General features: G+C 72.3%; 54 protein-coding genes (1 of these 54 running past the window's edge). 35 read left to right on the top strand and 19 right to left on the bottom strand.

Annotation, left to right across the window (positions count from 1 at the left end):
• On the bottom strand, positions 1–528 hold the 5' portion of the coding sequence (locus AB0G84_RS27035) for an ATP-dependent Clp protease proteolytic subunit (protein ID WP_361325952.1). It extends 105 nt beyond the left edge of the window; 528 of the gene's 633 nt are visible here — the first part of the coding sequence; the start codon lies at positions 526–528; its stop codon lies off the left edge, out of view.
• 59 nt (positions 529–587) lie between these two features.
• Between AB0G84_RS27035 and AB0G84_RS27030 the strand changes: the two genes are divergently transcribed.
• On the top strand, positions 588–902 hold the full coding sequence (locus AB0G84_RS27030; protein ID WP_361325949.1) for a type II toxin-antitoxin system Phd/YefM family antitoxin: 315 nt from the start codon (positions 588–590) through the stop codon (positions 900–902).
• Positions 903–941: 39 nt separating this feature from the next.
• Here AB0G84_RS27030 and AB0G84_RS27025 read toward each other — a convergent pair whose 3' ends face one another.
• Positions 942–1,886, bottom strand: a complete 945-nt coding sequence (locus AB0G84_RS27025; RefSeq protein WP_361325946.1) for a M28 family metallopeptidase — start codon at positions 1,884–1,886, stop codon at positions 942–944.
• A 469-nt stretch (positions 1,887–2,355) separates the two neighbouring features.
• On the opposite strand from AB0G84_RS27025, the gene AB0G84_RS27020 reads away from it, so the two are divergent.
• From AB0G84_RS27020 to AB0G84_RS26995, 6 genes are all read left to right on the top strand, one after another.
• The gene (locus AB0G84_RS27020) at positions 2,356–2,658 is read left to right on the top strand and encodes an urease subunit gamma (protein WP_361325943.1); all 303 of its coding nucleotides are present in this window, start codon (positions 2,356–2,358) and stop codon (positions 2,656–2,658) included.
• A gap of 17 nt (positions 2,659–2,675) precedes the next feature.
• The gene (locus AB0G84_RS27015; RefSeq protein ID WP_361325940.1) at positions 2,676–2,987 is read left to right on the top strand and encodes an urease subunit beta; all 312 of its coding nucleotides are present in this window, start codon (positions 2,676–2,678) and stop codon (positions 2,985–2,987) included.
• Complete coding sequence (locus tag AB0G84_RS27010) at positions 2,980–4,701, top strand: urease subunit alpha (RefSeq protein WP_361325938.1); 1,722 nt, start codon at positions 2,980–2,982, stop codon at positions 4,699–4,701. The genes AB0G84_RS27015 and AB0G84_RS27010 overlap by 8 nt, the downstream gene beginning before the upstream one ends.
• Positions 4,702–4,745: 44 nt before the next feature.
• A complete protein-coding gene (locus AB0G84_RS27005) occupies positions 4,746–5,420 on the top strand; it encodes an urease accessory UreF family protein (protein ID WP_361325935.1) in 675 nt (224 codons plus the stop codon).
• Between the two features lie 61 nt (positions 5,421–5,481).
• On the top strand, positions 5,482–6,192 hold the full coding sequence (gene ureG, locus AB0G84_RS27000; protein WP_361325933.1) for an urease accessory protein UreG: 711 nt from the start codon (positions 5,482–5,484) through the stop codon (positions 6,190–6,192).
• Positions 6,189–7,031 carry an urease accessory protein UreD gene (locus AB0G84_RS26995; RefSeq protein WP_361325930.1) on the top strand — a complete coding sequence of 281 codons (843 nt, stop codon included), beginning with the start codon at positions 6,189–6,191 and terminating at the stop codon, positions 7,029–7,031. Before ureG ends, AB0G84_RS26995 begins: the two co-directional genes overlap by 4 nt.
• A gap of 115 nt (positions 7,032–7,146) precedes the next feature.
• Here AB0G84_RS26995 and AB0G84_RS26990 read toward each other — a convergent pair whose 3' ends face one another.
• The 4 genes from AB0G84_RS26990 to AB0G84_RS26975 all read right to left on the bottom strand — a co-directional run bounded on the left by AB0G84_RS26990 (position 7,147) and on the right by AB0G84_RS26975 (position 9,517).
• Positions 7,147–7,521, bottom strand: a complete 375-nt coding sequence (locus AB0G84_RS26990) for a hypothetical protein (protein WP_361325927.1) — start codon at positions 7,519–7,521, stop codon at positions 7,147–7,149.
• Positions 7,522–7,627: 106 nt separating this feature from the next.
• A complete protein-coding gene (locus AB0G84_RS26985; protein ID WP_361325924.1) occupies positions 7,628–8,008 on the bottom strand; it encodes a roadblock/LC7 domain-containing protein in 381 nt (126 codons plus the stop codon).
• A 70-nt stretch (positions 8,009–8,078) separates the two neighbouring features.
• A complete protein-coding gene (locus AB0G84_RS26980) occupies positions 8,079–9,089 on the bottom strand; it encodes a hypothetical protein (protein WP_361325921.1) in 1,011 nt (336 codons plus the stop codon).
• A gap of 44 nt (positions 9,090–9,133) precedes the next feature.
• Positions 9,134–9,517 (bottom strand): hypothetical protein, encoded by a 384-nt coding sequence (locus AB0G84_RS26975; RefSeq protein ID WP_361325918.1) that lies wholly within the window; start codon positions 9,515–9,517, stop codon positions 9,134–9,136.
• Positions 9,518–10,055: 538 nt separating this feature from the next.
• Here AB0G84_RS26975 and AB0G84_RS26970 point away from each other — a divergent pair.
• Complete coding sequence (locus AB0G84_RS26970; protein WP_361325916.1) at positions 10,056–11,705, top strand: alpha/beta hydrolase; 1,650 nt, start codon at positions 10,056–10,058, stop codon at positions 11,703–11,705.
• 146 nt (positions 11,706–11,851) lie between these two features.
• Here AB0G84_RS26970 and AB0G84_RS26965 read toward each other — a convergent pair whose 3' ends face one another.
• Together AB0G84_RS26965 and AB0G84_RS26960 are read right to left on the bottom strand one after the other, a co-directional pair.
• A complete protein-coding gene (locus tag AB0G84_RS26965; RefSeq protein ID WP_361325914.1) occupies positions 11,852–12,676 on the bottom strand; it encodes a TIGR02452 family protein in 825 nt (274 codons plus the stop codon).
• A 71-nt stretch (positions 12,677–12,747) separates the two neighbouring features.
• On the bottom strand, positions 12,748–13,464 hold the full coding sequence (locus AB0G84_RS26960) for a lysophospholipid acyltransferase family protein (RefSeq protein ID WP_361325911.1): 717 nt from the start codon (positions 13,462–13,464) through the stop codon (positions 12,748–12,750).
• A 382-nt stretch (positions 13,465–13,846) separates the two neighbouring features.
• Here AB0G84_RS26960 and AB0G84_RS26955 point away from each other — a divergent pair, with 382 nt between their 5' ends.
• Together AB0G84_RS26955 and AB0G84_RS26950 are read left to right on the top strand one after the other, a co-directional pair.
• On the top strand, positions 13,847–14,560 hold the full coding sequence (locus AB0G84_RS26955) for a hypothetical protein (RefSeq protein ID WP_361325908.1): 714 nt from the start codon (positions 13,847–13,849) through the stop codon (positions 14,558–14,560).
• Positions 14,561–14,743: 183 nt separating this feature from the next.
• Entirely contained in the window at positions 14,744–15,226 is a 483-nt protein-coding gene (locus AB0G84_RS26950; RefSeq protein ID WP_361325906.1) for an SSI family serine proteinase inhibitor, read from the top strand.
• Between the two features lie 30 nt (positions 15,227–15,256).
• Here the strand turns inward: AB0G84_RS26950 and AB0G84_RS26945 are convergent, their stop codons facing one another.
• The 5 genes from AB0G84_RS26945 to AB0G84_RS26925 form a co-directional block, all read right to left on the bottom strand.
• On the bottom strand, positions 15,257–15,415 hold the full coding sequence (locus AB0G84_RS26945) for a hypothetical protein (protein ID WP_361325903.1): 159 nt from the start codon (positions 15,413–15,415) through the stop codon (positions 15,257–15,259).
• A gap of 127 nt (positions 15,416–15,542) precedes the next feature.
• A complete protein-coding gene (locus tag AB0G84_RS26940) occupies positions 15,543–16,511 on the bottom strand; it encodes a cytochrome c oxidase assembly protein (protein WP_361325901.1) in 969 nt (322 codons plus the stop codon).
• Positions 16,512–16,632: 121 nt separating this feature from the next.
• Positions 16,633–17,658 (bottom strand): 6-phosphofructokinase, encoded by a 1,026-nt coding sequence (locus AB0G84_RS26935; RefSeq protein ID WP_361325898.1) that lies wholly within the window; start codon positions 17,656–17,658, stop codon positions 16,633–16,635.
• Positions 17,659–17,803: 145 nt separating this feature from the next.
• Positions 17,804–18,532 (bottom strand): glutamine amidotransferase, encoded by a 729-nt coding sequence (locus tag AB0G84_RS26930; RefSeq protein WP_361325895.1) that lies wholly within the window; start codon positions 18,530–18,532, stop codon positions 17,804–17,806.
• 39 nt (positions 18,533–18,571) lie between these two features.
• Positions 18,572–19,810, bottom strand: a complete 1,239-nt coding sequence (locus tag AB0G84_RS26925) for a MurT ligase domain-containing protein (RefSeq protein WP_361325892.1) — start codon at positions 19,808–19,810, stop codon at positions 18,572–18,574.
• 186 nt (positions 19,811–19,996) lie between these two features.
• Here AB0G84_RS26925 and def point away from each other — a divergent pair, with 186 nt between their 5' ends.
• On the top strand, positions 19,997–20,593 hold the full coding sequence (def, locus tag AB0G84_RS26920) for a peptide deformylase (RefSeq protein WP_361325889.1): 597 nt from the start codon (positions 19,997–19,999) through the stop codon (positions 20,591–20,593).
• A 120-nt stretch (positions 20,594–20,713) separates the two neighbouring features.
• Here def and AB0G84_RS26915 read toward each other — a convergent pair whose 3' ends face one another.
• Entirely contained in the window at positions 20,714–21,361 is a 648-nt protein-coding gene (locus tag AB0G84_RS26915; protein ID WP_361325887.1) for a TetR family transcriptional regulator, read from the bottom strand.
• Positions 21,362–21,523: 162 nt separating this feature from the next.
• Between AB0G84_RS26915 and AB0G84_RS26910 the strand changes: the two genes are divergently transcribed.
• A complete protein-coding gene (locus AB0G84_RS26910) occupies positions 21,524–22,765 on the top strand; it encodes an acyl-CoA dehydrogenase family protein (RefSeq protein ID WP_361325884.1) in 1,242 nt (413 codons plus the stop codon).
• A gap of 654 nt (positions 22,766–23,419) precedes the next feature.
• Here the strand turns inward: AB0G84_RS26910 and AB0G84_RS26905 are convergent.
• Positions 23,420–23,782, bottom strand: a complete 363-nt coding sequence (locus AB0G84_RS26905; RefSeq protein WP_361326146.1) for an RNHCP domain-containing protein — start codon at positions 23,780–23,782, stop codon at positions 23,420–23,422.
• Between the two features lie 755 nt (positions 23,783–24,537).
• Here AB0G84_RS26905 and gcl point away from each other — a divergent pair.
• Positions 24,538–26,310, top strand: coding sequence for a glyoxylate carboligase (gene gcl / locus AB0G84_RS26900; RefSeq protein WP_361326143.1), 1,773 nt, complete (start codon positions 24,538–24,540; stop codon positions 26,308–26,310).
• A 198-nt stretch (positions 26,311–26,508) separates the two neighbouring features.
• Here gcl and AB0G84_RS26895 read toward each other — a convergent pair whose 3' ends face one another.
• On the bottom strand, positions 26,509–27,114 hold the full coding sequence (locus AB0G84_RS26895) for an HD domain-containing protein (protein ID WP_361325881.1): 606 nt from the start codon (positions 27,112–27,114) through the stop codon (positions 26,509–26,511).
• A 377-nt stretch (positions 27,115–27,491) separates the two neighbouring features.
• On the opposite strand from AB0G84_RS26895, the gene AB0G84_RS26890 reads away from it, so the two are divergent.
• From AB0G84_RS26890 to AB0G84_RS26870, 5 genes are all read left to right on the top strand, one after another.
• Positions 27,492–27,719 (top strand): hypothetical protein, encoded by a 228-nt coding sequence (locus tag AB0G84_RS26890; RefSeq protein ID WP_361325878.1) that lies wholly within the window; start codon positions 27,492–27,494, stop codon positions 27,717–27,719.
• 341 nt (positions 27,720–28,060) lie between these two features.
• Positions 28,061–28,225, top strand: coding sequence for a hypothetical protein (locus AB0G84_RS26885; RefSeq protein WP_361325875.1), 165 nt, complete (start codon positions 28,061–28,063; stop codon positions 28,223–28,225).
• Between the two features lie 583 nt (positions 28,226–28,808).
• Positions 28,809–30,332 (top strand): AlkA N-terminal domain-containing protein, encoded by a 1,524-nt coding sequence (locus AB0G84_RS26880; protein WP_361325872.1) that lies wholly within the window; start codon positions 28,809–28,811, stop codon positions 30,330–30,332.
• Positions 30,333–30,421: 89 nt separating this feature from the next.
• Complete coding sequence (locus tag AB0G84_RS26875) at positions 30,422–30,973, top strand: methylated-DNA--[protein]-cysteine S-methyltransferase (protein ID WP_361325870.1); 552 nt, start codon at positions 30,422–30,424, stop codon at positions 30,971–30,973.
• Entirely contained in the window at positions 30,970–31,824 is an 855-nt protein-coding gene (locus AB0G84_RS26870) for a 2OG-Fe(II) oxygenase (protein ID WP_361325867.1), read from the top strand. Before AB0G84_RS26875 ends, AB0G84_RS26870 begins: the two co-directional genes overlap by 4 nt.
• Before the next feature lie 43 nt (positions 31,825–31,867).
• On the opposite strand, the gene AB0G84_RS26865 is transcribed toward AB0G84_RS26870, so the two are convergent.
• Both AB0G84_RS26865 and AB0G84_RS26860 read right to left on the bottom strand, forming a co-directional pair.
• Entirely contained in the window at positions 31,868–32,632 is a 765-nt protein-coding gene (locus AB0G84_RS26865) for an SDR family oxidoreductase (RefSeq protein WP_361325864.1), read from the bottom strand.
• 121 nt (positions 32,633–32,753) lie between these two features.
• Positions 32,754–33,713: a ScbA/BarX family gamma-butyrolactone biosynthesis protein gene (locus AB0G84_RS26860; RefSeq protein WP_361326140.1), complete on the bottom strand. Its 960-nt coding sequence runs from the start codon at positions 33,711–33,713 to the stop codon at positions 32,754–32,756.
• Between the two features lie 230 nt (positions 33,714–33,943).
• On the opposite strand from AB0G84_RS26860, the gene AB0G84_RS26855 reads away from it, so the two are divergent.
• Complete coding sequence (locus AB0G84_RS26855; RefSeq protein WP_361325861.1) at positions 33,944–34,648, top strand: ScbR family autoregulator-binding transcription factor; 705 nt, start codon at positions 33,944–33,946, stop codon at positions 34,646–34,648.
• A 496-nt stretch (positions 34,649–35,144) separates the two neighbouring features.
• Positions 35,145–37,634, top strand: coding sequence for an MFS transporter (locus AB0G84_RS26850; protein ID WP_361325858.1), 2,490 nt, complete (start codon positions 35,145–35,147; stop codon positions 37,632–37,634).
• 471 nt (positions 37,635–38,105) lie between these two features.
• Here the strand turns inward: AB0G84_RS26850 and AB0G84_RS26845 are convergent, their stop codons facing one another.
• On the bottom strand, positions 38,106–38,798 hold the full coding sequence (locus AB0G84_RS26845) for an FCD domain-containing protein (protein WP_361325855.1): 693 nt from the start codon (positions 38,796–38,798) through the stop codon (positions 38,106–38,108).
• 368 nt (positions 38,799–39,166) lie between these two features.
• On the opposite strand from AB0G84_RS26845, the gene leuA reads away from it, so the two are divergent.
• From leuA to hypE, 15 genes are all read left to right on the top strand, one after another.
• On the top strand, positions 39,167–40,876 hold the full coding sequence (gene leuA, locus AB0G84_RS26840) for a 2-isopropylmalate synthase (protein ID WP_361326137.1): 1,710 nt from the start codon (positions 39,167–39,169) through the stop codon (positions 40,874–40,876).
• 560 nt (positions 40,877–41,436) lie between these two features.
• On the top strand, positions 41,437–42,147 hold the full coding sequence (locus tag AB0G84_RS26835; RefSeq protein ID WP_361325852.1) for a DUF4232 domain-containing protein: 711 nt from the start codon (positions 41,437–41,439) through the stop codon (positions 42,145–42,147).
• Positions 42,148–42,325: 178 nt separating this feature from the next.
• Complete coding sequence (locus AB0G84_RS26830; protein WP_361325849.1) at positions 42,326–43,414, top strand: hydrogenase expression protein HypE; 1,089 nt, start codon at positions 42,326–42,328, stop codon at positions 43,412–43,414.
• Between the two features lie 117 nt (positions 43,415–43,531).
• A complete protein-coding gene (locus tag AB0G84_RS26825) occupies positions 43,532–45,316 on the top strand; it encodes a nickel-dependent hydrogenase large subunit (protein WP_361325846.1) in 1,785 nt (594 codons plus the stop codon).
• On the top strand, positions 45,313–45,885 hold the full coding sequence (locus AB0G84_RS26820; RefSeq protein ID WP_361325843.1) for a hypothetical protein: 573 nt from the start codon (positions 45,313–45,315) through the stop codon (positions 45,883–45,885). The genes AB0G84_RS26825 and AB0G84_RS26820 overlap by 4 nt, the downstream gene beginning before the upstream one ends.
• On the top strand, positions 45,882–46,550 hold the full coding sequence (locus tag AB0G84_RS26815) for a DUF5947 family protein (protein ID WP_361325841.1): 669 nt from the start codon (positions 45,882–45,884) through the stop codon (positions 46,548–46,550). The genes AB0G84_RS26820 and AB0G84_RS26815 overlap by 4 nt, the downstream gene beginning before the upstream one ends.
• Positions 46,547–47,257: a DUF6084 family protein gene (locus AB0G84_RS26810; protein ID WP_361325838.1), complete on the top strand. Its 711-nt coding sequence runs from the start codon at positions 46,547–46,549 to the stop codon at positions 47,255–47,257. The genes AB0G84_RS26815 and AB0G84_RS26810 overlap by 4 nt, the downstream gene beginning before the upstream one ends.
• Positions 47,254–48,687: a hypothetical protein gene (locus AB0G84_RS26805; RefSeq protein ID WP_361325835.1), complete on the top strand. Its 1,434-nt coding sequence runs from the start codon at positions 47,254–47,256 to the stop codon at positions 48,685–48,687. Before AB0G84_RS26810 ends, AB0G84_RS26805 begins: the two co-directional genes overlap by 4 nt.
• Complete coding sequence (locus tag AB0G84_RS26800) at positions 48,684–49,364, top strand: hydrogenase maturation protease (protein WP_361325833.1); 681 nt, start codon at positions 48,684–48,686, stop codon at positions 49,362–49,364. Before AB0G84_RS26805 ends, AB0G84_RS26800 begins: the two co-directional genes overlap by 4 nt.
• A gap of 226 nt (positions 49,365–49,590) precedes the next feature.
• Entirely contained in the window at positions 49,591–49,971 is a 381-nt protein-coding gene (locus AB0G84_RS26795; RefSeq protein ID WP_361325830.1) for a hydrogenase maturation nickel metallochaperone HypA, read from the top strand.
• 3 nt (positions 49,972–49,974) lie between these two features.
• The gene (gene hypB / locus AB0G84_RS26790; RefSeq protein WP_361325828.1) at positions 49,975–50,901 is read left to right on the top strand and encodes a hydrogenase nickel incorporation protein HypB; all 927 of its coding nucleotides are present in this window, start codon (positions 49,975–49,977) and stop codon (positions 50,899–50,901) included.
• Positions 50,898–53,354, top strand: coding sequence for a carbamoyltransferase HypF (gene hypF, locus AB0G84_RS26785; RefSeq protein ID WP_361325825.1), 2,457 nt, complete (start codon positions 50,898–50,900; stop codon positions 53,352–53,354). Before hypB ends, hypF begins: the two co-directional genes overlap by 4 nt.
• Positions 53,355–53,405: 51 nt before the next feature.
• The gene (locus AB0G84_RS26780) at positions 53,406–53,744 is read left to right on the top strand and encodes a HypC/HybG/HupF family hydrogenase formation chaperone (protein ID WP_361325822.1); all 339 of its coding nucleotides are present in this window, start codon (positions 53,406–53,408) and stop codon (positions 53,742–53,744) included.
• The gene (gene hypD, locus AB0G84_RS26775; RefSeq protein ID WP_361325819.1) at positions 53,741–54,865 is read left to right on the top strand and encodes a hydrogenase formation protein HypD; all 1,125 of its coding nucleotides are present in this window, start codon (positions 53,741–53,743) and stop codon (positions 54,863–54,865) included. Before AB0G84_RS26780 ends, hypD begins: the two co-directional genes overlap by 4 nt.
• A gap of 46 nt (positions 54,866–54,911) precedes the next feature.
• Positions 54,912–55,967 carry a hydrogenase expression/formation protein HypE gene (gene hypE / locus AB0G84_RS26770; protein ID WP_361326134.1) on the top strand — a complete coding sequence of 352 codons (1,056 nt, stop codon included), beginning with the start codon at positions 54,912–54,914 and terminating at the stop codon, positions 55,965–55,967.
• Positions 55,968–56,087: the final 120 nt, after the last annotated feature.

Here is a 56,087-nt window from a genome sequence, read left to right as displayed (position 1 = left end):
GTCGGCGGCGATCCGCTCGCGGGGCTGGCCGGTGTGCCGCGCCAGCATCTCCTCCAGCATGGCGCGGGTGCGCAGCAGTTCGTCCGCCTGGATCTGTAGATCGGTGGCTTGCCCCTCGACGGGTTCGCCGAACGCCGGCTGGTGGATCAGGATCCGGGCGCCGGGCAGCGCCAGCCGTTTGCCGGGTGCGCCGGCGGCCAGCAGGACCGCGGCGGCGGAGGCGGCCTGTCCCAGGCAGACGGTGCCCACGTCGCAGGACACGAAGCGCATCGTGTCGTAGATGGCGGTCATCGCGGTGAGGGAGCCGCCGGGGGAGTTGATGTAGAGCCAGATGTCCTGCTCGGGCGCGGCGTGTTCGAGGTGTACGAGCTGGGCCATGACGTCGTTCGCGGAGGCGTCGTCGACGGGCGTGCCCAGGAAGACGATCCGCTCGCCGAGCAGCTTGGAGTAGGGGTCCAGGGTGCGGGTGCCCTGGGAGGTGCGCTCGGTGAACTCCGGAAGGACATAGCGGGCCGTTGGCTGGTGCATGAACTGCTCCTCTCCTCCGTGCAAAATGTACAGGACGTACATCCCGTTAGAATGGGAGCATGGCTTATGAAATTCCGGTGACGCAAGCCCGAGCCGAGCTGGCGGATCTGATCAACCGCGTGGTGTACGGCGGCGAGCGGGTGGTCGTCACCCGCCACGGCAAGCCGCTGGTGGCGCTGGTTTCCGCCGCTGACCTGCAGCTGCTCGAGGAGCTGGGGCGGCGCGAGGAGGGCGCTGAGGACGCTCAGGTGATCAGTACGGTCTCCAGTGTGCGGCAGCTGCCGTCCGCTCCGGGCGAACGGCGGCGGTTCGGAATCGCCGCGGAACACCGCGACCCGGCCGCCGGGGACCGGCGACCGGGTCGGGAGGGCTGACGGTCAGCGCGCGCTGACCGTGCGGGCGGCGGGGTGGCCTTAGGAGCTGAGCTCCCACACCGCGTGGGCGATGGCGTCGGAGTTGTTGTCCAGCGCCTTGTCGTCCAGGTTCTTGGAGGTGTCGCAGGACTGGTGGTAGCAGGCGTCGAACGCCTTGCCCGCCTCACCGCCCCAGTTCTTCGCCTGCGCCTCGGTCTTCTTGTAGTCCGCGCCGGAGAAGAGGCCGCCGACGGCGATGCCCGCGTCCTTGAAGGGGGCGTGGTCGGAACGGCCGTCGCCCTCGGTCTCCTTCTCGGTGGCGATGTTCTTCTTGGCGAAGAAGTCCTTGAAGACCTTCTCCAGTCGGCTGTCGTCGTCGTAGACGAAGTAGCCCGGGTTCGGCGAGCCGATCATGTCGAAGTTGAGGTACGAGTCGATCTTCGACTTGTCGGCGCCCAGCTTCTCGACGTACGACTGCGAGCCGACCATGCCGTCCTCCTCGTCGCCGAACCAGGCGAACCGGAGGTGCTTGGTGGGCTTGAGGTCCGCCTTGGCGACCGCGAGGGCGACCTCCAGGATGCCGGCCGAGCCGGAGCCGTTGTCGTTGATGCCGGGGCCGGCGTCGACCGAGTCCAGGTGGGCGCCGGACATCACGGTCTTGCTCTCGTCGCCGCCCGGCCAGTCGGCGATGACGTTGTAGCCCTTGGCGCCGTTGTTGTCGAACTCCTGGAGCTGGGTCTTGAACCCGGCCTTGTCCAGCTTGCCCTTGATGAAGTCGACGGACGCCTTGTACCCGGCCTGTCCGTGGGCGCGGTTGCCGCCGTTGGCGTCCGCGATCGACTGGAGCTGGTCCAGATCGGCCTTGACGGCCTTGACGTCGATGTCCGGGGCGGCCGCCGGTGCGGGGTCGGCCTGGGCGCCGGCCGCGGTGAACAGGGTGGCGGCCAGGGCGGTGACGGTGCCGGTGGCCAGCGCGATCCGGCGTATTCGTGCAGAACGAGACACTGTAAGGCTCCGATACTGATGTGGGGGGATGGTGCGGAGCGGATGGGGTGCGCAGCAGCGCACTTTGACGCGCACATGAGGATTGCGATCACCCGGGAGATCGTCAAGAGCACATACCGGACAGTCGCGTTCGCGTAACGGGGCATGTCCGCAGCGCGGTGCTGGCGGAGTGTCCGGCGCCGTCGGGGTCGTTCGTTCCGTGGGGCGGGGAGTGGATTGCCGTACTGTTACGGGCGCTGTGACGGCGTGTTACCCGGAGCGCAAGAAGGAGTCCGGACACGTCCTCGGGCGTAACGTCGGCGAAATGCCGCCGAACTAGCCTCCTGAAGTGGGGCTCTTGATGGCCAACTGCTGGAAGTCGGTTTGCTCCTCCTTTAATTAGTGCGTGATACACCTTTCGACGCGGGTGTGTTCACGCTCGTGACCTGGGCAAATGCGTCCCGGGCGGGAAGACTGTGAGGTGGAACGTATGCAACTGACCCCGCATGAACAAGAACGCTTGATGATTCATGTGGCGGCAGATGTGGCCGAAAAGCGACGGGCCCGCGGGCTGAAGCTCAACCACCCCGAGTCGATCGCGCTGCTGACCGTGCACATCCTCGAAGGCGCCCGGGACGGCCGGAGCGTGGCCGAGCTGATGTCCTCCGGCCGGAAGGTCCTCACCCGCGACGACGTCATGGAGGGCGTGCCGGAAATGATCCGCGACGTCCAGGTCGAGGCGACCTTCCCCGACGGCACCAAGCTCGTCACCGTCCACGAACCGATCGACTGACCACGGGAGAGCCGACGATGATCCCGGGACAGATCCTGCCCGCCGACGAGCCGGTGCGCCTCAACGAGGGCCTTCCGCGCACCCGCCTGACCGTCCTCAACGCCGCCGACCGCCCCGTGCAGGTCGGTTCCCACTACCACTTCGCCGAGGCCAACCCCGGCCTCGACTTCGACCGCGCGGCCGCGCACGGCAAGCGGCTGGACGTCGCGGCCGGCTCCGCCGTGCGCTTCGAGCCCGGCATCCCCACCGAGGTCGTCCTCGTCCCCCTCGGGGGCAAGCGGATCGTCGTGGGGCTGCGTGGCGAGACCGGAGGCACTCTCGATGGCTGAGCTGACCCGCCAGGCGTACGCCGAGCTCTTCGGCCCGACGGCCGGCGACCGGATCCGACTCGCCGACACCGACCTGGTCATCGAGATCACCGAGGACCGCTGCGGCGGTCCCGGTCGAGCCGGCGACGAGGCCGTCTTCGGCGGCGGCAAGGTGATCCGCGAGTCGATGGGGCAGTCCCGCGCCACCCGCGCCGAGGGCGCCCCGGACACCGTGATCACCGGCGCGGTGGTGCTCGACCACTGGGGCATCGTCAAGGCCGACGTCGGCATCCGCGACGGCCGGATCACCGCGCTGGGCAAGGCCGGCAACCCCGACACCATGGACGGCGTCCACCCCGACCTGGTCATCGGCCCCGAGACCGAGGTCATCGCCGGCAACGGCAAGATCCTCACCGCCGGCGCCATCGACACCCACGTCCACTTCATCTGCCCCCAACAGGCCGACGAGGCACTGGCCTCCGGCGTCACCACCCTCATCGGCGGCGGCACCGGCCCGGCCGAGGGCAGCAAGGCCACCACCATCACCCCCGGCGCCTGGCACGTGGCCCGGATGTTCGAGGCGATGGACTCCCTGCCGGTCAACATCGGGCTGCTGGGCAAGGGCAACACCACCTCGCTCACCTCGATGCGCGACCAGCTGCGGGCCGGCGTCCTCGGCTTCAAGATCCACGAGGACTGGGGCGCCACCCCCGCCGTCATCGACGCCTGTCTGCGGGTCTGCGAGGAGAGCGGCGCCCAGCTCGCGATCCACACCGACACCCTCAACGAGGCCGGCTTCCTCGGCGACACCCTGGCCGCCATCGCCGGCCGGTCGATCCACGCCTTCCACGTCGAGGGTGCCGGCGGCGGCCACGCCCCCGACATGATCGCGATGGTGTCGGAGCCGAACGTGCTGCCCGCGTCCACCAACCCGACCCGGCCGCACACCGTCAACACCGTCGAGGAGCACCTCGACATGCTGATGGTCTGTCACCATCTCAACCCCGCGGTGCCCGAGGACCTGGCGTTCGCCGAGTCCCGGATCCGGCCCTCCACCATCGCCGCCGAGGACATCCTGCACGACCTCGGCGCCATCTCGATCATGGCCTCCGACGCCCAGGCCATGGGTCGGATCGGTGAGGTCGTGCTGCGCACCTGGCAGACCGCGCACGTGATGAAGCGGCGCCGCGGCGCACTGCCCGGCGACGGCCGCGCGGACAACCACCGCGCCCGCCGCTATGTCGCCAAGTACACCGTCAACGCCGCCCTCGCCCAGGGCATCGACCACGTGGTCGGCTCCGTCGAGGACGGCAAGCTCGCCGACCTCGTGCTGTGGGATCCGGCGTTCTTCGGCGTCAAACCGCAGCTGGTCCTCAAGGGCGGGCAGATCGCCTATGCGCAGATGGGCGACGCCAACGCCTCCATCCCCACCCCGCAGCCCGTCCTGCCCCGCCCGATGTTCGGCGCCATCGGGCGGGCCCCCGGCAGCAACTCGATCAACTTCGTCTCCCCGCAGGCCCTCGAGGACGGCCTGCCCGAGCGCCTGGCGCTGACCAAGCGCTACGAGGCGATCCGCTCCACCCGCGGCGTCACCAAGGCCGAGATGCGCAACAACGACGCCCTGCCGCGGGTCGAGGTCGACCCCGACACCTTCACGGTGACCGTCGACGGTGAGGTGATCGAACCCCACCCGGCGGCCGAACTCCCCATGACCCAGCGGTACTTCCTCTTCTGAAGCGGTGTGATGACCCTCCTCCCGACACCCTGCCAGGACCGCCGGTGAGCCGCGCGGCGCTGCTTGTCCTCGCTGACGGCCGGTTCCCCGCCGGCGGGCACGCCCACTCGGGCGGCGCCGAGGGAGCCGTCGCCGCGGGGCGCATCACCGACGCCGCCACCCTGGAGGCCTTCTGCCGCGGCCGGCTGCACACCGCCGGCCTGGTCGCCGCCGGGCTCGCTGCCGCGGCCGCGGCCGGCGCCGACCCGTTGCTCCTGGACGACGCCGCGGACGCCCGCACGCCCGTACCGGCGCTGCGGGACGTCGCCCGCCGCCTCGGCCGGCAGATGATGCGGGCGGCCCGCGCCACCTGGCCCGGACCGGCGCTCGACGCACTGGCCGCCGCCCGCCCGCGGGGGGCGCACCAGCCCGTCGTCCTGGGCCTGGCCGCCCGGTCCGCGGGCCTGTCGCCGCTCGACGCCGCGTACGCCGCGGCGTACGAGAGCGTCAGCGGCCCGGCCACCGCCGTCGTCCGGCTGCTGAGCCTGGACCCCTTCCAGGCCACCGCCGTGCTGGCCCGGCTCACCGACGACCTCGACCGGATCGCCCGGCGCGGCGCCGACGCCGGGGAGGGGGCCGCCGCCGAAGGGGCCGAGGCCCTGCCCGCCGCCTCGGCGCCGCTGCTGGACATCACCGCACAGCAGCACGCCGCCTGGCCGGTACGCCTGTTCGCCTCCTGACCCGCCGGCCTTCCGCCCGACCCCGCGCCGCCGCCGGCGGCCACCGACCACCGGAGTGACCATGCACCTCGACCATGCCGAGACCTTCCCCGAGCGCTACACCTACAGCGCCGCCGACCCGGTACGCGCGGACGGGAGCCGCCGGGCGCTGCGCATCGGCCTGGGCGGCCCGGTCGGCACCGGCAAGACCGCCACCGTCGCCGCGCTCTGCCGGGCGCTGCGCGACGACCTGTCCCTGGCCGTCGTCACCAACGACATCTACACCCGTGAGGACGCGGAGTTCCTGCTCCGTGAGGCCGTGCTGCCCGCCGAGCGGATCTCCGCCGTGGAGACCGGCGCCTGCCCGCACACCGCCATCCGCGACGACATCTCCGCCAACCTCGAAGCGGTCGAGGACCTGGAGACCGCGGTGTCCTCCGAGGGCGGCGGCCCGCTCGATCTGATCCTGGTCGAGTCCGGCGGCGACAACCTCACCGCGACCTTCTCCAAGGGACTGGTCGACGCGCAGATCTTCGTGATCGACGTCGCCGGCGGTGACGACATCCCGCGCAAGGGCGGCCCCGGCGTCACCACCGCCGACCTGCTCGTCATCAACAAGACCGACCTGGCCCCGTACGTCGGGGTCGACTTGGAGGGGATGGCCCGCGACGCCAAGGCGCAGCGCGGCGAACTGCCGGTCGTCTTCACCGCGCTGAAGACCGAGAACGGCGTCCGGCCGGTGGCGGACTGGGTCCGCGCCCGGCTGGCGGACTGGACCGCGGTCCCCGCATGACCCTCGCACTCCCTCCCCGTGCCGTCCGGCCCCGGGTCGCCGGGGCCCCGGGCGCCGGGCTGTGCGCCACCGCCCGGATCGTCGCCCGCACCGGACCGTCCGGCTCCACCCGGCTGCCGGTGCTGGACGGGGACGGGCCGCTGGCGCTGCGCCGCCTGGGCGGGGGCGGCGGCCCGGCCCGGGTCTGTGTGGTGGGCGCCATGAGCGCCCCGCTCGGCGGGGACCGGCTGGCCATCGAGGTCACCGCGGAGGCGGGCTCCGCGGTGCACCTGACGACCGCGGCGGCGACCGTCGCGCTGCCCGGCAGGAACGCCGAACCGGCCACCTACGACGTCCGGTTGACGGTCGGCGAGGGGGCCCGGCTCGACTGGCTGCCGGAGCCGCTGATCTCCGCCGCGGGCAGCGACCTGCGGATGACCACGACCGTCGACCTGGCTCCCACCGCGCGCCTGGTGCTCCGCGAGGAGCAGGTCCTGGGGCGCAGCGGTGAGGAGGCCGGGGCGCTGCGCAGCCGGCTCACGGTCCGCCGCGCCGGCCGTACGCTGCTGGATCAGGAGACGGCGTACGGCCCCGGGGTCCCCGGCTGGGACACCTCGGCCGTGTTGGGCGGACACCGTGCCCTCGGCCAACTCCTGGTGGTGGGGCCGGAGTCCGGAGCGGAGCCGGCCGATGTGGCGCTGCTCGGCGCCGCCGCGGACGGCGCGGCCGACGGCGGCGCGGGGCAGGGGGTGCTGGCCCCGCTCGCCGGCCCCGGGGCGCTGGCCACCGCCGTCGCCCCGGACGCCCTGCGGCTGCGGCGCCTGCTGGACGAGGCCGCCCGCGCCGCTGCCGCCGGGTGACGGCGATGCCGGACCGGGTCCTGTCGTCACACTCCCGTCGTTCGCCCGGAGGGCGGGGCCCGTGGCGAGCGCGCCTGCCGGGCGTCGCCGGGCAGGCGGGAGTCGACGACACGGCCTACACCTCCAGATCGGCCTCCAGGCGGGCCAGACGGTGGCGGGCCAGCGCGAGGTTGGCCCGCTTGCGGTCCAGCACCAGATAGAGGAAGAGGCCACTGCCGTTCTTGCCGGTCACCGGGCGGATGATGTGGTACTGCGCGGTCAGGGTGATCAGCATGTCCTCGATGGAGCCCTGGAGTTCCAGCATCTCCATGGTGCGCATCTTGGCCCGGACGACGTCGGTGTTGCCGGCCGCGGCGATGTTGAGGTCGAGGGCCTGGTTGTCGCCGAGGGTGGCCAGTGCCATCCCGCTGGTGTAGTCGACCAGGGCGACGCCTACGGCGCCCTCGATGGTCGACATCGCGTCGGCGAGGGCGGATTCCATCTGTGCCATGAGCGGTGGTCACCTTTCGTATGGGTGGAGGGTTGTGGTGATGAGGGGAATCAGGGGTGAAGAGGCGTGGAGTTGAGGACGGGAGTCAGGCGGTGCGGCGGGTCGTTCACCGGTGCGGGGCCGCGTCGACCATCGCCCCGATGCGCTCGGCGGCCCGCCGGGCCTGCAGGTGGAGCCGGCCCACATTGGTGTCCGGGCCGGCCACCGCGGTGAGGACGGCGCGGCGGCCGGCCGAGTAGGCGGCGACATAGCCGGTGGTGCCGCGGGTGAGGGTCTCCTCGAAGTCGCCTTGCCCGGTGGCCTCGGTGAGGCGTTTGGCGACCCCGATGGCGGCGGCGGTCAGGGCCGCCAGTCCGTCCGGTTCGATGTCCGACAGGTCGTGTGCGATCACCATGCCGTCCACGCTCGCCACCATGCCGCCCTGGAAGTGCCGCACTTGATCGCGCAAGGTATGGAGTTCGTCCCGTATCCGGGGTTCGATCGTCATCAGTCTCCTTTTCTCGGCTCGCCGTCTGATGGCGCGTCTCATGCCGTGCACGGTTCTCGCGGGCCAGGGTTCACAGGTTCTCCTCCAGTGCCGTACGCAGTCGGACCAGGAGGGCAATATCCGGGTCGCGGGTGTCGAGGAGCTCCGCTACCTGCGGTTGCCAGGCGGGGGTGGGGCGGGCTGCTGCTGTTGTGGCGGGGGTGGCCGGCCGGCGTTGCTCCCGGCCCCGCTGTCCCTCCGGGCCCTGGTGCCCTTCCCGGTCCTGCTGTTCCTCCTGGCGCTGCTGTCCCTCCAGACCGGCCCCGGGGCGGCGCCGCGGGAGCCCCGCCGGCGCGGTCGGCATCCGGACGAGCCCGGCCGCAGCCAGGCGGCGGATGTCGAGCAGCGTCAGATACGCGGACTGGCCCAGCGCGCGGGCGAGTTGGTAGGGGGTCTGCCGCCCGTCGGCGCGGGCCAGCAGCCACCGCTGACGGGCCGTAAGGGTGGGGGCCGGGTCGCCCGGGCACAGGGGGACGACGGGGGAGGTGTCGACCGCCGCCCAGGGGTGCAGCCGGTCCAGCAGCGCGCGGCGGCGGGCCGTCGCCTGCTGGAGGGCGGTGGCGCTGATCGGGCGGACGACGCCGAGCCAGTGCCCGGTGCCGGGGGTGAAGGAGGCGGCCTCCGGCAGCAGCGGCAGCGCGAAGAAGGCGGCGTCGAGCAGCGCCGCGAGGTGGCAGACCTCCAGTTCGCCCTGGGTCAACCAGCCCTCGCTGACCAGGAATTGGGCGCCCCGCCGCTGCGGTCCCGCGGTCTGCGCGGCGTGCCGCCAGCCCTGCGGGGGGACCTTGCCGGCCGCGGTGAGCCGCTCCCCGAGGCCGGGTGCGGCGGCGTCCTCGACGCAGGTGACCGCGCCGTCCAGGAGGTAGAGGCGGCCGTGCGGGCCGTGCAGGGTGCCGGTGACGCGCTCGGCGGCGAGCCGGTCGAGCAGTCCGGCCGCGGCGGGTGGGCGAGGAGTTGCCGGTGCGGGTGCGAGGGGAGTTGTCGCGGTGTGCGGGGGAGGGGTTGCCGCGGTGGGTGGGTGAGGAGGTATGGGCAGGCCCATGGCTGGTTCCCTAACCGTTCGTGCGAGGAGGCGGAGCCGTGGCGTCAGGACGCGACCAGCTCCGCCGCCAGCTCGCGCAGCCGCAGCCGGGCCACGGCGAGGTTCGCCTGCCCACGGTCCAGCCAGAGGTAGAGGTAGGTCTGGCTGTCGAAGGCGGTGTGCACGAAACGGATCAGGTGGTAGCTGTTGGCGGCCGTGATGATCAGGTCTTCCAGGGCCGGGCCGCTGCCGCCGGTGGTGTCGAAGGTGGCGTTGCGGGCCACCGCCTGGACGACATCGGCGGTGTCCGCGGCGGCCGCGTCATGGTCGCCGTGTGCTGCCTGCCCGGCCGTACCGAGTGTGAGTCCGCTGGTCCAGTCGATCAGTCCGGCGCCCAGGACGCCTGGGATCCCCATGGCTTGGGACAACACCTGATCGATACCCGGCACTTCGGAGCTCCTTCGCGGCGGCATGGGGGGCGTGAACACACGCCGAAGCTCTTCCCTCGTGGCGGTGTGTGGGAGAGCCTTCACGGAAGGTTACTGACTGCAGCCGTGCTGGCACATGCCTCCTGGGCAGGTCCACGGCAATTGACGTGTTCTCGTCCCTTGGTGGTGCTCCAGAGGCCAACCGGCGCGCATCGCACGCCGTGCGCCGGTACGTCATCACCGGGCGCCCTGCTCGCGCAACTGCTTCTTTTGGCACGTCAACTACCGGATCGGAACGTGGGGTTGAGCGCTTCCTGCCGGAAATCCGGGTGCCGTGCAACGCGTTTGGGCAGAGTCGGTGACAGTTGGCCGAAAGAGTGCGATTACCTCGCGATGTCCGGCCTTTCCCGCCCCGTCGCACAGCTGCCCGAAAACCTACAGCTTGGTAAAGAAATGCCGGTCAGGCCTGTTCAGCAGGGGAGGTCAGGCGCAAGGATCCCTCTGTAGGCCTGTGATCATGCCGCCACAACTGGCGCACCCAGCAGGGGGAAACGACCACGTGAGAAGAAAAGCAGCGCTCGGCACCGCCGGCACGCTGGTGACCGGTGCGCTCCTCGCCGGAGCCATAGCCGCCACACCCGCCAGCGCGGGCGAACGCCAACCGAGCGGAAAGGCCGAGGCGCGCGGTGTCCAGACCGCTGCCGCACGCGCGGCCAAGAAGGGCATCGACTGGCAGGACTGCCCCGCGGACTGGGGCCTGAAGACCCCCGTCCAGTGCGGCTACGTCACCGTGCCGGTCGACTACGCCCGGCCCCATGGCCGCACCATCAAGATCGCCGTTGACCGGGCCGTGAGCACCGGAACCAAGCAGGAGCGCCAGGGCGCGCTCCTCTACAACCCCGGCGGCCCCGGCGGTTCGGGCATGCGGTTCCCGACTCGCATCACCACCAAGAACCCGCTCTGGGCCAAGACCGCGAAGGCGTACGACTTCGTCGGCTTCGACCCCCGCGGTGTCGGCCACTCGGCGCCGATCTCCTGCATGGACCCGCAGGAGTACGTCAAGGCCCCCAAGGCCGACCCGGTGCCCGACAGTGAGGCCGACAAGCGCGCCCAGCGCAAGCTCGCCAAGGAGTACGCGGACGGCTGCGCCGAGCGCAGCGGCGCCCTCCTGCCGTACATGACCACCGAGAACACCGCTCGCGACATCGATGTGGTCCGGGCCGCCCTCGGCGAGAAGAAGCTCAACTACCTGGGCGTCTCGTACGGCACCTACCTCGGCGCCGTCTACGCAACGCTCTTCCCGGGCCACGTCCGGCGGATGCTGGTCGACAGCGTCGTCGACCCGTCCCGCAAGAAGGTCTGGTACCAGGCCAACCTCGACCAGGACGTCGCCTTCGAGACCCGCTGGGGCGACTGGAAGAAGTGGGTGGCCAAGAACGACACCACCTACCACATCGGGAACACCCCCGAGAAGGTCCAGGCGGCCTGGGAGAAGCTGCGGGCGACCGCGAAGAAGAACCCCATCGGCGGCGTCGTCGGCCCCGCCGAGCTGATCGGCTTCTTCCAGAACGCGCCGTACTACGACTCGATGTGGGCCACCGTCGCCGGGGTCTGGAGCTCCTACCTCGCCGGTGACACCAAGCCCCTGGTGGAGAACGCCGGCCCCAACCTCAAGGACACCGCCGGCAACATCGCCGCGGAGAACGGCAACGCCGTCTACACCGCGGTCGAGTGCACCGACACCAAGTGGCCCACCAGCTGGCGCACGTGGGACCGCGACAACACCCGCATCCACCGGCAGGCACCGTTCATGACCTGGTCCAACGCCTGGATGAACCTGCCCTGCGCCACCTGGCCGACCAAGCAGCAGCGGCCGGTCGAGGTGCGGACCGGCAAGGGTCTGCCCAGCGTGCTGATCGTGCAGAGCAAGCGCGACGCGGCCACGCCGTACGGCGGTGCCGTCGAGCTGCACAAGCGCTTCCAGGGCTCCCGTCTGATCACCGAGCGGGACGCCGGTTCGCACGGTGTCACCGGCGAGGTCAACCCCTGCATCAACGACCGGGTCGACGCGTACCTCCTGGAGGGGAAGACCGACGCCAAGGACGTGACCTGCGCGCCGCACGCCACTCCGCAGCCCACCAAGCCGTCGGCCAAGGCCGTCGCTAAGGCTGTCGCCAAGGGCGCGGCCGACCTCCCGGCCGTACGGTAACGCCGGTGCGGTGAAAGGGAAGTGAGACGGCGGGGCGGCCGGGAACCCCACGGGGTATCCGGCCGCCCTCGCCGTTTTCACGCCGGGAATACCGTGCACGTCACGCCGCGAGGACCGCGTGCGTCACGCCGCGAGGACCGCGTACGTCACGCCGCGAACACCGCCTGGAAGGCCGCCCTGGTGGGGGAGTCCGCCCGGCGGTCCAGCACCGCGAACACCACCCGCTCGAATCGGTCAGCGAACCGCCCCGCGCCCAGCAGCGCCGCCCCGAACGCCGTTGCCACGTCGGCCGGTTCATTGCGGAACACCCCGCACCCCCAGGCCCCGAGCACCAGTTGACGGTGCCCGCCGGCCGCGGCGACCTCCAGCACCCGCTCCGCCCGCGTCCTGAGCGCCGCCGGCACCCGGTCCGCCTCGGCCGGCCGCTGCCGCGCGATCACCCCCGCATTGGGTGCCGCCGCCGTCAGGAACCCCGCTTCGTACGGTACTTCGAGCAGCACCCCGCGGTCGTCACGGAACACCGGCACACCGGGGGAGAGGATCACCCGGTCGCTGTAGAACGCACTGGGCTCGGCCCGGTGGGCCGCATAGAACTCCGGCGCCTCCCGCACACAGCGGTAGAGCGCCGACCCCCCGCACAGCGCCTCCTCCTGCGCCTGCGCGCCGTTGAGGTACCCACCACCGGGATTGCGGGCCGAGGCGAAGTTGAGGATCGCCAGCGGTCCGCCGCCGGCCTCCGCCAGCCGCCGCCCCGCCGTGAGGCTCCCCTCGTCCGTCACCTCGAACTCCGTGGGCCCCACTGGCGCCGCATCCGCCACCGCGACCGGCCCCGGGCCGTACATCCGCGTCCCCGCGCAGGCCCGCCGGACCGCCTCGCCGATCTCCACCAACTGCCCACCGGGCGCGCGGTAGACCCCCGCCGCGACGATCCGCTCGGTCTCCTGTGCCATCCCCCGCAGTCGGGCGCTCATCGTCGGCACCCCCGTTTCCGCTCACTCATGATGATCACCGTATGCGGCGCCGGCGGGGGCGTGCGACCCGATTACGCGCCAGGCGCCCGCCGCCCGTGCGCCCGAGCCCGGGCCTGTGCCTCGGCCTTGGCCTCGCCCGCGTACCGGTCGACGTACTCCTGCCCGGACAGCGTGAGGATGGCGTACATGATCTCGTCGGTGACGGTGCGCAGCGCGATGTGCTCGTCCGCCGTCCCCGCATGGCGCGAGAAGTCCAGCGGTGCGCCGAACCGGACGGTGATCCGCCGGGCGCGCGGCAGCCGCCGGCCCGTCGGCTGCGCCTCGAACGTGCCGATCATCGCGCAGGGCACCACCGGCACCCCGGCCCGGAGCGCCATCGCGGCCACCCCGGTGCGCCCCTTGTAGAGCCGGCCGTCGTGCGAGCGGGTGCCCTCGGGGTAGATCCCCAGCAGGCGGCCCTTGCGCAGTACGGCGAGACCGGACGCCAGCGCCGACCGGGAGGCCCGGCCCCCGGACCGGTCCACCGGAATCTGCCCGGCCCCGCGAAAGAACGCCGCCGTCAGCCGCCCCTTCAGACCGGGCCCGGTGAAGTACTCGGCCTTCGCCAGGAACGTCACCCGGCGGGGCACGATCGCCGGCATCACGAAGTGGTCCGCGAACGAGAGGTGATTGCCCGCGATGATCGCCGCGCCCTCCTCCGGCACATGCTCCAGCCCCTCCACCCGCGGCCGGAACAGCAGCCGCAGCAGCGGCCCCAGCAGGACGTACTTCAGCACCTGGTAGAACACGAAAGCGGCCCCCTCCTCCGTCGGATCGCCCGGTGTCGTTCCAGGTCACCAGGGCTCGGACGGGCAGCGAGTTTATGGGCAACCGCCGCCGGGGTCACCACCGCGAGCCGGCCCGCCCCCGGCACCCCGGAGCCGCACACGGGCCGCCCGCGACGGCTCGGGGCCGCACACGGGCCGCCCGGAGCCGCCCCCGACGGCCCGGGGCCGCCCTCCGGCCCGGAACCCGGTAGCCGGACCGCACCGACCGCCCGCACCTCGGCCCTCCCGGTTTTGGCATCTGCGGACAACTTCGAACGGCCCCTGAACGAGCCCCCGTTCACGTCGCGTACTGCCCGGTGACCGAGCCTGCACCAGGGCTCCAGGCCGAGGAGGGGAGCCGTAGATGTCCCGGAAGAGAAGAGTGACCCGGCGTCAGAAGATCATGGTCGGAGTCAGCGCAGCGGCGCTGGTCGGCGGGATCGCCATCGTCACCGCGGGCACCAGCCAGGCCTCGGTGGCGTGCGACGGACTGGCCACCGCCCTGAGCAACAACCAGAAGTTCATCGCCGATCAGCGGGCCCATCCGGACGCGCAGTCGGCGGCGCGGATCGCCAACCGGCAGGCCGTCATCAAGGAGATCCAGGTCAAGCAGCGGGCCGCCGGCTGTAGCTCCGATGGGGGCGGGGGCCAGGCCGCGGGTGCACCGCCGGCGGGCGAGCAGCCGCCCGCCTCCGACCCCGCCTCCCCACCCGCCGGCGGGCAGTCCTCCGACCCTGCCTCCCCACCCGCCGGCGGGCAGTCCTCCGGCTCCGCCGGGCCGTCCGCGTCCGGCGACCCATCGGCCTCGGCGGCCCCGCCCGCCGGCGACGGCGATGTGGTCTGCCCCGGCTCGACCGTGACCCTCTCCGGAGAGGGCGGTGCGCCGGCGGCCTCCAGCGACCAGTTCCCCGCCGGGACCAAACTGAAGGTGACCAACCTGGACAACAACAAGTCGACCACGGTGTCCGTGACCTCGACCTCCGGCAGCTGTGTGCTGCTCAACAACGCGGCGTTCGAGCAGGTCCGTGAGGAGGGGAAGTTCCTGATCCGCCGCGCCCGCATCGAGCGCGTGGGCTAGACGGCCGGCGCTCGCCCCAGCCGGTGGCCGGTGACGGAGCCGCCTCCTCCGTCGCCGGCCACCCTGATGCCCGGACCCCTGGGGCCCGTACGGGCGATGCGGCGGCGTGGCCGCTTGTGCACCGGGGCCGGGCGAGGTGGCCTGAACTCGCCAGCGTTCCCAGGGCGTTCCCAGGAGACCTCGATGCCCGTGAGCCGTCCCCGCCGATCTGCCCGTGCCGCCCTGCCCGGCGCGGTGCTCGCCACCGTGTCCGCGGCGCTGGTCGGCACGCTCTGTGCCACCCCCGCCGGCGCCGCCGACCCGCCGCCGCCCTCCGCAGCCGGCCCGCAGCCGCCGGCCGCCACCGGTCCGCAGCCGCCCACCGCCGACCAAGGCCTGCTGCTGACCGTGTCCGGGAGCCGGAACACCTGGATCCGCGGCGTACGCCTCAGCTGCCCGGACATCCACGGCCGGCATCCGCACGCGCTCGCCGCCTGCGACGCGCTGACCTGGGCGCGCGGCGACCTGGACGCGCTGCCCGGCGACCCGCACACCTGCACCAAGCAGTACGACCCGGTGACCGTCAGCGCGACCGGTACCTGGCGCGGGGGCCCGGTGAACTGGCACAAGGAGTTCGCCAACGCCTGCATGATGGACTCCGCCACCGGCCCGGTCTTCCGCTTCTGATCCGGCCCGGCGGCCGCTGCCGCACCCGGCTCACACCGGGCGGGCCGCCCAGACGCCCACCGTGACCAGGGCCAGTACCACCCAGGAGAACCAGAGCCAGCCGTTGGCGCCCATCGCGGCGGTGTAGGCGGTGGCCACCACCAGACCGCCCACCGTCAGTACGGCCATCATCCGCGCAGATCCGGGCATACCCGCACCCTCCTCATGGCCGCCCGGAGCACCCATGCCACGGGCCGCGGCCATGGGACCATCGTCCCCGGCCGCGGCCCGTACCGCCAGATGCGTGACCACGGTCACCGCCCCGTGCGTGGCGCGGTCACCGCCCCCGCGCGTTGAGCGAGGCGAGGTAGGCGTTGTAGTCGGCCAGCTCCTTGTCGCCGTCGCGGTCGGCGGCCCGGTCCAGCCGCTGCGACTGCCGCTCCTCGGACTTGTACCACTGGAAGACCAGGGCGATCAGCACCAGCACGGACGGGATCTCGCTGAACGCCCACGCGATGCCGCCGGCCGCCTGCTGGTCGGCCAGCGCCTCGATGCCCAGGGAGGCCGGCGGGTGGACGAAGGTGGCGACCATCGGCTCCGAGCCCATCATCAGCGCGATGCCGAAGAAGGCGTGGAACGGCATGCCCGCGAACAGCTCCAGAATCCGCATCACATGGCCCGGCCGGTGCGGCCCCGGGTCCACGCCCATGATCGGCCAGAAGAAGACCAGACCGACCGCGAGGAAGTGCACCATCATCGCGATGTGCCCGGCCCGGGACTGCATCAGGAAGTCGAACAGCGGGGTGAAGTACAGCCCGTAGAGGCTCGCGATGAACAGCGGGATGGTGAAGGCGGGGTGGGTGATGATGCGCATGTAGCGGCTGTGCAGCAGCGCCACCAGCAGTTCGCGCGGGCCCTTGCGGCCGCGTCCGGCGGTCGGCAGCGCCCGCAGCGCGAGCGTCACCGGCGCCCCGAGCAGCAGCAGGATGGGCGAGAGCATGCTGACGATCATGTGCTGCACCATGTGCACGCTAAACATGACCATGCCGTAGTCGTTCAGCTGGGTGCACATGGTCACCGCCACGGTCACCACGCCCAGCACCCAGGCGACGACCCGGCCCATCGGCCACTGGTCACCACGCCGCCGCAGCCGGATCACCGCCCACGCGTACAGCCCCAGCCCCAGGAGGCAGCCGACAAGGAAGATCGGATCACCACCGAACGCAAGGCCCCGCCCCAGCGTGAACGGCGGCAGGTCCATGTTCATACCGTCCATGCCGTTCATGCCGTGCCCGCTGTGATCCATCCGCTTCGCTCCTGATGCGTACCAATGCTCCGCGACAAGACTAGAACCGCCCCCGGCCAGGGCGGTGGCCGGGGGCGGTGTGCGCGTCGCCGCCCTCACGGGGACGGCAGCAGGCGTCCGGTCAGAGCACGCACTCGGCCTCGTCGTAGCGCTGTGCGGGCACCGTCTTGAGGGTCTCCACGGCCTCGGCCAGCGGCACCAGGGTGATGTCGGTGCCGCGCAGCGCGGTCATCATCCCGAACTCGCCGCGGTGCGCCGCCTCGACGGCGTGCCAGCCGAAGCGGGTGGCCAGCACCCTGTCGTACGCGGTCGGGGTCCCACCGCGCTGGACGTGGCCGAGGATGACCGGGCGGGCCTCCTTGCCGAGGCGGTTCTCCAACTCGACGGAGAGCTGCCGGGCCACGCCGGCGAACCGCTCGTGCCCGTACACGTCGGTGCCGCCGATGTCGAAGGTCATGGTGCCCTCGCGCGGCTTGGCGCCCTCGGCGACCACCACGATGGCGAACTTCTTGCCGGCCTCGAAGCGTTCGGAGACCCGCGCGGTCAGCTCCTCGATGTCGAACGGCCGCTCCGGCACCACGATCGCGTGGGCGCCGGCCGCCATGCCGGAGTGCAGCGCGATCCAGCCGGTGTGCCGGCCCATCACCTCGACGATCATCACGCGCTGGTGGGACTCGGCGGTGGTCTTCAGCCGGTCCAGCGCCTCGGTGGCGACGCCCACCGCGGTGTCGAAACCGAAGGTCACGTCCGTGACCGCGATGTCGTTGTCGATGGTCTTCGGCACGCCGACGATCGGCAGCCCGGCGTCGGACAGCAGCCGCGCGGCCTTGAGGGTGCCCTCGCCGCCGATCGGGATGATCGCGTCCAGCCCCAGCTCGGCGACGTGGCCACGGGCCCGCTCGACGCCGTCCCGCAGATGGGCAGGCTGCACCCGCGACGACCCGAGGATGGTGCCGCCGCGCGCCAGGATGCCGCCGACCGCATCGAGGTCGAGCTTGCGGTAATCGCACTCCAGCAGGCCCTTCCAGCCGTCACGGAAGCCGATCACCTCATCACCGTGGTCGGCGGTGGCGCGGTGGACGACGGAGCGGATGACGGCGTTCAGACCGGGGCAGTCTCCGCCGGAGGTGAGGACACCAATACGCATTGCTCGAAAACCCTCTGCAACTCAACCGGGGGCCCGGACCCCGTCGTCCGGTTGGATTCCGCTCACCCTACAAGCGGAGGGCCGCCCGGCACACGTACGCCCGCAGTGCGGGACTGCGGGCGTACGAAAAGGGAGGAAAGCGGGACTAGGCGGGCTGGGTCGCCGCGGCGATCCGCTCCTGGCGCAGCGCCTCGTACCAGCGGTCGTCCACCGACGGCAGCGCATTGACGTCCAGCGCCAGCTTGACCAGCAGGTCGGCGATGTGCGGGTTGCGGGCCATCACCGGGCCGTGCATGTAGGTGCCGAAGACGGTGTCGTTGTACGCGCCCTCGTAGCCGTCGCCGACGCCGTTGCCCTTGCCGAACCGCACCTTGGCGAATGGCCGGGCGGTCTTGCCCAGGTGCGTCACGCCCTGGTGGTTCTCGAAGCCGGTCAGCGGGGGCAGCCCCAACTTCGGGTCGATGTCGGCCAGTACGTCGCCGACGCAGCGCTCGCCCTCGCCGCGGGTGGAGACCACGTCCAGCAGCCCCAGGCCCTGCTGCCGCTCGCCCAGGTCGTTGATGAACTCATGGCCCAGGATCTGGTAGCCGGCGCACACCGAGAACACGATCGCGCCGTTGGAGACCGCGCGGGACAGTCCACCGTCGCGGATCAGCCGCTCGGAGGCCAGCCGCTGCGGCCGGTCCTCGCCGCCGCCGATCAGGTAGATGTCCCCCGAGGTGGGGATCTGCTGGTCGGAGCGTACGTCCAGGCGCTGTACGTCCAGGCCGCGCTGGCGCGCCCGCCGCTCCACCACCAGGGCGTTGCCCTGGTCGCCGTAGGTGCTCAGCAGGTCCGGGTAGATCCACACCAGGCGCAGGCTGTTGTCACTCATGCTTGCTCGTCCTTGTCCGTGAAGGTCCGTGGATCCCGGTCAGTTGCCCACGCGGCGGCGCAGGTCCTGGAAGGCGGTGTAGTTGGCGATGACCTCGATGCGGCCGGGCGGTGCCAGCTGCACCGCTTCGTCGAGGCTCTCGCACACCTGGAAGTCCAGGCCCGCGACCTCCAGCCGCACCGCCAGGTCCAGCTTGCGGTCACCCAGCACGAAGATCGGGTGCCCGGCCAGCCGGGTGTAGTCCACGTCCCACAGCCAGGAGGTGTCGGTGCCGTCCGCGCCACGGGCGTTCACCGACATGATCACCGGGGTCGGCGGCGGGTCGATCAGCGAGAAGGTCTCCAGCCAGCCGGCCGGGTTCTTCGCCAGCAGCAGCCGCAGCTCCCGCTCCATGAAGGTGACCACGTCGTAGCGGCCGGCCACCGCCTGCACCGAGTACATCCGCTCCAGCGCCACCTGCGGCGGCACCCCGAAGGCGGCCGCGACCGCGGCGGAGCTGGTGGCGTTGGCCTTGTTGGCACGGCCCGGCAGCTGGAGCTTGATCGGCCAGGCGCTGCCGTGCGGGTCCAGGACGTGGTCGCCGGACAGCGCCCAGCTGGGGGTGGGGCGGCGGAAACCGCACTCGCCGCAGAACCAGTCGTCGCCCGGGCGCTGCATCACACCGCCGCAGGACGGGCAGGACCAGGCGTCGTCCTTCCACTCCTGGCCCGCCGCGACCCACACCACGTTCGCGGACGACGAGGCCGCCCAGACGATCAGCGGGTCGTCCGCGTTGGCGATGATCACGGCCTTGGAGCCGGACAGGCCCTCGCGCCACTTCTCCGCCAGCATCCGGGTCTCGGCGGCCCGGTCGAGCTGGTCGCGCGAGAGGTTCAGCAGCGCTATGGCCTTCGGGGTCACATCGCGTGCCACACCGGCGAGGTACTTCTCGTCCACCTCGATGACGCCGTACTTGGCGTCCGAGCCACCTGCCAGCGCCGAGGTGATACCGGCCGGCATGTTGGCGCCGAGCGCATTGGAGACCACCGGGCCGCTGGCCCGCAGCGCCTCGGCGATCAGCCGGGTCGTGGTGGTCTTGCCGTTGGTCGCCGACACCAGGACGACGTCCAGGTGCCGGGCCAGCCGCGCCAGCAGGTCGGGGTCGAGTTTGAGCGCCACCCGGCCACCGATCACCGATCCGCTGCCGCGGCCCGCCGCGCGCGATACCGCCGCCGCGGCCTTGCCTGCCGTCACGGCCAGCTTGGCCCGCGGCGACAGCGGCTCCGTGTTGCCTGCCATCGTCCTTGATCCTCCTTGCATCCGGCGCCCGCCTGTCGTGAGGCTGCCGGTGGAACGCCCCCTCCGCAGCCGATGACCGGCCGGAGGCTTCGGTCGGGGATCAGCCTATCGAGATCCGGCCGCGGGCCCGAACCCCGCCACCCGTGCGGCGACATCCGGCGGGTGCCGGACCGTACGCTTGACCTTATGCGTCCCCGCACCATCCCCGGCAGTTCCGGCCGTCCGCGACCCATGCGCCTGCTCGGCGACCCCGCCCTGACCGGGCCCTGCCAGGAGGTCACCGCCTTTGACGGCGAGCTGGCCCGCCTGATCGAGGACATGTACGCGACCATGTACGCGGCGCACGGCGTCGGCCTGGCCGCCAACCAGATCGGCGTCCCGCTGCGGGTGTTCGTCTACGACTGCCCCGACGACGAGGACCGCCGCCATCTGGGGCACCTGGTCAACCCCCGGCTCGTCGAGACCGACGGGCCTGTCGTCCGCGGCCCCGAGGGCTGCCTCTCGCTCCCGGGTATCGAGGCCGGTACCCCGCGTTACGACCACGCGGTGGTGACGGGATTCACTGTCACCGGCGAGCCGCGGACGGTGACCGGGACCGGATTCTTCGCCCGCTGCCTCCAGCACGAGTGCGACCACCTCGACGGCAGCCTCTACCTCGACCGCCTCACCGGCCTGCGCCGCCGCCGGGCGCTGCGTGCCGCCTCCCGGGCCCCGTGGGCGGTCGACGCGGGCGAGGCGGCCGAGGCGGCCAAAGCGGCCGCGCGGGCGGAGGCGCAGGCGTAGGTGTAAGGCGGGAGGGCGGCGGGCGCAGGGGCCCGCCGGCTCACGGCACCGAGTCGGCCCGGGCCGCCTCCTCCGCTGTGATGCCCCGGGGCGGCGTACGCGTACGCCGTCCGTCCCCGGTCAGAACCCGGGCCCGCCCTCGCGGTCCTCGACGGCGGCCAGCTGGCCCCACAGCAGATCGGTCAGCTGGGCGACCAACTGCTCGCGGGAGCACGGGCGTTCGCGCAGCCACCAGTCGCCGGCGCCGTGCATCATCCCGACGATGCCGTGTCCCCAGACCCGGGCCTTGAGCTCGGCGCCCGGCCCCAGATCGAGCCGGTCGGTGATGACCTTCGCCAGCTCCTCGCCGAGGCGGCGCAGCAGCGGGGCGGAGTGCCGCCCCACGTCGAAACCGGATTCCGAGGCGCTGTCCCCCTCGGACGGGTGCATCAGGAAGCGGTAGACCTGCGGGCGGGTCTCGATCGCGAGCAGGTAGGCGTCCAGGGTGGCCTCGACCCGGTCCCGGCGCAGGACCGGCGCGTCGAGCGCGGTCCGTAGGTTGTTCAGCAGGGCGTCGGTGTGTCGTACGGCGAGCGCGCGGTAGAGGCCGCCCTTGTCGCCGAAGTGCCGGTAGAGGATCGGCTTGGTGATGCCGGCCTCGGCGGCGATGGCGTTCATCGAGGCGTCCGGGCCGTCGCGCAGCACAATGCGCTCGGCGGCCTCCAGCAGCTCCCGCCGCCTGCGCTCGGTCGCCGACTTTCCGCGGCCGCTCTGCTCTGTGCTCTCCATGGTCGTGCTCCCCACCCATTGTCCATCCGTGGCGCTCGCGCAACGTAACACCCGAACTCCGCGTCGAATTCGTCCTCAGGGGAGTTGACATCTCTTACTGGTGAGTAACACACTCCGGGTTACCACTAGTAACACCGTACTTCCTGCATCACTGGAGGGGACATGGCCGAGTTCACCATGGAGCTCAATGACGAGCAGAAGGAAGTCCGTGACTGGATGCACGGCTTCGCTGCGGACGTCATGCGCCCCGCCGCCGCCGAATGGGACGAGCGCGAGGAGACCCCCTGGCCGGTGATCCAGGAAGCTGCCAAGATCGGCCTGTACTCGCTGGACTTCTACGCCCAGCAGTTCTTCGACCCGACCGGTCTGGGCGTCCCGATGACCATGGAGGAGCTCTTCTGGGGCGACGCGGGCATCGCCCTGTCCATCGTGGGCACCGGCCTGGCCGCCGTCGGCGTCCTCGCCAACGGAACCGAGGAGCAGATCGGGACCTGGATCCCGCAGATGTACGGCGACGTCGACGACGTCAAGGTTGCCGCCTTCTGCTCCTCCGAACCGGACGCCGGCTCCGACGTCGCCTCGATGCGCACCCGCGCGGTCTACGACGAGGCCAAGGACGAGTGGGTGCTCAACGGCACCAAGACCTGGGCCACCAACGGCGGCATCGCCAACGTCCACGTCGTCGTCGCCGTCGTCGACCCCGAGTTGGGCTCCCGGGGTCACGCCTCCTTCATCGTGCCCCCGGGCACCGCCGGCCTCTCCCAGGGGCAGAAGTTCAAGAAGCACGGCATCCGCGCCTCGCACACCGCCGAGGTGGTGCTGGAGGACGTACGGATCCCCGGCCACTGCCTGCTCGGTGGCAAGGAGAAGCTCGACGAGCGCCTGGCCCGGGCCCGCGAGAAGGCCAGGGCGGGCGTGGGGGTCCCCCCGGCCGGAAGCGTGAAGAACGCCGCGATGGCCACCTTCGAGGCCTCCCGGCCGGCGGTCGGCGCGATGGCGGTCGGCACCGCCCGCGCTGCCTATGAAGAGGCGCTGGAGTACGCCCGGACCCGTGAGCAGTTCGGCCGCCCGATCATCGACAACCAGGGCGTCGCCTTCCAACTCGCCGATATGCGCACCCAGGTCGACGCGGCCCGGCTCCTGGTCTGGCGCGCCTCGTGGATGGCCGCCAACGGCAAGCCGTTCACCTCGGCCGAGGGCTCGATGTCCAAGCTCTTCGCCAGCGAGGTCGCTCAGAAGGTCACTGCCCAGGCCGTGCAGATCCTCGGCGGCAACGGTTTCACCCGCGAGTACCCGGTCGAGCGCATGCACCGCGACGCCGCCATATACACGATCTTCGAGGGCACCAGTGAGATCCAGCGCCTGGTGATCGCCAGGGCGCTGTCGGGGATGCCGATCCGCTAGCGGCAAGTCCCGGTAAGGCGCGCGTAGTTCGCGATGCATGGAGCAGGGCCCCACCCTTCCCGGCGTGGGGCCCTTGAGCGTCCCTCCGGTGCCTCAAACGGCTTGTGGGAGATATTCGGGAGATCGTTTGCGACGGGGAGATGCGAACTCCGGGAACGGCCCGTACTCGCGGTGATCCAGGACCGGGCGGAGGGAGTCCTCCCACAGGCCCTGCAACTGCGGCCTCGACCGGCGAGGCGGCCACTTCGAGACCTTCATCCGCTGCGCCATCCAAGGCTGGGAAGACGCCACTGACCGGGAGAAGGTCCCCGTGCCGTGACCTCGCCGGCCACCCGCCTCGATGTGAAGAAGCCGTCCGCCTCGCCGCCCGGGCAGACCGGGAAGCGCGCCGGCGGGGGGCGCGCCTTGAAGCGTGATCATGGAGGCATGAGGAACGAAGAGGCGAACGGCCCGGTGGCGTGTCCCGGATGCCCGACGCGGGAGAACGTGCCGGTGGCTGAGGCAGCGGGGTGCCCTTGCCGCCCTCGCCCGCGGTAGGGACGCAGCGCGGCACAGCTCCTGACTTCCCTGGTGCGTACGGGAGTTGATGCTGCGCCCAGGGAAAGCGGCTCCCGCTGAGAGCGGCTCCCGCCGAGAGCGGGAGCCGCAGGGGCGTCAGAGGCGTGTCCGGCGCCGGTCGGGGTGTCCACCGGCCTCGTGCTGGCCGAGGTGCATGAGGGCGAGGACGGTGTCGAGGTCGTCGCCCTGGTGCGGGTCTTCGGCCATGCGGTTGCGACGGCGGGCGCCGCATGCGGTGCAGCGGTGGACGATCATGTACCCCTTGGCGGAGTGGTGCTCGACGGCGACCGGGCGCATGAGCGCGCGGCAGGCGTTGGCACGATCTCCGGGTGAGACGTCCACGTGCAGCGAGTGCAGGCAGTGCGGGCAGTGGTTGCGGTAGCTGCCGTTGGCCAACGCCGCGACCGCCCTGTCGCAGTTTTCGCAGGTGAAGCCGGTGTTTTCGGTTGTTCTGCTGATGGTGCTGCTCCTCGGCGAGTCGAAGGGGTCTTCAACTCGGAGGCGCAGGGTTCCGTTCGCTCTCCCTCTGCCGGAGCAGGGGTCGCAGGCTTGACCGGGGAGTGACGCGGTTCACCGCCGCTCAGGGTGGGCGATTACTTCCGGCTCCAGCTTCACCAGAGTGCGCTGACCGCTCTGGATCCGGACCACGACCGGGTTTGTGTCTTTGTCCCGATCACTGTCACGCGGGTGTGCCACGTGCCGCCGGTAGGTGTCCATCCGGTCTCACTGCCGTCGGCGTCGTCCCCTGTCAGGCAGCACGAACAGCAGCATGCTTCATGGTGCGCACGTCACCTCCTCGGGCATCTGAATTCCCTTCGCCCGTAAGGACGGAGGCGTTCCCCATCCTATTGCGGAGGCGTGTGATCGTCCGGCGCGCCGGACGGGTCGGGGGGTCGACGGCCGTGCATCGGGGCGGAGCCCGGTGCACGGCTTTTTGCATGCCGCGTTTGCATGTCGCTTTTGCATGTCGCTTTTGCGTGCCGTTTTTGCATCCCGCCGTACGTGGCGGCGGGGTGGTCCGGTCATCCGTGCACGGCCGTCTCGCCAGGCAAGCCCGCGCGTCTGTGGTCGCCACGCCCTTGACGGGTGGATACCCGCACTCTACGTTCTTCCGTAAAGCAAAACATCAATTCCATGATGCGGAAATCAGCGCCTCCGGCTCGGCGCCGGAGCGTCCCCGTGACAGGTCGACGCAGGAGTACGCGATGCCTCGAATGACAGCCGCCCGTGCCGCGGTGGAGATCCTCAAGCGCGAGGGCGTGACCGCCGCCTTCGGAGTGCCCGGCGCCGCGATCAACCCGTTCTACGCGGCACTCAAGGGCGCGGGCGGGATCGACCACACGCTCGCCCGTCACGTCGAGGGCGCCTCCCATATGGCTGAGGGCTACACCCGGACCCGCCCGGGCAACATCGGCGTCTGCATCGGCACGTCCGGCCCGGCCGGCACCGACATGATCACCGGCCTCTACTCGGCGATCGGCGACTCGATCCCGATCCTGTGCATCACTGGCCAGGCCCCGACCGCGGTGATCCAGAAGGAGGACTTCCAGGCCGTCGACATCGCCTCGATCGCCAAGCCGGTCACCAAGGCCGCGACCACGGTGATGGAGGCCGCGCAGGTCCCCGGCGTCTTCCAACAGGCATTCCACCTGATGCGGTCCGGGCGGCCGGGCCCGGTGCTGATCGACCTGCCGGTCGACGTCCAGCTGACCGAGATCGACTTCGACCCGGAGCTCTACCAGCCGCTGCCGGCCTTCAAGCCGGCCGCGACCCGCGCGCAGATCGAGAAGGCGCTCGCACTGCTCAACGAGTCCCGGCGTCCGCTGATCGTGGCCGGCGGCGGGATCATCAATGCCGACGCCTCCGAACTGCTGGTGGAGTTCGCCGAGTTGACCGGTACGCCGGTCGTCCCGACCCTGATGGGATGGGGCATCGTCGCCGATGACCACGAGCTGAACGCCGGCATGGTCGGGCTGCAGACCTCGCACCGCTATGGCAATGCGAACTTCCTGGAGTCCGACTTCGTCCTGGGCATCGGCAACCGCTGGGCCAACCGTCACACCGGCAAGCTGGACGTCTACACCCGGGGCCGCACGTTCGTCCATGTCGACATCGAGCCGACCCAGATCGGCAAGATCTTCGCCCCGGACCTCGGCATCGCCTCCGACGCCAAGGCGGCCCTGGAGCTGTTCGTCGAGGTCGCCCGCGAGCTCAAGGCCGCGGGCAAGCTACCGGACCGCTCCGACTGGGCGGCCGCCACCCAGGAGCGCAAGGCTCGGCTGCAGCGCCGTACGCACTTCGACGACATCCCGATGAAGCCGCAGCGTGTCTACGAGGAGATGAACAAGGCCTTCGGCCCGGAGACGCGTTACGTCACCACCATCGGCCTCTCCCAGATCGCCGGCGCGCAGATGCTGCACGTCTACAGGCCGCGCCACTGGATCAACTGCGGACAGGCCGGTCCGCTCGGCTGGACGATCCCGGCCGCGCTGGGCGTCGCCACCGCCGATCCGGAGACGCCGGTCGTCGCGCTCTCCGGCGACTACGACTTCCAGTTCATGATCGAAGAGCTGGCCGTCGGAGCCCAGCACAGGATCCCCTACGTCCATGTCCTGGTGAACAACGCGTACTTGGGCCTGATCCGCCAGGCGCAGCGCAACCTCGACATCAACTTCCAGGTGAACCTGGAGTTCGAGAACATCAACGCGCCCGAGATCGGCGTCTACGGCGTGGACCACGTCAAGGTCGCCGAGGGCCTGGGCTGCAAGGCCCTCCGCGTCACCGACCCGAACGAGCTGGGCGCCGCCTTCGAGGAGGCCAAGAAGCTGGCCGCCGAGCACCGGGTCCCGGTCGTCGTCGAGGCCGTGCTGGAGCGGATCACCAACATCTCCATGGCCGCCGCGGAGATCGACAAGGTGAACGAGTGGGAGGAGCTCGCGACCGAGCCGGACCATGCGCCCACCGCGATCAAGCCGCTGAAGTCCTGACCCCGGCGCCGGCCTCGCGCGCCAACTTCCGCTGTGTGTCGTGCGGACGGGTGCTCGGAGTGACGGTCGTCACCATCTCGCCATGGAACGGACGGTCCTTGTTCACCGTTCATAGGAGTGTGGGGCGTGGTTCACCGCCCCGCGGCCATATCTCGCCCCGGCCGGTTCCCCCGTCCGGCCGGGGCCACGGGTCACCCGTCAAGTCCGTTGCGCATCCAGCGGGTTGGCGCCGATGTGTGCGGCGATCCCGTTTCGCACCGAGTCCGCGGCGGCGCTGTCCGGCTTGCGCTCCGCCTGGCTCCGGAAGCAGGCCAGGAACTCCGTGCCGAGTCCGAGTCGCGGGTAGCGCCCCAGGACGTCGGCGCGCAGGTCGGCCGGCAGCGCCTCGGGGCGCTTCCCGGAGATGTCCAACGAGGTGGAGAACGCCAGCAGATGGCCCTCGGGGTCCGCGTCCAGGGCCACCTCGTCCCACATATGGCGGACGATCACCTCGGAGGCCCGCACCCGCCGTTCCACCGGCCATCCGGCACCCGCCGCGAACACCCAGGCCACATGGCCGCCGGCGTCCTCGAAGGGCACGGTGTGACTGTCGAACTCCTTGACCAGTCCGAGGTCGTGGAACATCGCGGCCACATAGAGGAGTTCGGGGTCGAAGGCGATGCTCTGCGCCGAGGCGTATGCCGCCGCCCAGAGGTAGGCGCGGACGGAATGGTTGAGCAGTGCGGGGGAGCAGTAGGCGCTCGCCACCTCCAGCGCCGCACGGCAGGCCCGGGTGTCCGGCACAACAAGATCATCCATCGTCATGCCGCGATTGTCGCTCAGGGCGCGGCTCTTGTCCCCCCAACCGGAAAGCACGGATGCAGCCCGCGCCGGGATCGGCCGCCGTCGGCGCGGGCGGGGGCAGCGACCGAGCGTCGCGGGCGGCGCGGCCGGGCAGGTCGTGCCTCAGGCGCGTCGGCCGGCTCCTCGTTCGAGGGTGCGGAGGTGAGGGCGCGGTTACGGGGCTCCGGCCGTGCAACGGCCGCCGGGGTGAACGCCTTCGCCGTCGGTCTCCGCAGGCGGCGGCGCTGGTGGGGTGGGTCAGTGGCGAACGAGCCCGGCGAGTGCTTGCAGGCTCAAGGACCAACGCCGGTGGCGGCTGTCGACGTGCACAAGTGCGGAGCCCGGCGCAGTCTGGAGGCATGACCGAGCATCCGCCTGTCATCGTGCATCCTCCGACGCCGTCCGGTGGCCGAAGGGTGACCGTGCACGGGCAGATCGTCGGCCTGGCCCACGGCCGTGGCGATGTCGCCGAATTCCTCCGCCGCGCAGGGGTCGCCGACCCGGCCGAGGACATCCGGCTCGATGACCCCCGCCTGGTGGAGTGGCGGGGCGGCTCGTTGGACGACTGGCCGATGCCCTCGGCATGAGGCGAAGCTACTGAACCAGCCGAATCAGCCGGACCAGCCGGACCAGCTAAAGCAGCCCGAGCTGACGGGCCCGGAGGCAGGTCCTGGGCCGGCGTTCCTCGCGCTGACACCGAGCGCCCCGCCTGCCCGTGGGGGCGCCGGCCGGAATGTCGGTGGCAGCAGGTATTAATGAGTCAGGACGTTATCGGCGCGCGCCTGGGTCTGACGTGGGCGCAGGGCGTGCCGGGCGCCTGTGTGGTGGGGCCGACGCGGCAGACGGGGCGTCGGTCGCCGAAGGGCGAGGGAAGGTGAGGGGCGGCGCATGCCGGAGACCACAACGACCCCCGAGAACGGGGCGGGGCATGAGTGACGACGGAGGCAGCTACGACGACGCCAGTGCCGGCCCCACGGGCTCGTCGCACGGCGGGGGTATCCCCCCGTCGTGGAGCGTCCTGCGGAGGGCGATGCGCTGGGAGACGCTTGCCCTGGTCGTGCTGTTCGTGGTGGTGGCGGCGTTGGCTTCGTAGGGGCGTAGGGGCGTAGGGGCGTAGGGGCGTAGGGGCGTAGGGGCGCCGGGGCGCCCTGGCATTAGGGGGCTCGGGAACCCGGGTACCAGGGTGCCCGAGCGTTGCGGGGCAGGGGCAGGGGCAGGGGCAGGGGCACGAGCCGCGCCTGCGCCCGTGCCTGAGGGGCCCAACGCCACGGGTCAGGGCCACGACCTGTGCCCGGGCCCGGGGGTACGGTCCGCGCCGCCAGTGCACGGATGCGGTGCTTCGGTGCTCGCGGAGATCCGGATGGCCGAACTGCCGCGTGCGGTAAGGCCATTGGGCTGGAGTGGCCCGCAACCGTGGCCCCGGCCGCCGGGTGGCTGGCCGGTAGCCAGGCCGGCCGCCCGCCCGGCACCCGAAAGCCTGGCCCCGGCCCCGCCCCCGTTCCCTGAGCGAGCACAAGGGCAGGGCAAGCCGGGCAGGCGGGCAGGGCAGGACGGCAAGGCAGGCCGGGCAGGCGGGCGCGCACGAGGACGCCCCGGGCCCCTGCTCCCGCCGCCGCAGCGCCGCGTCCGATTTCCGCCAGCCAGATGCGCGGACCTGCTGCACAGTGGACTCTGTGATGAATGAGGACAGCAGGTACGAGGCAGTGCGCAGCCGGGACGCCCGGTTCGACGGCGCGTTCTTCTTCGCCGTATCCACGACGGGGATCTACTGCCGGCCGAGCTGTCCCGCCACCACACCGCGACGGCGCAACGTCAGCTTCTTCCCGACCGCCGCTGCGGCCCAGGGCTCCGGCTACCGCGCCTGCCGCCGCTGCCGGCCCGATGCGGTGCCCGGCTCGTCCGAGTGGAACGCCCGGGCCGATGTCGCGGGGCGCGCGATGCGGCTCATCGGTGACGGGGTCGTTGACCGGGAGGGGGTCTCCGGACTGGCGGTCCGGCTCGGCTACAGCACGCGGCAGGTGCAGCGGCAGCTGAGCGCCGAGCTAGGCGCCGGCCCCGTCGCCCTGGCGCGGGCACAGCGCGCCCACACCGCCCGGATCCTGCTGCAGACCACCCGGCTCCAGGCGGCCGAGGTCGCCTTCGCCGCCGGCTTCGCCAGCGTGCGGCAGTTCAACGACACCATCAAGGAGATCTACGCGCTCACCCCGAGCGAGCTGCGCACCGCCGGCCCCGGCAAGGGCGCCCGGTCCGGCCCGGTGGCCCCGCACCCCATGCCCGGGGCGCTGCCGCTGCGGCTGGCCCACCGGGGCCCGTACGCCGCGCGGGAGGTCTTCGATCACCTCCAGCGGCGTGCCCTGCCCGGCATCGAGGAGGTCACGGGGGCGCCCGGTAGCCGGACATACCGCAGGACGCTGCGGCTGCCCCACGGCCTGGGCATCGTCGAGGTCGACGAGGCAGCCCGGCCCGGCTGGCTGGAGTGCCGGTTGCACCTCGCCGAACTGCGCGATCTCACCACCGCGAGTCAGCGGGTGCGCCGACTCTTCGACCTGGACGCGGACCCGTACGCGGTGGCCGACCGGCTCGCCGCGGACCCTGTTCTGGCGGGCCTGGTGGCCGCGCGGCCGGGGCTGCGTTCCCCGGGCACCCCCGATCCGCATGAGCTCGCCGTCCGCGCTGTACTCGGCCAGCAGGTGTCGGTCGCCGCCGGGCGCCGGCTCGGTGCCGCCCTGGTCGCGGCCCACGGAGTACCGCTGCCCGAGCCGGCCGGCGGGCTCACCCACCTCTTCCCGGCCGCCGCCGACCTGGCGGCGGCCGAGCTCGCCGAGCTCGGCATGCCAGCGGCGCGGCGCAGCACCGTGCGCCGGCTCAGCGCCGCGCTCGCCGACGGCACCCTGACCCTGGACGCCGGGGCGGACCGGGCCGACGCCGAACGACTGCTCCTGGACCTGCCCGGCATCGGGCCGTGGACCGCCGGCTACATCCGGATGCGGGCGCTGGGGGACCCGGACGTCCTGCTGTCCGGAGATGCGGCCGTACGGGCCGGGATGCGCCGGGCCGGTGTGCCGACCACCGGCCTGCGGGCGCGTGCGGAGGCCTGGCGTCCCTGGCGCTCGTACGCGATGCACCACTTCTGGAACGCGCCGCCCACCGCGGAGCGGGCAGCGCCCCCGGCATCCACCGCCGGCCCACGGGACCACTGACCCCCGCACCCGACGAACAGCGGACGCCCCACCCTCCACCCCCACCTGCACACCACACCAACCCACAACACCACGGAAAGCACAGGACCATGACGCTCTCCACCACCACGCTCTACACCACACTCGGCAGCCCGCTGGGCGAACTCCTGCTGGTGGGCGAGGAATCCCCCACGGCACCGGGCGGCACCGCGCTCGTCTCGCTGTCCGTACCGGACCAGAAGGGCGGCGCGACCGTACGGGACGGCTGGCGCAATGCCCCCGAGGCGTTCACCGAGATCGTCCGCCAACTGCGCGCCTACTTCGACGGCACGCTGCACCACTTCACCATCGAGTTCGCGGACAGTGCGAGCACCCGCGGCACCGACTTCCAACAGCGGGTGTGGAAGGCGCTGGAGGCGATTCCGTACGGGACGACGACCACCTACGGGCGGATCGCCACCGACATCGGCGCCGCGCCCGGCGCGGTGCGTGCCGTCGGTACGGCGATCGGCGCCAATCCGCTGCTCGTCGTCCGGCCCTGCCACCGGGTCATCGCCGCGAACGGATCGCTCTCGGGCTACGCGGGCGGGCCGGAACGCAAGCGGCAACTCCTCGGGATCGAGGGATCCGCCCCGGGCGGGCGGACGGGGGACACGCCGTGACCACCGCCGGCACCCGGCATCCCGCCAGCCCCCAGCCTCCGGCCGGCGCCCAGCCTCTCGCCGACGCCCGGCGCCCCGCCGGGACGTCCGACCGCGCCGCCCCTGGTGCCCGCGCCGATGACGCCGATGACGCCGAAGGCGGTGCCGCCGCCCCCGCCGGGCGGGTCGCCGCGGCCGACTGGGCGGCGCTCGCCGGGGAACTCGACGCCCTGGGCTGTGCGTTGACCCCGCGTCTGCTCACACCGGCCGACTGCCGTGCGCTCAGCGCGCTCTACGACGAGACCGACCGGTTCCGCTCGACCGTCGACATGGCGCGATACCGCTTCGGCTCGGGCCAGTACCGTTACTTCGCCGACCCGCTGCCCGGACCGGTCCGGGCCCTGCGCGAGGCGTTCTACCCGCATCTGCTGGCCGTCGCCCGCGACTGGGCGGACCGGCTCGGCCGGCCCGCGCCCTGGCCGGACAGCCTGGGCGAGTGGCTCGAGAGGTGCCATGCGGCAGGCCAGAGCAAGTCCGCGCAGATCCTGCTGCGTTACGGCGCGGGCGACTGGAACGCGCTGCACCGCGACGTCTTCGGCGAGATGGTCTTCCCGCTCCAGGTCGTCATCGGCCTGGACGAGCCGGGCACGGACTACACGGGCGGTGAATTCCTCCTCGTCGAGCAGCGGCCACGCGCCCAGTCCCGCGGCACGGCCACCCTCCTGCCCCAGGGCCACGGCCTGATCTTCACCACCCGCGACCGCCCCGTACGCTCCGCCCGCGGCTGGTCGGCCGGGCCGGTCCGCCACGGTGTGAGCACCGTTCGGGCGGGCCGGCGGCACTCCCTGGGCCTGGTCTTCCACGAGGCCTGAGGCCGCCCGGCGGACCCGGCCCAGGGGCCGGCTCGCTCGCGGGTCAGAGCATGGATCCGCCGGTGACGTCGATCCGCTGGCCGGTGATCCAGCGAGAGTCGTCCGAGGCGAGGAACGCGGCGACATCGGCGATATCGGCGGGCCTGCCGAGGCGGTTGAAGATGGACAAGGCCGCCAGCGCGGCGTGTTCCTCTGCGGTCTCCCGCAGCGGTGCGGTCATATCGGTCTCCACGAAGCCCGGCGAGAGGGTGTTGACCGTGATGCCCCGCGCACCGACGTCCTTGGCGAGTGCGAGGGTGAAGGTGTCCACCGCACCCTTGGAGAGGCTGTAGGCGATGAACGAGGGGAACGCCGTACTCGTCACCGCCGACGAGATGTTGATGATGCGCCCGCCGTCCCGCATGCGTCGCAGGCCCTGCTGGACGATGAAGAACGGGGCCTTGGTGTTGACCGCGAAGGTCCGGTCGAACTCCTCCTCGGTGGCCTCGTCGATATGGCCGGGGAAGCTGAGGGCCGCGTTGTTGACGAGGATGTCCAGGCCGGGCTCGGCGCCGCAGTCGCTGAGCCCGGAGTCGAAGGCGGCGAAGAGGGTTTCCGCGTCACCCGGCACGCCCAACTCCGCGCCGACCGCGAAGGCCTGCCCGCCCGCGCCGGTGATGCTCTCGACGGTCTCCTTGGCCGCGATGTCGTTGCTGCCGTAGTGGACCGCGACCAGGGCGCCGTCCTTGGCCAGGCGTTGGGCTATCGCCCGGCCGATTCCCCGGCTGGAGCCGGTCACCAGCGCGGTCTTTCCCTTGAGGTCACCCATGATCGTGAGGCCTTCCTTACATGTGGGGATAAAAGCGGCGGGCGTGCTGCCTCCGCTTGCTGTGGCAGAAAGGAGGTACGGGAGCGCGGGCGCTCGTGTAGCGAGCGCCGGAGCGGTGCGTTCAATCCTGCGAGTCCAGGGCGTGCAGGGTGTCCCGGGCATCCAGGGCGGTCAGGGTCGAGACGAACACCGGCTCGCCGTCCTGGGAGCCGGTGACCTGGACCGTCGTGGTATAGGGCAGCGCCGGGGGCACCAGGCGGGCCTCTATCACGCACGGGCTGCCGTGCTCGGCGTAGCGGTGGAAGGCCGTGCTGAAGGCGTACGGGACAAAGGCGTCGGGCGCGGCCAGGGCGTATGCAGCCTGCTGCGCCGCATCGAGCAGCACCATGCCCGGGACGTGGTCGTTGGCCGGGTTGACGACCGCGGCGTGGCCCGGTGCGATGCGCAGCAGCCAGCGGTCCGGCCGGTCGGTCGGCGAGAGCAGCACATCGCGGGCCGTGGCGCTGCGGGTCAGTTGCGGGGAGACGGCCCGGGGGAGCGGACCGGGGGTACGCCGGGCGGTCAGCCGCTCACCGCGGATCCGCCGGTAGACCGCGGGCGAGGTGACGGTGACATGGGAGTAGCCCGTCGCCACGATCCGGCCGGCCGGTCCGCGGAGCGTCATGTCGAAGCGGCCGCTGGTGAGCGTGCCGGCCCGCATCCGCATCTTGCTGCAGGTGACGTCGATGGTCAGCGCAGTGGGTCCGCTCTCTGGGGTGAGGTGCTCGGCGTGCGTGGTGTAGACGAGGTCTCCCAGGATGAAGTGGTGGCCAACCGGTACGCCGAGTTCCGTGTGGGAGAGCAGCAGGCCTGTCTGGCGGATGGTTTCGCCGGTGAGGATGAGGACGTGCCGGCCGCGGTGGGGGGCGAAGTACCCGTGATCATGGGGCCACTGGGCGGTGACCGAGAAGTGAGCGTCGTCGATTCTGCGCCAACCTGTGACCAGAATGTCGTCAGCGATGGGGCGGTGCACGTACTCATGCGGAACATGGGCTCCGGGGGCGGGCCGCGGTGTGGTGCACTGGCCGGACCGCGGGTGCATCTGCTGTGGGGCCCTGTGCTGAACTGTGCCGCTGACGTGCAACGCGTCGCTCATGACTGCCCCCAGGCGTCTCTACGGGATGAGGTCCATCGCTGTTAAGATACGTACCATCCGGTTTTATTTTCAATGCCGGGCTGGGGGGAATTGGGGAAATACGCTTGCCGAGCAGCGACGTGAACTCTGGCGAGTCGTTGCGCATTTGAAGACTTTCGAGAGACAGGAGGCGTCCTGTGCCACAACAGGACCGCGCGATCCGGACCCGCCGAGTGATCCTGGAGGCGGCCGCGTCGGTTTTCGATGAGCGGGGCTATGACCGCGCGACGATCGCCGAAGTCCTCGAACGCGCCGGCGTGACGAAGGGCGCCCTGTACTTCCACTTCGCCTCCAAGGAGCAGTTGGCGCTCGCCGTGCTCGAGGAGCATGTGACGGACATCGCGGTGCATCCGCAGAAGATCAAGCTGCAGGAGTTCGTCGACTCCGGCCAGGTGCTGGCGTTCCGGCTGCGCAGCGATCCGATGCAGCGCGGTGCGGCCCGGCTGGCGGTGGAGCAGGGGTCCAATCACCTGGGCCGCAAACGGTCGATGCTCTCGTGGACGGTGTTCGTCGAGGGCCTGCTGAACGAGGCGCGGGCCCGCGGTGAACTGCTGGATAGCGTGGTCGTCCGGGATACCGCCGAGCTGTTTGTCGGTGCGTTCGCGGGAATCCAGATGATGTCCCAGGCGCTGACGAATCAGGCCGACCTCTGCTACCGGCTGACCGTCTTCTTCCAGCACACCCTCCCCAGCATCGCGGTGCCGGCGATCCTCACCCGGCTCGACCTGGACCCCGGGCGCGGGGAGCACTTGGAGAACGTCCTTCAGCGCCGGCCATCGGTGAGCATCGATGCCGATGACGATGCGGATGCCGATGACGAGGTGGATGTCGCGGTGGGCTGAGGGGGGCCGGGGAATGTTCCAGGGGAGGCCCGGCGGGCAAGAACATACCGCGCATGCGGTGTTGATTGAGGGTGTCGGATGGGGTGTTAGGGGCTGATGGGGCACCCGGGGGGATTGAGGAGAGATTCGGACGAAAGGGCGAGGTGCCGCGGAGGAATCCGCGGCGCCTTTTGCTGTCCCGGGTTCGGCGTCGGGTCATTGTCGGCGTGGGTCATTGTCGGTGTCGGGCTCATTGTCAGTGGGGCGCGCTTCACTGGAGAGGGTCGAACCGGCGGAGGTGGGCTTGGGGGAGAAGCGGGGGGAGCTGTGAGGCGGATCACCGAAGGGCGAGGGGGTGGATGTCGTGCTGCGGAATAGCGGCCGGGAGGGAAGCGTTCGTCATGCACGTATCGAGGGTGCCGCCGCACCCGCTGCACCCGTCGATTCCGCCGCGCTCACCGCACCCGCCAAGCCCTTTGCCCCCACACCCGACTCTGCCGCCCTGGAGGCCGCACGCATGACATCGACGACGACGGACCGACTGCCCGAAAGGGCGGCGACGGCCGCCGCGGCTCCGCCACCCGGTGCCACCACGGACGGCCGCCCCGGAGCCCGCAGCGGTATCGTCCCGGTCCTCGCCTTCTCCGGCATCGTCGTCGCGGTGATGCAGACGCTGCTGGTGCCGGTCATCAAGGACCTGCCCGTGCTGCTCAACACGGCGCCCAGCAACGCCACCTGGGTCATGACGGCCACCCTCCTCGCGGGCGCCGTCTCGACTCCGATCATGGGGCGCCTGGGTGACCTCTACGGCAAGCGGCGGATGCTGCTCACCAGTCTCGCGATCATGGTCGTCGGCTCGCTGGTGTGCGGGGTCACCAGCGATCTGCTCACCATGATCGTCGGCCGGGTGCTGCAGGGCTTCGCCATGGGGGCGATCCCGCTCGGCATCGGCATCATGCGGGACCAACTGCCCCGCGAGCGGCTCGGCTCGGCCATGGGCCTGATGAGCTCGTCGATCGGTGTCGGCGGCGGACTCGCGCTGCCCGCCGCGGCCCTGGTCGCCCAGCACGCCGACTGGCACGCCCTGTTCTTCGGCGCCGCCGCGCTCGGCGTGCTGTCGATGCTGCTCACCCTGCTCGTCGTACCGGAGACGTCGGTGCGCGCCTCCGGGCGCTTCGACATCGCCGGTGCCCTCGGGCTGTCCGCCGGTCTGGTGGCCCTGCTGCTGCCGCTCACCAAGGGCAGTGACTGGGGCTGGGGTTCGCCCAGCACCCTCGGCCTCTTCGGTGCCGCGGTGCTGATCCTGGTGCTGTGGGGCGTGCTGGAGCTGCGCCTGGCCGACCCGCTGGTCGATCTGCGGACCACGGCCCGGCGTGAGGTGCTGCTGACCAACCTCGCCTCGATCACCGTCGGTGTGGCGTTCTACGCGATCTCGTTGGTGCTGCCACAGCTGCTGCAACTGCCCAAGTCGACCGGCTACGGCCTCGGTCAGTCGATGGTGGTCGCCGGCCTGTGCGTGGCGCCGCTCGGTCTGACCATGATGTTCGTCGCCCCGCTGTACGCACGGATCGCCGCCCGTCGGGGCCCCAAGGTCTCGCTGCTGCTGGGCATGCTCGTCATAGGCATCGGCTACGGCGCGGGCATCGGTCTGATGGACTCCCCCTGGCAGACCGTCATCATCGCGGTGGTCATCGGCGCCGGTATCGGGCTGGCGTACTCGTCGCTGCCCGCACTGATCGTCGGAGCCGTCGACCCCTCCGAGACCGGCGCCGCCAACGGCCTGAACACCCTGATGCGCTCGATCGGCACCTCCGTCTCCAGCGCGGTGATCGGCATGGTGCTGGCTCGTATGTCCACGCCCATGGGGCCGGTCACGGTCCCCACCATGAGCGGCTTCCGGGTCGCCTTCCTGATCGCCGCCGCCGCGGTCCTCGTCGGCGTCGCCCTGGCGTCCTTCCTGCCGTCGCAGCGCCAGACACCGTCCCGGCCGACCCTGGTCGCCCAGGGCGGGGACGGGACGCCCGACGTACCCGGCGCGGAGGACGCCCCGGCACCGTCCGGCCCGGATGCCGCCGGCTCGCGGTCCGCCACCCCGGCGTCGTCGAAGGCGGCCTCCGCCGCTGCGGCTCTGGATGCCTCCTCTCTGGACGCCCCGCCGCTCGACGCTCAGGCTCCGGACGCCCCGACCGCCGGCCGGTCGGCCGTATCGCACCCCGCTGCTACGCCCGGCCGCCCCGCCGGATTCCACGGCCGGGTCCGGAACGGCTCGGGTGCGCCGGTGGCCGGTGCCAGCATCACCCTGATCGACCGGCGCGGACGGCAGGCCGGCGTCACCACGGCCGCTGCCGACGGCAGTTACGCGCTCGCCGCCCCCACGCCCGGCACCTACGTCCTCACGGGCGCCGCGCCCGGCCACACCCCGCACGCGGCCTCCGCCACCTGGCGGGGCGAGGGCGCCCCGGTCGAGACCGACCTGGTCCTCACGGGCAGTGGCCGGCTGGGCGGCACGCTGCTCGGCGGTGCGGACGGCGCCCCGCTGGGCGACGGCAGCATCGTCGTCACCGACGTCGGTGGCGGGGTGGTCGCCCGTACGACCTCGGACGCGCAGGGCAACTGGGACCTCGCCGCGCTGCCCCCGGGCCGCTACACCCTGGTGCTCGGTGCCCCCGGTCACCGGCCGGAGGCCCGCCCCGTGGAGCTGACCGGTGGCGCCCCGGAGCGGCAGGACGCCCGGCTGCGGCCGGCCCTCGCCGTCCGCGGCACGGTGCGGGACCGGCAGGGGCGGCCGGTCGCCGACGCCGCCGTGACCCTGGTCGGGGACGGCGCCGTCACCGGACACACCGTCACCGGCCCGGGCGGTGCCTTCGCCTTCCATGACCTGAGCGCCGGCCGGTACACCCTCACCGCCACGGGCCACCCGCCGCAGGCCACCCCGATATCCCTGGCCGCCGGCGCCGACGAGGTCCTCGACCTGGACCTCACCCGACCCGCCGGCACGCGCGGCTGACGGTCGGCCCCGCCACCGGTGCGGGGAGGGGGAGAGCCCCGGGCCGGCCTGGACGCCCGAGGGCCTGGACGCTCGGCCCGGCCTGGGCGCCCGGCCCGGCTTGGACGTCCGGGCCCCGCCTGGACGCCGGGATCCGGCTTGAACAACCGGGCCCGGCTTGGACATCCGGGCCCGGCTTGGACGTCTGAGTCCGGCTTGGGCGCCGGGGGCCGGCCTGGGCGCCCGAGTCCGGACGGCCTCCGCACGAGAGCCGCATCCAGCAGTACGGGAGCAAGGGGGCGCGCACGCCAACGGGCCGCCCTGGGGCGGTGGTTGCACCGTGCACGTCCCCACAGCCCACGCGCCGCCCCCGTGTCCCCACACCCGTACGACGTCCCCGCACCGCGCCCCGCACGTCGCCCCCGGCAGGTCGCCCCCCGCACGTCGCCTGCACGCCCCCCGGCTGCCCGCAGCCCTGACCGCTGACAGGGCTTACCGCTGCGCCAACTGCCGTAGCGTCGCCTCGAATTCCTCCTCCAGCGTCCGGCTCGCGGCGTCGCCGTCGCCGGCTGCCACTGCCTCGACCAGCGCCGCGTGCCGGGCGTCGCCGTGCTGCGGGTCCTCGTCGCGCAGCCCCAGCAGCTCCACCAGGTCGATCAGCCCCTGACGCAGCGCAGGGGCGAACTCGCGGAAGAGATCGGTGAGTACCGAGTTGTGCGCGGCGTCTACCGCCGCGGCGTGCAGGGCGATGTCCGCATCGACGAAGGCCGCGTCATCACCGGTGGCGGCGGCCGTACGGCGCCCCTCGAGGGCCGAGCGCAGCGCCGCGACATCGGCGTCCGTGCGGCGGACCGCGGCCAGCCGGGCGGCCTGCAACTCCACCATCGCCCTCACCTCGTAGACATCGGCGACCGCGGCCCGGCGCAGACGGGTGGGCCAGTCCTCGGTGGGTGCGGTGGCGAGCACGAAGACCCCGGCGCCCTGGCGCGGTTGCACCAACCCGGCACCGGCCAGGGCGCGCAGGGCCTCCCGTACGGTCGACCGGCCGACGCCCAGAGCCTTGGCCAGGGTGGTTTCGCCGGGGAGCTTGCTGCCCACCGGCCAGTGCCCTTCGGTGATCCGGTCGCGCAGCCGCTGGGTGGCCTGTTCGACCAGGGGGCTGGGGCGGAGCGCTTCGAGTGACATTCCGAACCTCTCAGGTTGTCTGAGGAGTTGATGCCTGGTTAGTCTACCCGCCATGACGCAGCGGGTCCTCCTCCTCGGCCGCCGCGGCGGGGCCTGACGCGACCGGCACCCCGCCGCGGGGCTCGGTGCTGCCGGTCTCCCTCCGGCTCCTGCGAAGGAACACGATGTCCCGCACCACCCCCCTCACCTCCACCACCCCCCTCACCCCTACCAACCCCCTCACCCCCACCAACCCCCTCACCCCCACCAACCCCGTCGCCCCCACCAACCCCGTCGCCCCCGCCCCGGCCCGTGCCACCGCCCCGCGTACCCCCGCCGGCCCGGTGCCCGCCGACGCACCGGCGTGGAACCCGCAGCGCGGCAGCGCGATGCCCTCCCACCGCTACCGGCCCGCGCACGAGCGGGTCGAGGTGCCGCTCACCGAACGCGCCTGGCCCACCGCCCGGATCGAGCGGGCCCCGCTGTGGGTGCCGGTCGATCTGCGCGACGGCAACCAGGCGCTGGCCGAGCCGATGGACACCCCGCGCAAGCGCCGGCTGTTCGACCTGCTCGTCGCGATGGGCTACAAGGAGATCGAGGTCGCCTACCCCTCCGCGAGCCGCACCGACTTCGACTTCGTACGCCACCTGGCCGAGAGCGGCGCGGTACCGGACGAGGTGACGGTGGTGGTCTTCACCCCGGCACGGCGCGAGCTGATCGACCGGACCTTCGCCGCCGTCGAAGGCCTGCCGCGCGCCGTGGTGCACCTCTACACCGCCACCGCGCCCACGTGGCGTGAGGTGGTGCTCGGCCGCGGCCGCGACGAGGTGCGGGACCTGGTGTACGACGCCGCCCGGCACATGGCCCGCCTGGCCGCCGCCCGCCCGCGGGCCGACCTCCGCTTCCAGTTCTCGCCCGAGGTCTTCAACCTCACCGAGCCCGACCTGGTGCTGGAGATCTGCAACGGTCTGACCGAACTCTGGGACGCCTCCCCGGACCGGCCGGTCACGCACAATCTGCCCGCCACCGTCGAGGTGGCCACGCCCAATGTGTACGCGGACCAGATCGAGTACCTGCACCGCCACCTGGCGCGGCGGGACGCGGTGGTGCTCTCCGTGCACCCGCACAACGACCGCGGCACCGGGGTGGCCTGTGCGGAACTGGCCGTGCTGGCCGGGGCGCAGCGCGTGGAGGGGTGCCTGTTCGGCAACGGGGAGCGCACCGGGAACGTCGACCTGGTCACCCTCGCCCTGAACCTGCACACCCAGGGGGTCGACCCGATGATCGACTTCTCCGACCTCGCCGCGGTCCGCCGCACGGTCGAGGACTGCATCCGGCTGCCCGTCCACCCCCGCCACCCCTACGCCGGCGACCTCGTGCACACCGCCTTCTCCGGTACGCACCAGGACGCCATCAGCAAGGGGCTGGCGCACCACGCCCGGCGCGCCGAAGCGCTGGGGGTGGCGGCGTCCGAGGCGCCGTGGACGGTGCCCTATCTGCCGGTCGACCCCGCCGACCTCGGCTGTACGTACGAGGCGGTCATCCGGGTCAACAGTCAGTCGGGCAAGGGCGGCATCGCCTACCTCCTGCAGGCGCACCACGGCCTGGAGCTGCCGCGGGAGCTGCGCGCCGACTTCTCCCGGGCCGTCCAGGAGGCGACCGACGACAGCGGGCGGGAGGCCGACCCCAAGGAGCTGTGGGAGCTGTTCCGGACCACCTACCTCGCCCCCGGGGAAGACGGTCCGTTGGCCCTCGTCTCCTGGAGCGCCGCCGAGCCCGCACCAGGCGAGCACCGGGTCAGCTGTGTGCTGGAGGGCGGCGCCTACGGGGCGGGCCCACGCACCGCAGAGGGCCGCGGCAACGGGCCGCTGGACGCGTTCGCCGACGCCCTGGCCGGGGCCGGACACCCCCTCGACATCGTCTCCTACACCGGGCACGCGCTCGCTCCGGGCCCGGACAGCGCGGCCATGGCGTACGTCCGGTGCCGTATCGACGGCGTCACCTACTGGGGCGCGGGACAGGACACCTCCGTCCTGACGGCCTCCGTGCGGGCGGTGCTCTCGGCGGTCAACCGGGCGCTGCGGGTCGGCGCCTGTTAGCCCGGGCCAGGCGGGGCCGCAACACCGCCCCGCCCCAGGGCGTGATTTCGGTCGTCTGCGGCCCGGCCGCCCGCCCGCCGATGCGCCACAACACCGTCACCGCCGGTGCACCGGCGGTGACGGTGACACCGGGGGCCCGGAGACCGGCTGTGCGTCGCCCCCCTGCGTCGCCCCCCCTGCGGGGCACGGCTGCGGGCCGACTCATCCGCCCTGGGCGCCGGTGTCCGAGGCCCAGGCGGGGGAGAGCGGTACCGTTACGGGCGATCCGGTGCCCAGCCCGCCGGACACCGGGACCGGCCCCAGGGCCCCGGGAAGTAGGCCGAACCTCGTGGTGCCGCGTCCGCAACTCGGGAGATATCTGCGAGCCTGAGCGACGCACCGGAGTACCGGCTGGTCACGGCGGGTGCCCTGCGCACCGGCGCGTCGGGTGTCCCAACTCGTTAGCGGTGTGTTAGTGCCTCGTTAGCGGACCGGCAGTACCCGGCGCCACGCTGGAAGGACAACGAACGGACCGCACGCACCCGACGAGAACCCGCACCTACCAGACGAGGGGGACACTCATGTCGCTCACCACCAAGCCGCTCGGCCGCGGCCGCCGTGTCGCCGCCGGCTCGCTGATCGCGGTCGCCGCGCTCGCGCTCACCGCCTGCCAGGACGGGCCCGGCGCCGACGCGTCCCGCTCCTCGTCGACCGCCGCCTCCGCCTCGTCCCAGCAGAGCGGCGGCAGTGTCCAGCCGAGCGGTGTCACCCACCCGTCGTCGGCCGGCAGCCAGCACGCATCGGCCTCAGCGGGGGCCTCCGCGGGCGGCCGTACGGGCAAGCCGAACGCCGCCGAGTCGCAGGCCTCGGCGATGTCGGCGTCGGACCGCTGCACCGCCACCCAGATGTCGCTGCGCCTGGGCCCCGCCGACATCGGCGCGGGCAACATCCACTACCCCCTCGTCTTCACCAACAAGGGCAAGAAGGCCTGCACGCTGCGCGGCTTCCCCGGCGTCTCGCTGATCAAGCGCGACGGCTCGTCGGTCGGTAAGCCCGCCACCCGGGAGGGCGGCGCCGGCGCCGTCGTCCGGCTCCAGCCGGGCCAGAGCGCGCACGCCGTGCTGCACACCCTCAACGAGGGCGTCTCGGACACCCCGTGCTGGGCCGAGTCGCAGATCGTCTACGTCTACCCGCCCGGCTCCAAGGAGCCGATGACGACCGGCAGCCGTGGGCTGCGGGTCTGCGGTGGCCGGTTCGACGTGACCGCGGTGGAGGCCGGTTCTCTGGGCTGACGCCGGGACGGTGTGCGCAAGGGCGCCCGAGCACCTCGGGCGCCCTTTGCGCTGCGCGAAACGGGCGGCGTCACCTCAACGGCCCCCGGAGACCGGCCCCGGCCCGGAGCGGGTGTTACCAAGGATTACGGAAGTCTTGAATGAGTGCTTTCGTCGCAATCCGCCGAGGAGACAGCCCATGTCCGCAGCATCACGCACGGCCACCAAGGTCGCAGCGAACGGAAAGCCGTCAGCCGAGGACGAGTCCCCGATCCACATCCTCTGGATCAATGCCGGTCTGAGCTGTGACGGTGACTCGGTGGCGCTCACCGCGGCGACCCAGCCGAGCATCGAGGAGATCGCCCTCAGTGCGCTGCCGGGGCTGCCGAAGATCGCCGTGCACTGGCCGCTGATCGATTTCGAGTGCGGGCCGGTACAGGGTGCGGACACCTTCATCGAGTGGTTCTTCAAGGGCGAACGCGGCGAGATCGACCCCTTCGTGCTGGTCATCGAGGGCTCCATCCCCAACGAGACCATCAAGCCGGAGGGGTACTGGTGCGGGTTCGGCGACGACCCGGAGACCGGCCAGCCGATCACCACCAGTGAGTGGATCGACCGCCTGGCCCCCAAGGCGCTCGCCGTCGTCGCCATCGGTACCTGCGCCACCTACGGCGGCATCCACGCCATGGCCGGCAACCCCACCGGAGCCATGGGCGTGCCCGACTACCTGGGCTGGGACTGGACCTCCAAGGCCGGCATCCCGATCGTCTGCGTCCCCGGCTGCCCCATCAAGCCGGACAACTTCGCCGAGACCCTCACCTACCTGCTCTACCAGGCCACCGGCGCCGCACCGATGATCCCGCTGGACGACCAGCTGCGGCCGTCCTGGCTCTTCGGCAGCACTGTCCACGAGGGCTGCGACCGGGCCGGGTACTACGAGCAGGGGCAGTTCGCCACCACCTACGACTCGCCCAAGTGCTCGGTGAAGCTCGGATGCTGGGGCCCCGTGGTCAAATGCAATGTCCCCAAGCGGGGCTGGATGGACGGCATCGGCGGCTGCCCGAACGTCGGCGGCATCTGCATCGCCTGCACCATGCCGGGGTTCCCCGACAAGTTCATGCCGTTCATGGACGAGCCGCCCGGCGGCAGGGTCTCCAGCACCGCCAGCGCCGCCTACGGCAGCGTGGTCCGTCGGCTGCGCGGCATCACGGCCAAGACCGTCGACAACGAGCCCAAGTGGCGCCATCGCGGCGACCAACTGACCACCGGCTACCGGAAACCGTGGTGACGCGCACCGCGTAGCCGCCCGACGTACGACACACCACGGACTCTCCGTACGGACTCTCCGTTCCGATTCCCTCCCCCTCCCGCGCGCAACAGAGCAACAGAAGGGCAACGGCACACGATGGCACCCACGACGAAGGCGGCCGGAGACGGCAGCGGTCTGACGGAGATGTCCTGGGATCCGATCACCCGGATCGTGGGCAGCCTCGGTATCCACACCAAGATCGATTTCAAGCAGAAGCGGGTGGCGGAGTGCTACAGCACCTCGTCGGTCTTCCGCGGCTACAGCGTCTTCATGCGGGGCAAGGACCCGCGCGACGCCCACTTCATCACCAGCCGGATCTGCGGCATCTGCGGTGACAACCACGCCACCTGCTCGGTCTACACCCAGAACATGGCCTACGGGGTCAAGCCCCCGCACCTGGGCGAGTGGATCATCAACCTCGGCGAGTCCGCGGAGTTCATGTTCGACCACAACATCTTCCAGGAGAACCTGGTCGGGGTCGACTACTGCGAGAAGATGGTCCGCGAGACCAACCCCGGCGTCTGGGAACTCGCCCAGCGCACCGAGGCCCCGCACGCCGCCGAGCACGGCTACCGCACCATCGGCGAGATCATGACCTCCCTCAACCCCCTGGAGGGCGAGTTCTACCGCGAGGCCCTCCAGGTCAGCCGCTACACCCGGGAGATGTTCTGCCTGATGGAGGGCCGCCATGTGCACCCCTCCACGCTCTACCCGGGCGGTGTCGGCACGGTCGCCAGCGTCCAGCTGTTCACCGACTACATGAGCCGGCTGATGCGCTACGTGGAGTTCATGAAGCGCGTCGTACCGCTCCACGACGACCTGTTCGACTTCTTCTACGAGGCGCTCCCCGGCTACGAGGAGGTCGGCCGCCGCCGCGTCCTGCTGGGCTGCTGGGGTGCCTTCAACGACCCCGAGCACTGCGACTTCACCTACCGGAACATGACGGACTGGGGACGGAAGATGTTCGTCACCCCCGGCGTCATCGTGGACGGCAAGCTGGTCACCAACGACCTCACCGAGATCAACCTCGGCATCCGGATCCTGCTGGGCAGCTCCTACTACCAGGACTGGGAGGGCCAGGAGAAGTTCGTCACCCACGACCCCCTCGGCAACCCCATCGACGCCCGGCACCCCTGGAACCAGCACACCATCCCCGCCCCGCAGAAGCGGGACTTCGCCGACAAGTACAGCTGGGTGATGTCCCCGCGCTGGTTCGACGGCAACGAGCACCTGCCGCTGGACACCGGCGGCGGCCCGCTCGCCCGGCTGTGGTCCACCGCGCTGTCCGGCCTGGTCGACACCCCGTACGTCAAGGCCACCGGCCAGAGCGTCACCATCGACCTGCCGCGCACCATGACCAAGCCGGAGGTCCGCTTCGAGTGGAAGATCCCGAAGTGGAGCAACGCCCTGGAGCGCAACCGCGCCCGCACCTACTTCCAGGCGTACGCGGCCGCCATGGCGCTGCACTTCGCCGAGCAGGGCCTGGAAGAGGTCCGGGCCGGACGGACCCAGACCTGGGAGAAGTTCGAGGTCCCCGACGAGTCCATCGGCTGCGGCTTCACCGAGGCGGTGCGGGGCGTCCTCTCCCACCACATGGTCATCCGGGACGGCAAGATCGCCAACTACCACCCGTACCCGCCGACCCCGTGGAACGCCAGCACCCGCGACACCTACGGCACCCCCGGCCCGTACGAGGACGCCGTCCAGAACACCCCCATCTTCGAGGAGAACACCCCGGACAACTTCAAGGGCATCGACATCATGCGCGCGGTGCGCAGCTTCGACCCGTGCCTGCCCTGCGGTGTCCACATGTACGTAGGCAACGGCAGGTCCGTGGAGAAGATGCACGTGCCCACCGGCCTGAGCGGACTCGCCGGATGAGCGCCCCCACCGCGCCGCAGCCGGCGGCCGTCCCGCACGCCGAGGAGGCCGGCCGCCGCGTCGAGGACGTCCTCGACCGGCTCGCCCGGCGCGAGGACCCCGAGGTCAGCGCCGCCGCCGAGGAACTCGTCCGGGTTCTGATGGACTATTACGGCGCCGGGCTGGCCCGGATCGCGCAGCTCCTGCAGCGCACCCGCGACGACGCCGACCTGCGGGCCGCGCTGCTCGGCGACGAGCTGGTGACCAGCCTGCTGGTGCTGCACGATCTGCACCCCGAGCCCGCCGCGGCCCGTATCGACCGCGCCCTGGACAGCGTCCGCCGGCAACACCCCGCCGATCTGGCCGCGTTCGACGCCGACAGCGGAACGCTGCGGCTGCGGCCGGCCGGCACCGGTGGCGGCTGCGGCTGCCCGAGCACCAACCAGGCCGCCCAGCAGGCCGTCGAGGCAGCGGTGGGCTGCTTCGCACCCGAGGTCACCTCGGTGCAGTGGGAGCAGGCCGACGCCCCGTCCGAGCCGGCGTTGCTGCAGATCTCCCGCCGACCGCCGACCGCGGCCACCGCCTCGTGACCGGCCCACAGACGGCGCCCACGCGCCTGGGACCGCGCGCCGCCCACCGCGGGCTGCGCCGGTTCCGTGCGCCCGCACCCCCCGCGCCCGAACGCTGCGAACTGTGCGGGGTGGTACTCGCCGAGCACAACCACCGCCACCTCGTCGACACCAGGAACCGCGCCCTGGCCTGCGCCTGCACCCCCTGTGCGCTGCTCTTCGAGCGCCCCGGCGCCGGTACCGGCCAGTTCCACAGCGTCCCCGACCGCTACCTCGTCGACCCCGACCACACGCTCGACGAGACCGCCTGGGACCTGCTACAGATCCCGGTCGGCGTCGCCTTCTTCCTGCACCACTCCGACCTGGACCGCCTCGTCGCGCTCTACCCCAGCCCGGCCGGCGCCACCGAGAGCGAACTCGACCCGTCGACCTGGCAGACCGTGCTCGCCGGCAGCCGGCTGCCCGCCCTGCTCCGGCCCGACGTCGAGGCGCTGCTGCTGCGCCGCGGTGAAGGCCGCATCGACGTCTACCTGGTGCCGGTCGACGCCTGCTACGAACTCGTGGGCCGGATGCGGCTGTTGTGGCGCGGCTTCGACGGTGGCGCCGAGGCCCGGGCCGCCCTCGGCGACTTCTTCACTACCGTCGCCCACCGAGCCCGCGCCCCCAAGGAGGACGACCGGCCGTGACCGACCTGTCCTTCGAGTGTCCCGGCGTACGCGCCGACCGCTACGCCGCCGCCCCCACCCTCCTCTTCCGGCTCCGCATCGCCGCCGCCGACCCCACCACCCGGGTGCATGCGCTCGCCCTGCGCTGCCAGCTCCGCATCGAACCGGCCCGGCGCGGCTACCGCGCCGACGAGGCCGAGGCGCTCGCCGACCTCTTCGGCGAGCGGTCCCGCTGGGGCAGCACCCTGCACCCCCTCCAGTTCGCCCAGACCTCCCTGGTCGTCCCGGGCTTCACTGGTGAGACCGAGGTGGACCTCCCCGTCCCCTGCAGCTACGACCTGGACGTCGCGGCCGGTCGCTACTTCCACGCGCTGAAGGACGGCGAGATCCCGCTGCTGCTGCTCTTCTCCGGCACGGTCTTCGCCGGCGCCGGCGGCTTCCAGGTCCAACCGGTGCCCTGGCACAAGGAGGCGTCGGTACGGATGCCGGTGACGGTCTGGCAGGAGATGACCGACACCCACTTCCCCGGCTGCGGCTGGCTCCGGCTGCCCCGCGAAACCCTCGACGCGCTGCTCGCCTACCGCTCCCGGCACGCCCTGCCCTCCTGGCAGGCGGCGATCGAGGCGCTGCTGGCCGGCGCCGACGGCCCCGCGCCCCCGTCCACGCCCAGCGCCCGGCTGCTGGCCGGCGCCACCGCCCGTCCCGCCACCGAGAGGACCGCGCCGTGACGACCAGCGCCCCGCCCACCGAACCGGCGGACCGCTTCGCCACCGCCCGCCAGGTGGCGGACGCGGTGCTCTTCGAGGGCTATGTGCTCTACCCCTACCGGGCCTCCGCGGCCAAGAACCGGCTGCGCTGGCAGTTCGGCGTGCTCGTACCGCCGCACTGGGGCGCCGCCGGCGCCGAGCACTCCGCCCAGCGCACCGAGTGCCTGATGGAGCCCCGGCGCGGCGCCCGGCTCTCGGCGGAGGTGCGGTTCCTGCACGCCCAGCGCCGCATTGTCCAACGCCTGGGCACCGATGGTGAGTTCCACACCGTCGACGAACTGGAGCTGCCCGACCGGGTGCTGGTCCCCTGGGACGAGGCCACCGAGGAGCGGGTCACCCTGGAGGCCGACGTCGCCACGCTCACCGGCGAGGGCCTCACCGTCCCTTTCCGCCGGCCGGCGCACGAGGAGACCGAGCCGGTGCACGACGCCGACGGCCGGCGGTTCGGCCGACTGGTCCGCACCCGCGCCGCGGTCGAGGGCCGGGTACGGCTGCGCGCGCAGGAACTCGACGGCCCCTACGCGGCGCTGCGGCTGACCGCCACCGTCGAGAACACCAGCGACTGGACACCGGGCGACGCCGATGCCGACCGGGCCGCGGCGCTGCCGCGCTCGCTGGTCGGCGCGCACCTGCTGATGGCGCTGAGCGCCGGCGCTTTCCTGTCCATGACCGATCCGCCGGAGTGGGCCGCGGCGGCCGTCGCGGCCTGCCGCAACGAGCACACCTGGCCGGTGCTGGCCGGCGCGCCGGGCCGCGCCGATGTGCTGCTGTCCTCCCCGATCATCCTGGAGGACTACCCGGCCATCGCCCCCGAGAGCCCCGGCGCGCTCTACGACGCGCTGGAGATCGACGAGATCCTCGCCCTGCGCACCGCGGCCCTGACCGACCAGGAGAAGCGCGAGGCCCGGGGCACCGATCCGCGCGCCGCCGACGTCATCGAACTCGCCGACACCATGCCGCCCGAGGTCCTGGAGCGGCTGCACGGCGCCGTGCGGGCGCTGCGCGAGGTCACCGGCCCCGACCCCGGCCCGGCCGCGCCCGAGGACCCGTTCGCCGCCCCCGAGGTGCCCGGCGTCCGCCCGGACACCCCCTGGTGGGACCCGGAGAGCGACCGCAGCGTGGACCCCGTCCGCGACCGGATCACCGTCGACGGTCAGCAGGTCGGCGCCGGCAGCCGGGTGTTGCTCAAGCCCGGCCGGCGCCGCACCGATGCCCAGGACCTCTTCCTCCACGGTCGGGCCGCACAGGTCGAGGCGGTGCTGCACGACGTCGACGGCGGGGTGCACCTCGCGGTGACCGTGGAGGGCGACCCGGGCGCCGACATCCGGCGGGAGCAGGGCCGGTTCCTCTACTTCCAACCCGATGAGATCGCCCCTGTGGAGGACGCGTGAACGCCGACGCACCCGTTGCCGGGCCGCCCGCGAAGACCCTGATCGCCGGCGTCGGCAACATCTTCCTCGGCGACGACGGCTTCGGCGTCGAGGCCGTCCGCCGGCTCGGTGCACACCCCCTGCCCGAGGGCGTCGAGGTGGTCGACGCCGGCATCCGGGGCATCCACCTCGCCTACCAGATGCTGGACGGCTACCACACCGTGCTGCTGGTGGACACCACCGCGCGCGGCGCCGAACCCGGCACCCTCCATCTGCTCGACGCCACCGACCCGGCCACCGCCCGCCCCCGCAGCACGGCGCTCGACGGCCACCACATGACCCCCGATGCCGTGCTCGCGCTGCTGGACACGCTCAGCGCGGGCACCGGCGGCCGGCGCCCCCGGCGCGTCTTGGTCGTCGGCTGCGAACCCGCCGAGGTCGCCGAGGGCATCGGCCTGAGCCGGCCGGTCGACGCCGCCGCCGACGAGGCGGTGCGGCTGATCCGGCAACTCGTCGGCGCGACCGGGGCCGAGGCCACCGACGCACCGGCGGACGACGCCGCGGACGCACCGGAAGCGGCGGCCGGAGACCGCCCCGCGGCGTCCCCCGACCCCGAACCGGCGGAACCGGCCGGCGAGGAGCCGGCCCCCGTCGCCGCAGGTCCCCACACCACGGAGAGGAACACCACACCATGCTGAAGTTCGTTCTGAGCGGCGCGGCCGCCGCCGCCTTCGCCCTCATCCTGAAGTCCGTACTGCCCGACGTCAGGCGGTATCTGCGCATGCGGTCCATGTGAGCGGAGCGCGCTGCACCGAACGGCGTACGCCACCGTGCCGCCCCGGCGAGGCATCCGGTCCGCCCCGTGGCGGCGCCGTCTAATGAAGCCGAGCGGCACCCGGTCGTCCCCGCACCAGAGAGAAACCGATGCACGAGATGTCCATCGCGCTTGCGGTCGTGGACCAGGTCGAGGGCGCGGCACGGCCTCCCGGGGCCACCGCGGTCCGCAGCGTCCGGCTGCAGGTCGGCGAACTGGCCGGAGTGGTCCCGGACGCGCTGGCCTTCTCCTTCGAACTCGCCTGTGCGGGGACGGCGCTGGAAGGCGCCGACCTCGAACTGGACCCGGTCCCGGCCCGCGCCCGCTGTGGCCCCTGCGCCCGCGCCTGGCCCACCGGAATGCCGCCCCGGCTCAGCTGCCCGGGCTGCGGCGGCGCGACGGCCGAGCTGCTGTCCGGCCGTGAACTGCAGATCGTCAGCGTGTGCTGGAACGACACCCCGGCACATCCCCCGATGCGTCAGGAGCGCTGAACCATGTGCCGAGTCGTCGACCTGCAACAGGCGGTCCTCGCCAAGAACGACGCCTGTGCCCACACCCTGCGCGAGGACCTCGCCGCCCGGGGCACCGCGGTGGTCAATCTGCTCTCCAGCCCCGGCAGCGGGAAGACCGCCCTGCTGGAGGGCGAACTGGCCCTCGCCCGCAGCCGTGGCGTCCCGGTCGCCGCACTCACCGCCGACCTGGCCACCGAGAACGACGCGGTGCGCCTGGCCCGCTCCGGAGTCCCCGTCAAACAGATCCTCACCGACGGGCTGTGCCACCTGGAGGCCGAGATGCTGGGCGGGCACCTGCACGGCTGGCTGCCCGCCGACACCCGGCTGCTGTTCATCGAGAACGTCGGAAACCTCGTCTGCCCGGCCTCCTACGACCTGGGGGAGACCCTGCGGGTGGTGCTGGCCTCGGTGACCGAGGGCGAGGACAAGCCGCTCAAGTACCCGACGGCCTTTGGGCTGGCTCATCTCGTCGTGGTCACCAAGACGGACATCGCCGATGCGGTCTCCTTCGACGAGGCCGAGTTCCGCGCCAACGTCCAGCGGGTCAACCCCGGCGTGGAGGTCGTGCTCACCTCGGTGCGTGCCGAGGAGGGCACCGGGGTACTGCTGGACCGGGCGCTCGCGGCGCGTGACGGCGCACCGGTCCACATCCCCGTCATGACGCGCAAGTCCCACCACGTCCACGACGCCGAGGACCCCCGCCCGCACGACGAGTCCCACTCCCACGGTCACGGTCCGGGGCATGCCCACGAGCACGGACCTGCGCACCGCCACGACCACCCGCACGACCACAGCCACGACCACAGCCACGGCCACGAACACGGTCATGACCATGCGCACGCCCCGCACGGCGCGGGCGATCACTCCCACCGGGCCGGCCCCGGTTCCGTGGCACCGAGCCGCTCATGACCACCGGGCAGGTCGACGCCACCCCCGCCAACGCTGCCGCCCCCGCGCCGGCTGCCGCCCCCGCGCCGGCCGCCGCACGCCGCCGGATCACCGTGCGCGGCGTCGTCCAGGGCGTGGGCTTCCGTCCGTTCGTGCACACCCTCGCCACCGGACTGGGCCTCGTGGGCCATGTCACCAACACCGGTGAGGGTGTGGTCACCGAGGTCGAGGGCGCGCCCGAGGCGCTGGCCCGCTTCGGCGAACGGATCGGTCGCGAGGCGCCGCCGCTGGCCGTGGTCGAGGCCGTCGATGGCGAGGACATCGCCCCGGTCGGCGACGCCGGATTCCACATCCGGCCCTCCCGCAGCCACGGCCCGTCCCGCACCCTGGTCTCCCCGGACGCCGCCACCTGCGACGCCTGCCTCGCCGAGCTGACCGACCCGGCCGACCGCCGGTACCGGCACCCCTTCCTGACCTGTACGCACTGCGGGCCGCGGTTCACCATCGTCAACGGCGTCCCGTACGACCGCGCGCTGACCACCATGGACCGCTTCCCGATGTGCCGGCGCTGCGCGGCGGAGTACGCGGACCCCGCCGATCGGCGCTTCCACGCCCAGCCGATCGCCTGCCACGACTGCGGCCCCCGCCTGCGGCTCCTGCTCGCCGACCCCGCGGACCGCACCGGTCCGCAGCGGCCCGCCGAGGACACCGACCCGATCGCCGGCACCCGCCGGCTGCTCGCCGACGGGGCGATCGTCGCGGTCAAGGGGCTCGGCGGCTACCACCTGGTCTGTGACGCCGCTGCCGACGCCGCCGTCACCCTGCTGCGCCGCCGCAAGGCCCGTGGCGACAAACCGTTCGCCCTGATGGCCCGTCATATCGCGGACATCGAGCACCTGGTGCGGGTCACGGCCGGGGAACGGGCACTGCTCACCGGCCCCCAGCGCCCGATCGTCCTGCTGCGCCGGATCCCCGGCCCCCCGCCGGGTTCCGACGCGCCGGTGCTGTCCGGGGCCGTGGCGCCCGGCAGCCCCGACCTCGGCGTGATGCTCCCGTACACCCCGCTGCACCATCTGCTGCTCGGGCTGCCCGGCGACCCGCCCGGTCCCCGGCTGCTGGTGATGACCAGCGGCAACCTCGCGGGCGAACCGATCGTCACCGACGACGAGGAGGCCCTGCGCCGGCTGGCGCGGCTCGCCGACGCCTGGCTCATCCACGACCGGGCGATCCGGATCCCCTGCGACGACTCCGTCGTCCGGATCAGCGACGGGGAACCGCTGTTCGTCCGGCGTTCCCGCGGCCATGCGCCGTTCCCCGTCCCGCTCCCGGTGCCGGTGCGGCCCGCGCTGGCGGCCGGCGGCGACCTCAAGAACGTGCTGTGCCTGGCCGAGGGGCGGCGCGCCTGGCTGTCCGCGCACATCGGCGACATGGACGACTTCGCCACCCAGCTCGCCTTCGAGGAGGCCGAGGCGCACCTGGAGACGGTCACCGGGGTCCGCCCCCAGCTGCTCGCGGCCGACCGGCACCCCGGCTACCGCTCCGGCCAGTGGGCCCAGCGGCACACCGCAGGCCGCCCGCTGGTGCGCGTCCAGCACCACCACGCGCACATCGCCGCCGCCATGGCCGAACACGGCCTCGACGGCAGCCGCCCGGTCATCGGCGTCGCCTTCGACGGCACCGGCTACGGCGATGACCACGCCGTATGGGGTGGTGAGGTGCTGCTCGCCGACTACGACGGCTACCGCCGCTTCGGGCAGCTCGCCTACGTCCCGCTGCCCGGCGGCGACACCACCGTCCGGCGCCCCTACCGCATGGCGCTGTCCCATCTGCGCGCCGCCGGCCTGGACTGGGCCGAGGACCTGCCGCCGGTGGCGGCCTGCCCGCCCGAAGAACGCCGGCTGCTGGCACGGCAGTTGGAGCGCGACCTCAACTGCGTGCCCACCTCCAGCATGGGCCGTCTCTTCGACGCCGTCTCCTCGCTCGCCGGGATCTGCCACCGCGCCGGGTACGAGGCCCAGGCCGCCGTCGAACTGGAGGCCGCGGCCCTGACCGCCGACGAGGACGACGGCGGATACCCCTTCGACCTGCGCGCCGCGCCTCCCGGGCCGCGGGGCCCGGCGGCGGCCGACACCGTCGCCGATCCGGCCCCGCTGCTGGCCGCCGTGGTCGCGGACGTCCGCGCGGGCACCGACCCGGCGCTGATCGCGGCCCGCTTCCACACCGCGGTGGCCGGGCTCGTACGGCGCTGCTGCGGCCAGGCCCGGGAGCGCACCGGCCTGGAGACGGTCGCCCTGACCGGTGGGGTCTTCGCCAACTCCCTGCTGGCCGAGGCCACCGCCGCGCTACTGCGGCGCGACGGCTTCACCGTCCTGCGCCACCGCCGCGTCCCGCCCAACGACGGGGGACTGGCGCTCGGCCAGATCGTCGTGGCGGCGCGCACCACACCCCTGTACGGCGGGGTGGGGCTGCCCTGACCGGCCACGCGGCCGAGGCGGCCGTAACGCATCCATGACGAGGAGAGGCCCATGTGCCTGGCGGTACCCGGCAAGGTTTTGGACATCGAGGAGCGGGACGGCACCAAGATGGCCACCGTCGACTTCGGCGGGGTGGTCAAGGAGGTGTGCCTGGAGTACGTCCCGGATCTGCAGGTCGGCGAGTACGCCATCGTCCACGTCGGCTTCGCGCTGCAGCGGCTGGACGAGGAGTCGGCCCGGCAGACCCTCGCCCTCTTTGAGGAACTCGGCCTGCTCCAGGAGGAGTTCGGCGACCCCTGGGAGGCGGCCGCGGCCCAGGGCGCGGTCGCCGGGACGGGCAGCGGCCCCGCGGCCACGGTGAGCACGACGGCGCAGGAGGCGCGGCAGTGAAGTACATCGACGAGTTCCAGAACCCCGAGCTGGCTCGCCGGCTGCTGGACGACATCCACGCCACGGTGACCCGGCCTTGGGCCCTGATGGAGGTCTGCGGCGGCCAGACGCACACCATCATCCGGCACGGTATCGACCAACTCCTGCCGGATCAGGTCGAGTTGATCCACGGCCCGGGTTGCCCGGTCTGTGTCACACCGCTGGAGGTCATCGACAAGGCCCTGGAGATCGCCGCCCGGCCGGGCGTGATCTTCTGCTCCTTCGGGGACATGCTCCGGGTCCCCGGCAGCGACCGCGACCTGTTCCGGGTGCGCAGCGAGGGCGGCGACGTCCGCGTCGTCTACTCCCCGCTGGACGCCCTCAAGGTCGCCCAGCAGAACCCCGACCGCCAGGTGGTGTTCTTCGGCATCGGCTTCGAAACCACCGCCCCGCCCAATGCCATGACGGTCTATCAGGCCCGCAAGCTGGGCATCCGCAACTTCAGTCTGCTGGTCTCGCACGTCCGGGTGCCGCCCGCCATCGAGGCGATCATGACGTCGCCCAGCTGCCGGGTCCAGGCGTTCCTCGCCGCCGGCCACGTCTGTAGCGTGATGGGCCTGGGCGAGTACCCGGCCCTCGCCGACCGCTTCGAGGTCCCGATCGTGGTCACCGGATTCGAGCCGCTGGACATCCTGGAGGGCGTCCGCCGCACCGTCCGCCAGCTGGAGCGCGGTGAACACACCGTGGACAACGCCTATCCGCGGGCGGTCCGCGCCGAGGGCAACCCGGCCGCCCGGGCCATGCTGGACGACGTCTTCGAGGTCACCGACCGCTCCTGGCGCGGCATCGGCACCATCCCCGCCAGCGGCTGGCGGCTCTCGGAGCGCTACCGCGACTACGACGCCGAGCACCGCTTCTCCGTCGAGGGCATCACCACCCGCGAACCGGCCGCCTGCCGCAGCGGCGAGGTCCTGCAAGGGCTCATCAAGCCGCACGAGTGCGCCGCGTTCGGCACCGCCTGCACCCCGCGCACGCCCCTCGGGGCCACCATGGTCTCCAGCGAGGGGGCCTGCGCCGCCTACTACCTGTACCGCCGACTCGGCACCCCGCCCACCCCGCTGGAGGCGAGCCCCGTTGCCTGACACCTCGCACACCGCACTCAACGGCCCGACCCCGGCCGACCGCGGCCTGCCCACCGTCGACATCTCCGGCTGGACCTGCCCGGCCCCGCTGCGCGACCAGCCGCGGGTGGTCATGGGGCACGGCGGGGGCGGGGCGCTCTCCGCCGAGCTCGTCCAGCAGATCTTCGTCCCGGCCTTCGGCGGCGAGGTCCTCGCCCAGCTCGGCGACTCCGCCGCGGTGTCGCTGGGCGGTACCCGGCTGGCGTTCTCCACGGACTCCTTCGTCGTCCGGCCGCTGTTCTTCCCCGGCGGCAGCATCGGCGACCTCGCCGTCAACGGCACCGTCAACGACCTGGCCATGAGCGGCGCCCGGGCCGCCTACCTCTCCTGCGGCTTCATCCTGGAGGAGGGCGTGGAGATGCCGGTGGTCGCCGGGGTCGCGGACGCGATGGGGGCCGCCGCCCGGGCCGCCGGCGTCGAGGTGGCCACCGGCGACACCAAGGTGGTCGAGGCGGGCCACGGCGACGGCGTCTACATCAACACCGCCGGCATCGGGTTGATCCCGGCCGGTGTCGACCTCCGCCCGCAGCGGGTGGTGCCCGGCGACGTGATCATCGTCAGCGGCGACATCGGCGTCCACGGCGTGGCGATCATGAGCGTCCGGGAGGGCCTGGAGTTCGGCGTCGAGATCGAGAGCGACTGCGCGGCCCTCGGGGGCCTGGTCGAGACCATGCTCGCGGTCACGCCCGATCTGCATGTGCTGCGCGACCCCACCCGCGGCGGCCTGGCCGCTGCGCTGTGCGAGATCGCCACCGCCTCCTGCACCGGCATCGTCATCCAGGAGCGCAGCATCCCCGTGCCGTCGGCCGTCGCCAACGCCTGCGCCGTCCTGGGCCTGGACCCGATGTACGTCGCCAACGAGGGCAAGCTGGTCGCCTTCGTCCCGCGCGAGCACGCCGACGCCGTGCTCGCCGCGATGCGCGCCCACCCCCTCGGCGCCGGCGCCACCGTGATCGGCGAGGCGGTGGAGACCCACCCCGGCATGGTCGTCGCCCGCACCCCGCTGGGTGGCACCCGCGTGGTCGACCTGCCGCTGGGGGAGCAGCTGCCCCGCATCTGCTGAACCACCGTACGGACAGGGGCGCGGGGGGGGGGGGGGGGGGCCCGCCCCCCCCCCCCCCCCCCGGGGGCCCCCCCCCCCCCCCCCCCCACCCCCCCCCCCCCCCCCAACCAACAGGACAGT

It is taken from the genome of Streptomyces sp. NPDC020742 (assembly GCF_040641675.1).
Classification (GTDB): domain Bacteria; phylum Actinomycetota; class Actinomycetes; order Streptomycetales; family Streptomycetaceae; genus Streptomyces.
The sequence above is the reverse complement of the archived record's forward strand: the minus strand, read 5'-3'. Positions and strand labels throughout refer to the sequence as shown.

Bases quoted from the DNA above. Each gene is read 5' to 3' on its own strand.
- AB0G84_RS26820 (WP_361325843.1), top strand. From the start codon at position 45,313: ATGAGCGCCCCCACCGCGCCGCAGCCGGCGGCCGTCCCGCACGCCGAG.
- hypF (WP_361325825.1), top strand. From the start codon at position 50,898: ATGACCACCGGGCAGGTCGACGCCACCCCCGCCAACGCTGCCGCCCCC.
- AB0G84_RS26825 (WP_361325846.1), top strand. From the start codon at position 43,532: ATGGCACCCACGACGAAGGCGGCCGGAGACGGCAGCGGTCTGACGGAG.
- AB0G84_RS26880 (WP_361325872.1), top strand. From the start codon at position 28,809: ATGAATGAGGACAGCAGGTACGAGGCAGTGCGCAGCCGGGACGCCCGG.
- AB0G84_RS26940 (WP_361325901.1), bottom strand. From the start codon at position 16,511: ATGGATCACAGCGGGCACGGCATGAACGGCATGGACGGTATGAACATG.
- AB0G84_RS26835 (WP_361325852.1), top strand. From the start codon at position 41,437: ATGTCGCTCACCACCAAGCCGCTCGGCCGCGGCCGCCGTGTCGCCGCC.
- leuA (WP_361326137.1), top strand. From the start codon at position 39,167: ATGCCCTCCCACCGCTACCGGCCCGCGCACGAGCGGGTCGAGGTGCCG.
- AB0G84_RS26890 (WP_361325878.1), top strand. From the start codon at position 27,492: ATGACCGAGCATCCGCCTGTCATCGTGCATCCTCCGACGCCGTCCGGT.
- AB0G84_RS26850 (WP_361325858.1), top strand. From the start codon at position 35,145: ATGACATCGACGACGACGGACCGACTGCCCGAAAGGGCGGCGACGGCC.
- AB0G84_RS26980 (WP_361325921.1), bottom strand. From the start codon at position 9,089: ATGGGCCTGCCCATACCTCCTCACCCACCCACCGCGGCAACCCCTCCC.
- AB0G84_RS26860 (WP_361326140.1), bottom strand. From the start codon at position 33,713: ATGCACCCGCGGTCCGGCCAGTGCACCACACCGCGGCCCGCCCCCGGA.
- def (WP_361325889.1), top strand. From the start codon at position 19,997: ATGCGTCCCCGCACCATCCCCGGCAGTTCCGGCCGTCCGCGACCCATG.
- ureG (WP_361325933.1), top strand. From the start codon at position 5,482: ATGCACCTCGACCATGCCGAGACCTTCCCCGAGCGCTACACCTACAGC.
- AB0G84_RS26990 (WP_361325927.1), bottom strand. From the start codon at position 7,521: ATGGCACAGATGGAATCCGCCCTCGCCGACGCGATGTCGACCATCGAG.
- AB0G84_RS26925 (WP_361325892.1), bottom strand. From the start codon at position 19,810: ATGGCAGGCAACACGGAGCCGCTGTCGCCGCGGGCCAAGCTGGCCGTG.
- AB0G84_RS26885 (WP_361325875.1), top strand. From the start codon at position 28,061: ATGAGTGACGACGGAGGCAGCTACGACGACGCCAGTGCCGGCCCCACG.
- AB0G84_RS27020 (WP_361325943.1), top strand. From the start codon at position 2,356: ATGCAACTGACCCCGCATGAACAAGAACGCTTGATGATTCATGTGGCG.
- AB0G84_RS27010 (WP_361325938.1), top strand. From the start codon at position 2,980: ATGGCTGAGCTGACCCGCCAGGCGTACGCCGAGCTCTTCGGCCCGACG.
- gcl (WP_361326143.1), top strand. From the start codon at position 24,538: ATGACAGCCGCCCGTGCCGCGGTGGAGATCCTCAAGCGCGAGGGCGTG.
- AB0G84_RS26910 (WP_361325884.1), top strand. From the start codon at position 21,524: ATGGCCGAGTTCACCATGGAGCTCAATGACGAGCAGAAGGAAGTCCGT.
- AB0G84_RS26895 (WP_361325881.1), bottom strand. From the start codon at position 27,114: ATGACGATGGATGATCTTGTTGTGCCGGACACCCGGGCCTGCCGTGCG.
- AB0G84_RS27015 (WP_361325940.1), top strand. From the start codon at position 2,676: ATGATCCCGGGACAGATCCTGCCCGCCGACGAGCCGGTGCGCCTCAAC.
- AB0G84_RS26945 (WP_361325903.1), bottom strand. From the start codon at position 15,415: ATGCCCGGATCTGCGCGGATGATGGCCGTACTGACGGTGGGCGGTCTG.
- AB0G84_RS26935 (WP_361325898.1), bottom strand. From the start codon at position 17,658: ATGCGTATTGGTGTCCTCACCTCCGGCGGAGACTGCCCCGGTCTGAAC.
- AB0G84_RS26830 (WP_361325849.1), top strand. From the start codon at position 42,326: ATGTCCGCAGCATCACGCACGGCCACCAAGGTCGCAGCGAACGGAAAG.
- AB0G84_RS26795 (WP_361325830.1), top strand. From the start codon at position 49,591: ATGCACGAGATGTCCATCGCGCTTGCGGTCGTGGACCAGGTCGAGGGC.
- AB0G84_RS26985 (WP_361325924.1), bottom strand. From the start codon at position 8,008: ATGACGATCGAACCCCGGATACGGGACGAACTCCATACCTTGCGCGAT.
- AB0G84_RS26930 (WP_361325895.1), bottom strand. From the start codon at position 18,532: ATGAGTGACAACAGCCTGCGCCTGGTGTGGATCTACCCGGACCTGCTG.
- AB0G84_RS26845 (WP_361325855.1), bottom strand. From the start codon at position 38,798: ATGTCACTCGAAGCGCTCCGCCCCAGCCCCCTGGTCGAACAGGCCACC.
- AB0G84_RS26875 (WP_361325870.1), top strand. From the start codon at position 30,422: ATGACGCTCTCCACCACCACGCTCTACACCACACTCGGCAGCCCGCTG.
- AB0G84_RS26915 (WP_361325887.1), bottom strand. From the start codon at position 21,361: ATGGAGAGCACAGAGCAGAGCGGCCGCGGAAAGTCGGCGACCGAGCGC.
- AB0G84_RS26965 (WP_361325914.1), bottom strand. From the start codon at position 12,676: ATGAGCGCCCGACTGCGGGGGATGGCACAGGAGACCGAGCGGATCGTC.
- AB0G84_RS26865 (WP_361325864.1), bottom strand. From the start codon at position 32,632: ATGGGTGACCTCAAGGGAAAGACCGCGCTGGTGACCGGCTCCAGCCGG.
- AB0G84_RS26955 (WP_361325908.1), top strand. From the start codon at position 13,847: ATGTCCCGGAAGAGAAGAGTGACCCGGCGTCAGAAGATCATGGTCGGA.
- AB0G84_RS27030 (WP_361325949.1), top strand. From the start codon at position 588: ATGGCTTATGAAATTCCGGTGACGCAAGCCCGAGCCGAGCTGGCGGAT.
- AB0G84_RS26780 (WP_361325822.1), top strand. From the start codon at position 53,406: ATGTGCCTGGCGGTACCCGGCAAGGTTTTGGACATCGAGGAGCGGGAC.
- hypB (WP_361325828.1), top strand. From the start codon at position 49,975: ATGTGCCGAGTCGTCGACCTGCAACAGGCGGTCCTCGCCAAGAACGAC.
- AB0G84_RS26995 (WP_361325930.1), top strand. From the start codon at position 6,189: ATGACCCTCGCACTCCCTCCCCGTGCCGTCCGGCCCCGGGTCGCCGGG.
- AB0G84_RS26950 (WP_361325906.1), top strand. From the start codon at position 14,744: ATGCCCGTGAGCCGTCCCCGCCGATCTGCCCGTGCCGCCCTGCCCGGC.